At 40.8% G+C, this 57,671-nt stretch carries 40 protein-coding genes and 2 pseudogenes (1 of these 42 running past the window's edge); 22 read left to right on the top strand and 20 right to left on the bottom strand.

The features are described from left to right. The 4 genes in view from LEP1GSC194_RS05175 to LEP1GSC194_RS05160 are tightly spaced (at most 44 nt apart) and all read left to right on the top strand, a layout consistent with a single transcriptional unit that may run on beyond the window. Window positions 1–15 carry the end of a tetratricopeptide repeat protein gene (locus LEP1GSC194_RS05175; protein WP_020772619.1) on the top strand. It extends 579 nt beyond the left edge of the window, so only the last 15 of its 594 coding nucleotides appear in the window; its start codon lies off the left edge, out of view; its stop codon occupies window positions 13–15. 34 nt (window positions 16–49) lie between these two features. Beyond that, window positions 50–1,417 (top strand): polysaccharide deacetylase family protein, encoded by a 1,368-nt coding sequence (locus tag LEP1GSC194_RS05170; protein WP_020772597.1) that lies wholly within the window; start codon window positions 50–52, stop codon window positions 1,415–1,417. Between the two features lie 44 nt (window positions 1,418–1,461). Then, entirely contained in the window at window positions 1,462–2,208 is a 747-nt protein-coding gene (locus tag LEP1GSC194_RS05165; protein WP_020772612.1) for a class I SAM-dependent methyltransferase, read from the top strand. Next, the gene (locus LEP1GSC194_RS05160; protein WP_020772592.1) at window positions 2,205–3,635 is read left to right on the top strand and encodes a chromate transporter; all 1,431 of its coding nucleotides are present in this window, start codon (window positions 2,205–2,207) and stop codon (window positions 3,633–3,635) included. The genes LEP1GSC194_RS05165 and LEP1GSC194_RS05160 overlap by 4 nt, the downstream gene beginning before the upstream one ends. Here the strand turns inward: LEP1GSC194_RS05160 and LEP1GSC194_RS05155 are convergent. Continuing rightward, complete coding sequence (locus LEP1GSC194_RS05155; protein WP_020772589.1) at window positions 3,626–6,565, bottom strand: adenylate/guanylate cyclase domain-containing protein; 2,940 nt, start codon at window positions 6,563–6,565, stop codon at window positions 3,626–3,628. The two genes, LEP1GSC194_RS05160 and LEP1GSC194_RS05155, sit on opposite strands and share 10 nt — an antisense overlap. A gap of 186 nt (window positions 6,566–6,751) precedes the next feature. Between LEP1GSC194_RS05155 and LEP1GSC194_RS05150 the strand changes: the two genes are divergently transcribed. The 3 genes from LEP1GSC194_RS05150 (at window position 6,752) to LEP1GSC194_RS05140 (ending at window position 9,568) form a co-directional block, all read left to right on the top strand. Beyond that, window positions 6,752–8,689, top strand: coding sequence for a long-chain fatty acid--CoA ligase (locus tag LEP1GSC194_RS05150; protein ID WP_020772609.1), 1,938 nt, complete (start codon window positions 6,752–6,754; stop codon window positions 8,687–8,689). Between the two features lie 173 nt (window positions 8,690–8,862). After that, window positions 8,863–9,276, top strand: coding sequence for a DoxX family membrane protein (locus LEP1GSC194_RS05145; RefSeq protein WP_017807742.1), 414 nt, complete (start codon window positions 8,863–8,865; stop codon window positions 9,274–9,276). Window positions 9,277–9,328: 52 nt separating this feature from the next. Further along, window positions 9,329–9,568: a hypothetical protein gene (locus tag LEP1GSC194_RS05140; RefSeq protein ID WP_017807741.1), complete on the top strand. Its 240-nt coding sequence runs from the start codon at window positions 9,329–9,331 to the stop codon at window positions 9,566–9,568. 46 nt (window positions 9,569–9,614) lie between these two features. Here LEP1GSC194_RS05140 and LEP1GSC194_RS05135 read toward each other — a convergent pair whose 3' ends face one another. Then, window positions 9,615–11,171 (bottom strand): NAD(P)/FAD-dependent oxidoreductase, encoded by a 1,557-nt coding sequence (locus LEP1GSC194_RS05135; protein ID WP_020772600.1) that lies wholly within the window; start codon window positions 11,169–11,171, stop codon window positions 9,615–9,617. Window positions 11,172–11,492: 321 nt separating this feature from the next. On the opposite strand from LEP1GSC194_RS05135, the pseudogene LEP1GSC194_RS05130 reads away from it, so the two are divergent. Together LEP1GSC194_RS05130 and LEP1GSC194_RS05125 are read left to right on the top strand one after the other, a co-directional pair. Further along, a pseudogene (locus LEP1GSC194_RS05130) lies at window positions 11,493–11,669 on the top strand (transcriptional regulator); the annotation flags it as partial. Window positions 11,670–11,682: 13 nt separating this feature from the next. Continuing rightward, window positions 11,683–11,973, top strand: a pseudogene (locus tag LEP1GSC194_RS05125) (SRPBCC domain-containing protein); the annotation flags it as partial. A 15-nt stretch (window positions 11,974–11,988) separates the two neighbouring features. On the opposite strand, the gene LEP1GSC194_RS22895 reads toward LEP1GSC194_RS05125, so the two are convergent. From LEP1GSC194_RS22895 to LEP1GSC194_RS05105, 4 genes are all read right to left on the bottom strand, one after another. Beyond that, a complete protein-coding gene (locus LEP1GSC194_RS22895) occupies window positions 11,989–12,171 on the bottom strand; it encodes a hypothetical protein (protein WP_017808508.1) in 183 nt (60 codons plus the stop codon). A gap of 153 nt (window positions 12,172–12,324) precedes the next feature. After that, window positions 12,325–12,918: a dihydrofolate reductase family protein gene (locus LEP1GSC194_RS05115; protein ID WP_020772608.1), complete on the bottom strand. Its 594-nt coding sequence runs from the start codon at window positions 12,916–12,918 to the stop codon at window positions 12,325–12,327. A 323-nt stretch (window positions 12,919–13,241) separates the two neighbouring features. Further along, on the bottom strand, window positions 13,242–14,240 hold the full coding sequence (locus LEP1GSC194_RS05110) for a patatin-like phospholipase family protein (RefSeq protein ID WP_020772602.1): 999 nt from the start codon (window positions 14,238–14,240) through the stop codon (window positions 13,242–13,244). A gap of 536 nt (window positions 14,241–14,776) precedes the next feature. After that, window positions 14,777–16,168 (bottom strand): sodium:solute symporter family protein, encoded by a 1,392-nt coding sequence (locus LEP1GSC194_RS05105; RefSeq protein WP_020772585.1) that lies wholly within the window; start codon window positions 16,166–16,168, stop codon window positions 14,777–14,779. A gap of 1,052 nt (window positions 16,169–17,220) precedes the next feature. Between LEP1GSC194_RS05105 and LEP1GSC194_RS05095 the strand changes: the two genes are divergently transcribed. Genes LEP1GSC194_RS05095 through LEP1GSC194_RS05080 form a run of 4 tightly spaced genes read left to right on the top strand, consistent with a single transcriptional unit; the run spans window position 17,221 to window position 21,582 of the window. Beyond that, entirely contained in the window at window positions 17,221–18,705 is a 1,485-nt protein-coding gene (locus tag LEP1GSC194_RS05095) for a SpoIIE family protein phosphatase (RefSeq protein ID WP_036041462.1), read from the top strand. Between the two features lies 1 nt (window position 18,706). Beyond that, entirely contained in the window at window positions 18,707–20,161 is a 1,455-nt protein-coding gene (locus tag LEP1GSC194_RS05090; RefSeq protein ID WP_020772591.1) for a tetratricopeptide repeat protein, read from the top strand. After that, window positions 20,158–21,174: an LB_137 family protein gene (locus LEP1GSC194_RS05085; RefSeq protein WP_020772587.1), complete on the top strand. Its 1,017-nt coding sequence runs from the start codon at window positions 20,158–20,160 to the stop codon at window positions 21,172–21,174. Before LEP1GSC194_RS05090 ends, LEP1GSC194_RS05085 begins: the two co-directional genes overlap by 4 nt. A gap of 9 nt (window positions 21,175–21,183) precedes the next feature. Continuing rightward, window positions 21,184–21,582, top strand: a complete 399-nt coding sequence (locus LEP1GSC194_RS05080; RefSeq protein ID WP_020772610.1) for an STAS domain-containing protein — start codon at window positions 21,184–21,186, stop codon at window positions 21,580–21,582. A gap of 98 nt (window positions 21,583–21,680) precedes the next feature. Here the strand turns inward: LEP1GSC194_RS05080 and LEP1GSC194_RS05075 are convergent, their stop codons facing one another. Both LEP1GSC194_RS05075 and LEP1GSC194_RS05060 read right to left on the bottom strand, forming a co-directional pair. Beyond that, window positions 21,681–22,073 carry a hypothetical protein gene (locus LEP1GSC194_RS05075; RefSeq protein ID WP_017808179.1) on the bottom strand — a complete coding sequence of 131 codons (393 nt, stop codon included), beginning with the start codon at window positions 22,071–22,073 and terminating at the stop codon, window positions 21,681–21,683. 1,387 nt (window positions 22,074–23,460) lie between these two features. Continuing rightward, window positions 23,461–25,062: an EAL domain-containing protein gene (locus LEP1GSC194_RS05060; RefSeq protein WP_036041458.1), complete on the bottom strand. Its 1,602-nt coding sequence runs from the start codon at window positions 25,060–25,062 to the stop codon at window positions 23,461–23,463. Window positions 25,063–26,769: 1,707 nt separating this feature from the next. Between LEP1GSC194_RS05060 and LEP1GSC194_RS05055 the strand changes: the two genes are divergently transcribed. The 5 genes from LEP1GSC194_RS05055 (at window position 26,770) to LEP1GSC194_RS05035 (ending at window position 34,835) form a co-directional block, all read left to right on the top strand. Continuing rightward, a complete protein-coding gene (locus tag LEP1GSC194_RS05055) occupies window positions 26,770–27,876 on the top strand; it encodes an AraC family transcriptional regulator (RefSeq protein WP_017809979.1) in 1,107 nt (368 codons plus the stop codon). 293 nt (window positions 27,877–28,169) lie between these two features. Further along, the gene (locus tag LEP1GSC194_RS05050; RefSeq protein ID WP_020772586.1) at window positions 28,170–29,321 is read left to right on the top strand and encodes a helix-turn-helix domain-containing protein; all 1,152 of its coding nucleotides are present in this window, start codon (window positions 28,170–28,172) and stop codon (window positions 29,319–29,321) included. A 551-nt stretch (window positions 29,322–29,872) separates the two neighbouring features. Continuing rightward, entirely contained in the window at window positions 29,873–32,239 is a 2,367-nt protein-coding gene (locus LEP1GSC194_RS05045; RefSeq protein WP_020772590.1) for a putative Ig domain-containing protein, read from the top strand. 104 nt (window positions 32,240–32,343) lie between these two features. Next, entirely contained in the window at window positions 32,344–32,856 is a 513-nt protein-coding gene (locus LEP1GSC194_RS05040) for an Lcl C-terminal domain-containing protein (RefSeq protein ID WP_020772621.1), read from the top strand. 779 nt (window positions 32,857–33,635) lie between these two features. Next, window positions 33,636–34,835, top strand: coding sequence for an AraC family transcriptional regulator (locus tag LEP1GSC194_RS05035; protein WP_020772613.1), 1,200 nt, complete (start codon window positions 33,636–33,638; stop codon window positions 34,833–34,835). 877 nt (window positions 34,836–35,712) lie between these two features. Here the strand turns inward: LEP1GSC194_RS05035 and LEP1GSC194_RS05030 are convergent. The 6 genes from LEP1GSC194_RS05030 to LEP1GSC194_RS05000 all read right to left on the bottom strand — a co-directional run bounded on the left by LEP1GSC194_RS05030 (window position 35,713) and on the right by LEP1GSC194_RS05000 (window position 44,309). After that, window positions 35,713–36,114: a hypothetical protein gene (locus tag LEP1GSC194_RS05030; RefSeq protein WP_036041455.1), complete on the bottom strand. Its 402-nt coding sequence runs from the start codon at window positions 36,112–36,114 to the stop codon at window positions 35,713–35,715. 727 nt (window positions 36,115–36,841) lie between these two features. After that, window positions 36,842–38,560, bottom strand: a complete 1,719-nt coding sequence (locus LEP1GSC194_RS05020; RefSeq protein ID WP_020772618.1) for an EAL domain-containing protein — start codon at window positions 38,558–38,560, stop codon at window positions 36,842–36,844. A gap of 310 nt (window positions 38,561–38,870) precedes the next feature. Next, window positions 38,871–40,481 carry a sensor domain-containing diguanylate cyclase gene (locus tag LEP1GSC194_RS05015; protein WP_036041467.1) on the bottom strand — a complete coding sequence of 537 codons (1,611 nt, stop codon included), beginning with the start codon at window positions 40,479–40,481 and terminating at the stop codon, window positions 38,871–38,873. Window positions 40,482–40,889: 408 nt separating this feature from the next. Beyond that, entirely contained in the window at window positions 40,890–42,461 is a 1,572-nt protein-coding gene (locus LEP1GSC194_RS05010; protein WP_020772617.1) for a sensor domain-containing diguanylate cyclase, read from the bottom strand. Between the two features lie 699 nt (window positions 42,462–43,160). Further along, window positions 43,161–43,859: a FecR family protein gene (locus tag LEP1GSC194_RS05005; RefSeq protein WP_017809998.1), complete on the bottom strand. Its 699-nt coding sequence runs from the start codon at window positions 43,857–43,859 to the stop codon at window positions 43,161–43,163. A 42-nt stretch (window positions 43,860–43,901) separates the two neighbouring features. After that, window positions 43,902–44,309, bottom strand: coding sequence for a hypothetical protein (locus LEP1GSC194_RS05000; protein WP_017809997.1), 408 nt, complete (start codon window positions 44,307–44,309; stop codon window positions 43,902–43,904). 266 nt (window positions 44,310–44,575) lie between these two features. Here LEP1GSC194_RS05000 and LEP1GSC194_RS04990 point away from each other — a divergent pair, with 266 nt between their 5' ends. Next, window positions 44,576–47,236: a methyl-accepting chemotaxis protein gene (locus tag LEP1GSC194_RS04990; RefSeq protein ID WP_020772593.1), complete on the top strand. Its 2,661-nt coding sequence runs from the start codon at window positions 44,576–44,578 to the stop codon at window positions 47,234–47,236. 118 nt (window positions 47,237–47,354) lie between these two features. Here LEP1GSC194_RS04990 and LEP1GSC194_RS04985 read toward each other — a convergent pair whose 3' ends face one another. Further along, window positions 47,355–48,047, bottom strand: coding sequence for a class I SAM-dependent methyltransferase (locus LEP1GSC194_RS04985; RefSeq protein ID WP_086005151.1), 693 nt, complete (start codon window positions 48,045–48,047; stop codon window positions 47,355–47,357). A gap of 86 nt (window positions 48,048–48,133) precedes the next feature. Next, a complete protein-coding gene (locus tag LEP1GSC194_RS04980; RefSeq protein WP_020772596.1) occupies window positions 48,134–49,474 on the bottom strand; it encodes a hypothetical protein in 1,341 nt (446 codons plus the stop codon). Between the two features lie 109 nt (window positions 49,475–49,583). Here LEP1GSC194_RS04980 and LEP1GSC194_RS04975 point away from each other — a divergent pair, with 109 nt between their 5' ends. After that, window positions 49,584–51,596, top strand: a complete 2,013-nt coding sequence (locus tag LEP1GSC194_RS04975) for a protein meaA (RefSeq protein ID WP_020772606.1) — start codon at window positions 49,584–49,586, stop codon at window positions 51,594–51,596. Between the two features lie 25 nt (window positions 51,597–51,621). Continuing rightward, window positions 51,622–52,569, top strand: a complete 948-nt coding sequence (locus LEP1GSC194_RS04970) for a P-loop NTPase family protein (RefSeq protein WP_020772601.1) — start codon at window positions 51,622–51,624, stop codon at window positions 52,567–52,569. 98 nt (window positions 52,570–52,667) lie between these two features. Here LEP1GSC194_RS04970 and LEP1GSC194_RS04965 read toward each other — a convergent pair whose 3' ends face one another. Next, a complete protein-coding gene (locus LEP1GSC194_RS04965; RefSeq protein ID WP_036041453.1) occupies window positions 52,668–53,189 on the bottom strand; it encodes a DUF1564 domain-containing protein in 522 nt (173 codons plus the stop codon). A gap of 335 nt (window positions 53,190–53,524) precedes the next feature. Here LEP1GSC194_RS04965 and LEP1GSC194_RS04960 point away from each other — a divergent pair, with 335 nt between their 5' ends. Further along, the gene (locus LEP1GSC194_RS04960; RefSeq protein ID WP_231384521.1) at window positions 53,525–54,700 is read left to right on the top strand and encodes an ankyrin repeat domain-containing protein; all 1,176 of its coding nucleotides are present in this window, start codon (window positions 53,525–53,527) and stop codon (window positions 54,698–54,700) included. A gap of 91 nt (window positions 54,701–54,791) precedes the next feature. On the opposite strand, the gene LEP1GSC194_RS04955 is transcribed toward LEP1GSC194_RS04960, so the two are convergent. The 3 genes from LEP1GSC194_RS04955 to LEP1GSC194_RS04945 all read right to left on the bottom strand — a co-directional run bounded on the left by LEP1GSC194_RS04955 (window position 54,792) and on the right by LEP1GSC194_RS04945 (window position 57,479). Then, complete coding sequence (locus LEP1GSC194_RS04955) at window positions 54,792–55,442, bottom strand: NADPH-dependent F420 reductase (RefSeq protein WP_020772605.1); 651 nt, start codon at window positions 55,440–55,442, stop codon at window positions 54,792–54,794. Between the two features lie 809 nt (window positions 55,443–56,251). Continuing rightward, complete coding sequence (locus tag LEP1GSC194_RS04950) at window positions 56,252–56,467, bottom strand: hypothetical protein (RefSeq protein ID WP_020772607.1); 216 nt, start codon at window positions 56,465–56,467, stop codon at window positions 56,252–56,254. Between the two features lie 169 nt (window positions 56,468–56,636). Beyond that, the gene (locus tag LEP1GSC194_RS04945) at window positions 56,637–57,479 is read right to left on the bottom strand and encodes a hypothetical protein (RefSeq protein WP_020772584.1); all 843 of its coding nucleotides are present in this window, start codon (window positions 57,477–57,479) and stop codon (window positions 56,637–56,639) included. Window positions 57,480–57,671: the final 192 nt, after the last annotated feature.

Below are 57,671 nucleotides of genomic sequence, written 5' to 3'. Positions count from 1 at the left end.
GGAAAGAGGTATTAAAACACTAACCGAAGACTCTTTTCCCGGACCTCTCATGCAAACAAAATTATTTACGACCCGTCCTAAAACGACGATTCTCTTTTACCCTAAGAACCGAACCGAGGACGGAACACAAAAACATAAGAACGTTATGCGAAATTCTTTCGCAACTCTTGTGATTCTTTGTATTCTCGTTCCTTCGATCCTCGCGGCTTCGCCCGTGGACGACTTCCTCAATCCCGAAAAAAAGAAAAAAACAACGGCTCCTAAAAAAGATACGGAACAAAAACGTTCGGAAACTCCGAAGGTTACCGAAAATTCTTCGCAAAAAACCGTTTCTAAAAAAAATTCCAAAAAGAAAAAATACGAAGACGCGCTTCCGACCGTTAAAGACGACACTCCACCTACTCCGAGTTATACGATTCAGGGAGTCGAATCGGTTTCCGGAGGCGGAGTTCCCGTTCTATGTTATCACCACTTAGCCGCCGAAGGCGGACCGATGGGCGGTTACAATCTTCATCCCAATCTTTTGGAAGAACAGTTTCAATTCTTGAAAGCCGCCGGTTACAAAACCGTTCGTCTGGATCAATTTTACGCTTATATCAACGGTAAAAAACCTTCGGACTTTCCGGACAAACCGATCCTTTTGACTTTTGACGACGGCTCCAAAACACATTCGGAAGTTTTGGTTCCCCTGTTGAAGAAATACGGCTTTACCGCCGCCGTCTTTATCTACCCTTCGATCATCTCTTCGGGTAAGAAGTATTACATGACCTGGGATCAGTTAAAAAGCGCTTTGGACAGCGGAGTTCTGGATCTAGGTTCTCATACCTTATATCATCCGAAACTTCCTACGATGAGCCGCGCGTTGATCCGAAAACAACTTTTGGAATCCAAACAAATCTTAGAAACAAAAACCGGCAGAAAGGTAATCGATCTCGCTTATCCTTTCGGTCTTTTCGATCCGAGAGTCATCGAGGAAGCCAAAGCGATCGGTTACAGAATGGCGTTTACGGTCAATCCGGGAAAAAATCTTCCGGGAACTCCCGTTTACAACATTCATAGATCCTTGGTTCCTTGGGGTCAGTCCCAGTCGGCGTTTAACTCCATTTTGACGATGGCTCCTCCTCCTAAAATTTCCATTTCCATTCAGGACGGAGCCTGGGTAAAAACGGGCCAAGAGTTTAAGATCCATCTCGAAGGAGTTCAACCCGAATCGGTAACCATCACGATCAAAAGTAAGAACGTAATCTCGGAAAATTCATCCCCGGATTATACGGTGAAAATTCCGGACTTTTCCAGGAAATCGACCTTTCTTCCTTTGATGGTACAAGCCAAAACAAAAGACGGAAAACAAATCCAGTATCAGTACCTTTTTATCAATCAAAAGGAATTTAAGAAACACCCGGACGGAAGTTTCTAAATTCCGAGTTGAGTTTGCGCGATGATCTCTGAAAGCATGATCGTATGAGTTTCAGAGATCATTTTTCCTCCCACTCCTCTTCTTATTCCGAATTCAGACCGGGTTATCCGAAAGATTTCTTTTTATATCTCAAAAGCCTGGTTCCAAACGGAAAAGTAGTTTGGGACTGCGGAACCGGAACGGGTCAGGCGGCGGTTTCTCTCGCCGAAGTTTTCGACAAAGTCATAGCGAGCGATCCGAGCGCCAATCAAATCGCGAACGCTGAACCTCGTCAGAATGTGGAATACAGAGTCTGCAAAGCCGAAAACTCTACATTAGGAAATCATGAAGTAGATTTGATCACGGTAGCGCAGGCGTTTCACTGGTTCGACTTTGAACCCTTTTACAAAGAGGCGGTGCGAGTCGGCAAAAAAAAAGGAATCCTTGCGATTTGGGGTTACGGTCTACACGGGATCAGTCCGGAAATCGACAAAATCGTGGACAAACTCTACGGAGAAATCGCGGGTTCTTATTGGCCGCCGGAAAGAAAATACGTGGAAGAAAAATACAAAACGATTCCCTTCCCTTTCGAAGAAATTTTTCCGCCCACTTTCAGTATGAAGGAAGAATGGACCGTGGATCAAGTATTGGGTTATCTCAGAACCTGGTCGAGTGTACAAAAATACATTCAAAAAAATGAATCCGATCCCGTACGTCTAGTCGAAATGGAAATTCGAAATTCTTGGGGCGCCGACGAAAGAAGAATCGTGGAATGGCCGCTTTTCTTTAAGTTCGGGAGACTTCCGAGTTGATTCCGTCTTTCGGAGAAGCGCTTCGTTTTTGGTTTCAGCTCGGTTGGTTGAGTTTCGGCGGTCCCGCCGGACAGATCAGCCTTATGCACAAGGCTCTCGTGGAAGAAAAGAAATGGATTTCCGAAGATAGGTTTGCGCACGCGCTCAACTACTGCATGATCCTTCCAGGTCCGGAAGCGCAGCAGCTCGCGACCTATCTGGGATGGATCTTACACGGAACCAAGGGAGGAATTCTCGCGGGTTTGTTGTTTATTCTTCCTTCCGTTTTGATCTTTATCGGAATTAGTACATTCTACTTTTCTTATGGTTCCGTTCCATACGCAGTTTCGTTTTTAAACGGCGTCAAACCTGCGATCCTCGCGATCATTTTACTTGCTTTCGGAAATCTGGTTCTAAAGAGTTTAAAAAGCAACGGGCAAATCCTTTGTTGGATTCTGGCTACGATCGGAATCTTGTTCTTTGAAGTTTCTTATCCGATTCTTCTTTTGTGCTCGGCGTTTTTAGGTGTGGTCGCTTTTTACAATGTTAAACGCAATTCGGACGAGAATGTCGATTTCACCGAACCAGCTCATAAAACGACTCAAAACGAGCAAGGTCGGCCTTCCCAAAATTTCAAACAACGGACATTCATATTCAAAAATGAGAATATTCAAAACACAGATAATTCTTACGAAAGAATGGATTTGCAGACGGTCTTTGACGAAAAACGGATTAGAACTTCTGAAATTTTAAAAAATCTCAGTCGGGTCGGGAGCATCGGTTTGATTCTTTGGGTCCTGCCCTTTCTCGGAATTTTATTCTTATTAAAATCAGAATTCTTGTTTTGGAAAGAAATGATAGTATTCTTTACCAGGACCGCCTTGATCACGTTTGGCGGCGCCTACGCGATTCTTCCCACCGTCGCGGACTTTGCGACCAAACAAGCGGGATGGATCAGCACAAACGAAATGATCGACGGATTGGCTTTCGGTGAAAGTACACCCGGTCCGCTTGTGATGGTTCTTACGTTTATCGGATTTTTAGCGGGAGCTCATCGTTTTGGTTCTATAAGCGCGGGAATATGGAGTCTTCTATTAACCGTTTATTATACCTTTCTTCCCTCCTTTATATTGATTCTGGGAGGCGCGAGTCTCGTGGAGAAAACCAAGGAGTCAGCACTACTCAAAACCGTATTCGGTTATGTGACTGCCTGCGTTTGTGCGGTGATCTTATATCTGGGAATTTTCTTTGCAAAATCGATTTTGCTCAAACCGGAAACTACAATGGGACTTTGGATTCAAAATCCCTTAACGCAAACAAATTGGCTCGTTTTATTTTGGGTCCTACTCAGCGTCCTATTCTTAAAATTCAAAAAAGAATATTCCATTTTTTGGATATTTTTCAGCGGACTTTTTTTCTTAGGAGCCGAGTCCGTTTTTCATTTATGAGTTCTGGTATAAACTCCGTCCCATGTTTTTTCCGGAGGACTGTGTTTGTATTCCTCGCAACGATCGATGAGAAGAACCGCGGCCTTATCTCTGATTCCTCTCGTGATCTGAGAACTTTCGAGCAGTTCCTGAGCTAAGGACCATTCCCGGTTGAGATACGCTTCGAAACCTTTGGAAAATTCGAGCACGGAAGCCTCGACTCTTTCGGGAACGTTATCCGGCTTTCCGATGAGTTCGTAGAGATAAACGGGTTCGTTTTTCCCTTTGACTCGAACCACATCCAAAAGTCTCGTAAAAAATTCGTCCTTGATCTCGTGTTGAACGACCTCGCTGACCAAAATACTGACACCGTAATCCTTACCGGCGGCTTCGAGTCTCGCCGCGAGATTTACCGTGTCTCCCATCATCGTATAAGCCGAAATGGAATCGGTTCCCATAAATCCCACTTTTGCGAGGCCCGTGTTGAGTCCGATCCGAATCTGCATCGCTTGTGCTTCCGGAATATAAGCTTTTTTCCCTTTCCATTCCTGTCTGAGTTTTTCGAGAGTTTCGATCATCTCGACCGAGGCCCGCGCCGCCTTGACACAATGTCCGTCCACTTCCACGGGCGCGTTGAAAATTCCCACAATCGCATCCCCGATGTACTTATCCAAAACCCCCTCGTGTTTTTTCAGGATCAACGTCATCGCCGAAAGATATTCGTTTAACAACGACGCCAATTCTACGGAAGTTAACTTTTCGCTAATATTCGAAAAATCTGCTACATCCGAGAAAAAAGCGGTGATCCTTTTTTCGCTCCCCCGTTTGAGAGCGGCCAAATCGACCATGGCCTCTCGAACTACCACCGGATCGATCATCGTCCCGAGAATGTTTTTGATCTTTTCCCTTTCCTTCAGGCCCGTAACCATGGAATTTAAGGCCACCGTTAGAGTCCCAAATTCGTCCTTACCGCCTTGTTCGAATTGAACTTCCAAATTTCCCTGACCGACTTCCCTGGCGTGAAAGATGATTCGTTTGATCTTTTGAACCACAAAACCCGAAATCAAAATCGCAAATACGAGCGCCGCCGCGCAGATGAGGAAGGCGGTTACGATCGCCGAGTTCTTATTTTTTTGCACCATCTCCAGACCTTCCGTGCGGTCCACGAGAGTCCTTGAAATTCCCGAAAGATTTGCGGATAAGATCGCGGAACTGACCTCGTCTCCCGATTCGGCAAGAAGCGGTTTGGAGTCCAAGTTCCAAAGAATCTCTTCGGCTTCCCCTCTTGAGTTCGCGATGATTCCGTGAGAAATTAATTTTTTGAGTTGAGGGGTCGGCGCTTCGCTTTTACCCGAATAAATCCATTCCCGGATCGCCTTCCATCTTTGTTTGGATAAATTCTGTTCTTTCGGATCTCTCAAATAATCGGAATAAGTTCCCGAATTTTGACTGAACCGCAATACGATCAGATCTTCAAGTCCCGCGTTTCTAAGCTCGCCTAACGCGTCGATGAGAAGGTCCGTCTCGCTTTGAATTGGAAAGGAAACTTCCGTTTTGATCGGATTTTTTTGTTTTCCTATTTTAATTTTTTGCGGGGTTTCCTTAAAATCCTTTTTATCTTCGGAATATTGGTTTCGAAACGTTTCATACCCGGCTTCTCTTTCCGCGATTAGCTTGGAATAACGAACGTAAAGATCGTTGAAAGTTTTATCCTTGAAAGGAGGAAGCGGCGGTTTTTTCGCTTTCAGTTCCTGGATCCTTTTTTTCAAAGGAACGACCAAATCCCGAATCTGCGCCGCGGTGTTTGCGTCCTGTTGCAGATAACGTTTCGCGAAGTCCGGCAATTCCTTTCTAAGCCGGTCGGCTCGTTCAGTGGAACTTTGATTTCTAAAGATCGGAGAATACAAGGTTTGCAGTTCCATCTTACCGATCGTGTACGAATTCTTATCCGTGTCCTGAGAGAAATCCAAAGAAAGAATTTTTGTGATCGAATCCTTCAGATTCAAGTCGATATCCCGTAAAAAAATGTTCGAGTTGATCGAAACGTCCGGTTTAAAAATTTTCGTATCGAAAGAAGGAGTCAGGTTCTCCTTGATCTGATTGGAGATCACCGGAAAAGTCTGAATTCTATACTGAGACATGTTGAGTCCGAGATCTTCGATTTTTTTATGTTGTTTCGGAAGCGCAAGTTCGAGAATGGAATGATCCAGCTGATTTCTGGCTTTTTCGGTTCCGGTTTTCAGATTGTCCAGTCCGTGCTCCAAATCCAGTTTTTCCTTTTCGGAAGTTTTTTCAAGGGAATGCAACTCGTCCAATTTTTGTTTTTGTTCGTTCAGATCCGCTTCCAAAACCGCGACTTGATGTGCGATGTTTTTGAGTTTGGAATACATCGCATCCGAAACGGCAAGGCCGTTCGGATTTTTGAGTAGGGATTTCGTATTCTTTTCGAGTTCGTCGATGTCGGCTTTGGAAAGATAAACGGAATAGTAAGTATCTCTAATGGACGACTTACGTTCTTTTCCCAGAACTCCGAAAAGTTTCGTTTTGAATCCTAAAAAACTGACTTCTTTCGTCTCTTGGGTGACCACTTTCGTTCTATATTTGCGTAACGCTTGGCTTTGCCGTTTGACCCTTTCGCGAAAGGATTCCACTCGGATCAGACTACTGGAAAGATTTTCCAATTCGAGTACCAAGTCCGAAATATAACGTTTGGAAATCGCGGCTTCCTTCTCGTAATTCCGAGTGAGAATTTCGGTCTGTTGATGAACGTCTATCGCGGAAAGGATCATAACCGTAACTGCGATCAAGGTCCCCGTAAAAATGGCAAGTTTGGCTCGGATTCCCAGGTAAAAAAGATTCTTAAAGTCGATAAGAAACTCGAACTTTTGCCCGATCTTTTTGAGGAGAGAGTTCGTTTTTGATTCTTCCGGTCGGATTTGATTTGTAACCACTTGCGGCGTCCTTCTTATCGTACTGTTCTCGGCATTTTAAAAAACCTCAAACTGTCGAGTTACGAAATTGATCTTTGAGTATAATGAATTTTCGCGGAGCGGTAAATTCGATTTTTTAGAAAGGAATGAATCGAGATTCAAAAATTTTCTCGACTGAATGAAAGGTTTTCATAAAATTCTACCGCTATGAAAACCGCTAATATCCCCAAAATCCAATCCAGAACCTTGTACAACGTCATGAAAGCTTCCGCGGAAGCCTTTGCAGATTCGACGGCGCAATACTACAAACCGGACGGTAAAAATTATCAAGCGAACAGTTTCAAAAATCTTTATGAAACCGTGGAGCAGATCGGTTGCGGACTGATTTCTTTAAGATTGGAACCCGGAACTCCGATCGGTTTGATCGCGGATTCGGGCGCGCGTTGGCTCTGGTGTAGTATGGGAATCACGAACGTCGGTTGTGTGGACGTTCCGAGAGGAACGGATTCCACTGCAGACGATCTTCGTTATATTCTCAATCACGCGGAATGTTCGATCGCGTTTTTGGAAAACGAAGTCGCTTTAAAAAAAGTATTGGGTCGAAAGTCGGAGTTTCCCCATCTCAAAAAAATAGTTTTATTCGATCAAAAAGGTCCTCTTTCCGACACGGAACCTTTCGAAATCATTTTGTTAAACGACTTAATCCAAAAAGGAAAAACCTGGATCCAGGACAAGGGAAAGGACGAGTTTCACAAAAGAGGTTCCGCGATCCGGGAAGACGATCTTGCTACGATCGTTTATACTTCCGGAACCACGGGAAAACCCAAAGGTGTCATGCTGACCCACAAGAACATAGTGTTTAACGTGGACAGCGCTCTGCAGGGGGAAGATCTGAACGTGTATCCGACCGATAGAAGTATGGCGTATCTTCCTCCCTGGCATATCGCGGAAAGATTGGTCGAAACGGTTTGTATCCGAGCGGGAGGCGCGGAAGCGTTCACTTCCATATCCACCTTGAGTCAGGATCTTTCTGATATTAAACCGACATTGCTTCTTTCGGTTCCCCGAGTTTGGGAAAGCCTTTACAACAAGATTCACGATAAGGCGAGAAACGCATCCCCCGTTCAACAGGCGCTATTCGGAGCGTTTAAGGAAATAGCGATCACATATTATAAACATATTTCCAGATTGCAAGGTTTGGAATATTCTTTAACGGAACAATCCACGTTCGCTTCCTTGTGGCAAAAATTGATTTCACTTTGGATCGCAATTCTTCTCTGGATTCCGAATCAAATCGCACAACTCGCTTTTAAAAAGATCAAACAGGGTTTAGGCGGAGAATTGAGATTCGCACTTTCCGGAGCCGGAGCTTTACCCCAGTATATAGACACGTTCTTCAATGCGATCGGGATTCCGATCTTGGAAGGTTACGGAATGACCGAGTTATCCGGCATTTCAACGAGACGAATTCTCGGAGAAATCACCGTCGGAACTCTCGGACGTTGTATTCCAGGAGTTCAGATCAAACTGATGGACGAAAAAGGAAAGGAAATCACGAAACCCGGTATCAAAGGAATCGCTTGGCATAAGGGTGATCACGTAATGAAGGGTTATTACAAGGAACCGGAAAAAACGAAGGATATTTTGAGTTCGGACGGATGGTTGAATTCGGGGGATCTTTTAGCTTGGACGACTTCGGGAGAATTAAAATATTCGGGAAGGGCCAAGGATACGATCGTTCTTTTAGGCGGGGAGAATTTAGAACCCGAACCGATCGAGTTTGCGCTCGTTCGAAGCCGGTTCATTCATCAAGCGATGGTGGTCGGACACGATCAGAAAACGTTAGGAGCCTTGATCGTTCCGGACGAAGAGGTCTTGGAAAAATATCTAAAGGAACTTAAGTCCAAAATGTTAAGCGAAGTGGGAAATCTAAACGGAGATCCGGACGTTCTCGCAATTTTTAAGAACGAAATCAAAAGTCTGGTTTCGAGCGAAAACGGTTTTAAGAATTTCGAAAAGGTTTCGAGTTTTAGAATTCTTGAAAAAAAATTCGAGCCCGGAGACGAACTCACTCAAACGATGAAAATCAAACGAAACGTAGTGGCGGATAAGTATAAAAAAGAGATCGATGAAATGTATCGGTAAACTTGTCCTCGTCTTTTTAAAAAAAGAGCGATGTGTTTCGAAAGGATAGCCCGTTGTGAAGCCGATCGGTTTTCGGGTTTTTTTATGTGAGGAATTGGAATAAACTCGTAGGAAGGTGTAACCGTTTTTGACTTCGATGCGAAGAAGCCCAAGAATCCCGAGGAGAAACCTTCTTGTCTACATCCGACTCTTCTAAAAAGAAAATTTTTTTATACTGTCTGCGTACGATCGTCGCATTGATTTTTTTACAAACTCTCTTTTACAAATTTACGGGAGCTTCCGAGTCGGTCGCGATTTTTTCCAAACTCGGGATGGAACCTTGGGGAAGAATCGGAACCGGAATTTTGGAACTTATCGTCTCGATCCTTTTGTTTGTTCCGGGTTGGAATTGGTTCGGTTCCTTGCTCGGGCTCGGACTCATGTCGGGCGCCGTTTTTTCCCATTTATTCGTAATCGGAATCGAACAGGAAAACGACGGGGGATTGTTATTCTTTCTGGCTCTGGGAAACGCTCTTATCTGCGTCGTACTTCTTTGCTTGGAAAGGAAAACCGTAACGGCCGTTCTGCGGAAACAAATTCAAAAATAAGCTTTCCTAGAATTTCAAACCGGTTAAACTTCTCTAAAAGAAGGAGGGTTTTATGGGGGAAGAACAGGCAAAAATTCACGCGTTGAATAAGATCGTTTCCATCATTGACGAAAAAGCTTCCATTTACAAAAACGAAAGAAAGTCCATGCCTTCCGCACGCGCAATCGCCGAGAAAAAATTGATTCTCGATCTGATCGACGACGGTATGAAACTCGCCAAAACGATTCAGCCGAAACCGACGGACCTGATTCAGGATCTGGAAAAACTCAACAACCAATTTATGAATTTTTAATATTATAAAAATAGAATCTGAAAATTATTCTAAAAGGAAAACGCTTCTACTCTTTTGCTAAAACGCAGGCATTCGCGGATCGAATTCCGTCCATCGCCGCGGATACGATTCCTCCCGCGTAACCCGCGCCTTCTCCACAAGGATAAAGTCCTTGGATTCGAACGTGTTGTAAGGTTTTAGAATTCCTCGGTATACAAACGGGCGAAGAAGTTCTCGTCTCGGGAGCGTGAACGACCGCCTCGTTCGTTAGATAACCTTTCATAGAACGATCGAATTCCTGAAAACCTTTCCGCAAGGATTGATAAACGAAGTGCGGGAGAACATCGCCTAACGCAACCGAGGTGATCCCGGGAGTGTAGGAGGTCTTGGGAAGTTCGGAAGATATTTTTCCTTGAACGAAGTCCGTTAGCTTTTGCGCCGGAGCCTTTTGCGTGCGTCCTCCCGCAATCCAAGCCTTTCGTTCGATCTCTTTTTGAAACTCCATCGCTGCGAGAGGGCCGTATTTGGAAAAAGGTTTGAAGTCTTCCATTCTCAACTCGACAACAATTCCGGAATTTGCGGAAGGTCTCGCCCTTTTTGAAGAAGACCAACCGTTTGTGACGATCTCTTCCGGTTTTGTGGCGCAGGCCGCGATCACCCCTCCCGGACACATACAAAAAGAATATACACCTCTTCCATCCACTTGTTTTACGATACCGTAAGGAGAAGGCGGAAGATAAGGACTTCTCACTTCACATCCGTACTGAATGGAATCGATCAGAGATTGGCGATGTTCCACCCGAACGCCTACCGCGATCGGCTTGAGTTCGAGTTCGATTCCTTTTTGATGTAATAACTCGAAGATGTCCCTCGCAGAATGTCCGGCGGCAAGAATTACATTTTTTGCATGTATTTTATCTCCGTCTTTCGTAATGACTCCTCGAATGGAACTTCCGTTTAATAGAAAATCGGTCACCCTTTTTTCAAAGCGGACCTCTCCGCCCGTTTCCAAAATTTTTTCTCGGATGTTTTTTACGATTTTTGGAAGTTTATTGGTTCCTATATGGGGATGAGCTTCTACGAGAATGTCTCTGTTTGCGCCGAATGCCACGAGCATTTCGAGAATCTGACGAACGTTCCCTCTTTTTTTGGATCTCGTATAAAGTTTTCCGTCCGAGTATGTTCCGGCTCCGCCTTCTCCGAAACAATAGTTCGAATCTTCGTTTACGTTATGATGAATGTTTATTTCTTTCAAGTCGAAGGGACGTTTCATCACGTCCTTACCCCTTTCCAAAAGAATCGGCTTGAATCCGGATAAGATCAGTTGAAGAGATGCAAAAAGACCTGCCGGTCCTGCGCCGACTACGATGACCTCCTCTGCGTTAGACACATCGGGAAAATCCGGTAATACGATCCGCGTTTCGACAAAATCTTCCCGGATAAAAACCAAAACCTTGAGATTGTAGTAGACCGTTTTTTGTCTTGCGTCTATAGAACGATTCAAAACTTCAATATGACGAATTTCTTGCGCGTTGATCTTTAAATTTTTAGAAACATACGTTTTGAGCGCCTCGTCCTGACCCGCTATCTCCGGAACGACGCGAAGCTGAAGTTCTTGTATCATAAATACACTTGTTTTTAAGAAAAGCGTCTAAGAACAATCGTAATTTCCAGGTCGTATTTTTATATTTTGAATCTTTCCGACAGCAGAGAAAGAAGTTATCTACATTTTAACAAAGCTTTGCTGCAAATACCGGCCGCAACTTAACGGGGTTTACGCTTGGAAGAAAACTTTCATTGATTTGAGGCGATTTATGTTGTCTTCCGAGTCTCTAAACGGTCCTTAACTATCGGAAATCCGATTTTTATATCTTATAACGGTTTTGGATATTTCTTTTTGGCTTACTTTTGATTTCGACTTTTTTGAATGCCGAGAACTTTCACGGAGGTTCTTCAGATGAAGAAGGAGGCACAAAAACGTATCTATAGTCTTAATAACTCGGGAATTAATGAAATGGAAGATTGGTTACTGGATATTAAGAATCTATGGAACAAGCGCTTAGATAATTTGGATAAATATATCTTAAAAATAAAAAAGGAGAAATCCCGTGATAAAAAATAACGTCGAGACAATCATCATGCATGGCCCTGATGGACACGACTATAAAAACAGGATTCAATTTATAGACATTAAGAAACCTCATTACATTTACTATAAACATCTTGGCGACGGTGAAGGCGCTAAGGATGTTGATTTTCAATCGAAAATTATGTTTGAGGAAGCCGGTGAAGGTGCAAACCTAACAATGGAACAGATTTTCCCAAACAAAGAAGAACTTGAAAGAGTTAATAGAAAATACGGCGCAATTGAAGGTGGTAAACAACATGTTGGCAACCTTGGCAAATACTTGGAGACACTTAGATAGGAACAAACGGAGAATTCAACGAATGGTGTTATCGGCGTTGTCAGCAATCCTGTGTAAGTTTGAACTATGAAATTTTTCAACAACTCTAATATCTAATTTATCATATTCAGGCGTATTTTTCTTTGCATCCCAAAGTCCTTCCATTTCTTTGAGGCCAAAATCGTAATCCTTTTTAGATTTTATTGGTTTAATTTCCATTGAAATATCCCAGCAACATTGTTAGCGGTTCGCACTTTTCGTCGTCAAGTTATTGCACGTATATCACCACCTCTAGCATCTTTAAAAAGTTGGTAGTGCAGTCTTGGTTCGGCCTTCCATCCGCATGATGAAACAATCTCATTTTATTTCTCTCTAAACCCCAACAGTATCTGTTTTGACTTTTCCGGCTCGCTTGTAATTGGCGATAATCACTCCACTTGGTGTAACGGAACTCTCTATCAATGTAAATGCCGCCGGGTTGGTCCCATCACCAAACAAACGTTTGCCCGTGCCGAGCGTAACGGGAAATATTTTAAGCCATAGTTCATCCACTAAATCACTCTTAAGTAGCAGCTGAACGAGTTTACCACTACCCCAAACTTGAATGTCCGAACCTTCTGAATTTTTGAGTTTTTCGATATCTGCCAAACTTTCGACGAATACTGAGTTTTTCCAATCCGACTTTTTCATGGTCTTGGACATGACGTATTTTGTGCCATCGTTGATGCCAGGCCAAAAGTCTGCATGTTCAGGCCAGTAATCGGCCCAAATCTCAAATGTTTCTCTACCCAAAAGATAATCTGCAGGTTTCATCTGTCTTTCCATGACCTTACGAGAAACTTCGTCAAAATATGGTGCAGTCCAACCGCCATATTTGAAACCGCCCGACGTATCTTCCTCGGGTCCACCGGGCGCTTGCATGACTCCATCTAATGAAATAAATGATAAAACAATTATTTTTCTCATCTTATTCACCTCCTCTAATAATTTATAAAAGCTTTGAATGAAGGTCAATTACTACTCAGTCGTATAAATAGGATGCCGATTGAGAAAAAAGAATGATCGAACGAGTTTAGCATCGGCTTTAATAATCTGGCCTAATCTGTTTCGAAAAAGTTCACTTTGATTCCGGTGTTTCGAGGTTTCTTCTGGTTTCATTTTCGTTATTCATCATTTTAATCTTTTTCAGGAACGAATAAGCAGGAGTTCCCACATTTTCAGATTTCGGGACAAAACCATTCGGCAAAAACGAAAACAAGCGGCGCAATCTACGCAAAAATATTCCAACATTACCGAAACGAAGAAACCGCCTTCACCCAATCTCTTTTAAGATATTCAAAGATTTTGTCCTTATTCAACCGAGCGTCTTGTTTCCCGAGTTCATAGGCCCCTCGTACGCCGACCGGATCCGTATAATCAAAGGAAGTGATCGGTAAAGGTTCCGAAGGAGATTGCAAAAAACATCTTTCTAAAAGTTTCGGATCTTTCCCGACGATTGTGGTCGGTTCGTAATAAATCCCGATCGTCTTTTTGTCCGGAGGAAAGGCTTCCAGAAGAAGATTGTTGGTAAGACCTCCGTCGAAATAATATTCCTTATCAAGGCTCTGAACGGAAACAACGGGAGGTACGGAAGAGGAATTGAGAATGATCTGTTCCACGGTATTTTCATCCTCGAAATCTTTTTCCGTAAATAAGACTTCTTTCATATTCCAATTTCTGAGTACTCTTTGCATTCTTTCCGTATTCAAGCCGCGTTTCCTATCTCTTTCGTCCTCTAAAAACGCCTTAGCGGTTTCAGCGATTGATCTTGCTAACCTGAACTTATTCTTTAAAGAGTCTTCCTTAGGAATCGCCCTCAAAGTATGGATGAATACCTTGGTACCGGATTTAATGATCTTCTGAAAGTCCATTCCGAATCGAATCGTCTTACGATACATTTCTTCGTGTGGAAACATCCGTTCGCCCTTGAAAAGACGACTGAAATAAAAATTCGCGGGATTTTTTCGAACTATGTTTTCAAAAAAGGAAACACATTCTTCTTCGTCGCCGCAAATCAAGCAGAGCGCCATCGCGGCTCCCGCAGACACTCCGGAAACTTCTCTAAATTTTAATCCCCAGGATTTCAATTCATGACCGAAACCCAATCCGTAAAACGCCTTACAACCTCCGCCCGCAATCGCAAGACAGATTTCGTTTTCAAGCCAAAGACCTTGAAAGGCTTCGCTCAATCTGGATTGTGCTTCTTGAGTTCTTTCAAACGCAGTGGAATCATCTAAAACGGGAGCCATTCATATCTCCGAAATCGTATTTTGTCATTTTCAGACGCCTAACACTTCTTTGGAAAGAAATTATCAAGATCCGATGATTCATCGTATAAGCTTTTTTAAACGTTCGAAAAAAAATGTTTAAAACGTCCTTCAAATATACGCTACTCATAACTGCAAAAAATCGCATTAACCTCAGAAAACCGACTCCTAACAAACTAACTCGAGACTGGCGTTCCTGCGCTTGTATAAGTCGTACAACAAAATCAAAATGGAAAAGCGCAGGCCGGGCTCTCCGCTTCGGTCAAGTTATTGCGTCTAACCGAAAACATTCAATTTCCGTAATTCCAATAACTTGACCCCGCATCGATCCCTAACGCTGCGCCCTGAAACGCGATCCATAGAGAGCGTTTCAGCGAACGAGCAGCGGAGCATTACCGAGCGATCCGTAGAGAGCGAGGTTGAGTTTCGCGTCGCGAGTCGCTCACAACGTAGTTGTGAAATCAACGCGATCCATAGAGCGTTTCACCTGAGTTTCAATTTTGAAGATTCAAAATACTTTATGTTCGTTCTTTAAATCCGAAACCGTGTTTTTCCAAAAAATCGCCGAACAACAATCCGAGCCAGCTCGAAATCAATCCGGGAATCGAAGCCGGAACTTCCAAAGAAAGTATATTACAAAAAAGCCATGCGCCAAAACCCGTAACCATGGAAAATACGGCTCCGGTCGAAGTGGAATTCTTTCGAAAAAGTCCCGCCACAAGCGGAACGAATAGGGAAACAAGGCTCAAAGCGGAAGCCTGAGAAACAAGTTCGTAAATATTACTTTTAGTGTTCGCCATAGAAAGAGAAACTAACGTGATCGCCACGACGGAAATTCTTAAAATTACAAGCAGCGTTTTCTCATTCGGATTTTTGACAAAAGGACGAACCACGTTCTCCCCTAAAACCGACGCGGAAGCGAGTATCGCCCCGCTCGCCGTACTCATCACCGCGGATAACAAGGCACCGAAAAATAGGATCTGCGTAAAAAGCCCCGTATGAGCCAATACCGTTTTCGGAAGAATCATCTGCGCGTCTTCTCTCGCAATTTCCGGATATATTTTTCTCGCACAAAGAACCGCGAGTAACGGCAAAAGCGCCACACTTAAGTAAAAGAAAGAACTCAATAAAGAGGAATAGACCGCGACTTTTTCCGATTTGGAAGCCATCACTCTTTGAAAGATATCTTGCTGCGGAATCGATCCGAGTCCGATCGTCATCCAAGCAGCGACGTAAGTAAGAATACTTTTGGAATTCATCTCCGGAAAAAATCTAAAAAAACCCGGCTTAACGGAAGAAAGCACCGCGCTTAGACCGCCGGCTTTCGAACCGAGATCCCAAACTAAATAAGCAAGTCCTAATACGATAAGAATGGTTTGTAAAAAATCGGTGAGGGATATCGCCCACATTCCGCCGATTACCGTGTAGATCAAAACGACTCCGGCTCCCGCAAAAATTCCTGTCGATACGGGAAGATCCGCTAAAGAATGAAAAATAATTCCCAAAGCGACAAACTGGGCGGCGATCCAACCGAAATAAGAGGGAATCATAAAAACACTCGAAAGGATTTCCGCCCTCCTTCCGAATCGATTCCTATAAAAATCCCCGAAGGTAAGAATGTTCATACGATAGAGAGGTCTTGCAAAAAAAAGCCCTACAAGAAACAGACAAAGGGCCGCTCCGAACGGATCTTCAATGACTCCGAGAACTCCGTCCTCCACAAAACGGGATGACGCTCCGAGCAAAGTCTCCGAACCGAACCAAGTCGCAAACAAGGCTGAAGAAGCAAGAAACAAAGGTAATCTTCTACCCGCAAGAATGTAATCTTTAGAATCTCCTACAAATCGGGAAGCCACAGCCCCGATGAGAATCGTCGTAAGCAGATAAAGAATGACAGATATTCCTAACAATGGATTTCCTTCGATGTATCCTTTCCTATGATTTTCCTAGAAAGGCAATTTAAATCCGTAAAGACGACAAGAATTTCGGACATTGGATTCTCCCGCATTTTTTCACGGACTAAAAGCGTAACGTCGTTCTTCAAAACAAATCGGAATCCAAAAAATCAAAGCCTTTTTTAAAATCAATACAAAGTCTCTTTTGCGATCAGCGGTTCTAATAAGATATTATTTCATTTGGAAATATTTTATTTCTTATATAAGAAGGATTTTCAAAATTAAAATAACGTGAATCTTGGAAAAAGTTCGGGCATGTCGAGCGATCCATAGAAAGGCATCTGCCTTAGTTTCCTCGGTCGCAACATTATGCTCCCAATCAACAAATTGATAGATCGTTCTAAAAGAGAAATTTTTTCGTCATTCCAATTTGCTGATTCCACTTCAATCGCTTTCGCATTTTTACAAAGAACTCACGTTAAAATAAAATGTTTACTTCGATTTAAAATTCAAATTCAAAGAAAAGATATTACCGTTCGAATTTCCTATTCGAATTGTTAAAAAATTCGAGTAAAAAAAGAAAACGAAGTTCGGTTTTATCGCGTTTTGGTTTCTTTAAATTTTCTTAAAAGTAAGTTGCACTTATCTTACGTTGGTTATAATCGTCTTTTGCTTTTCTCGCGTAGAAATTCAGAGTACAATGGGCGCGCACGGCTTTCGTAGTTGAAACAAAAACGCGTAAAACTTTTAGGACAAAAAATTCTTACTCATTATAAAAAGTTGTAATCGGAAAATTCACCGAAAAAATTTTCGCTTTGATCGATCTGTCGAAACATGTATTTCCACTAATACGTTAGATATATTGCAAGCTTAAAAAAGAATTTCTCCGAAACATTCTTCGACGGAATATTGCGGTTCTATGTCTTTATCGGATTTGTCAAAAACTTTTTTCTAATTTTGCAACCATTGTGACGCAGATCCTCCGTCCGGGCTTCCGGAAACAAAACGATTCACTTTATAGTATGCAATGATTTTGCTTCATTAAAGAACGATAATCTATCTTGATCATGAAAAAATCCCTTCGACTACAAATTATCGTCATCTATACGATTTTAACCGTCGTGAATCTTACTTTTGTAGCGGTCATGATCTTTGAAAATCAAACCGATCTTCTCATTTCCAATTTTACTTTAGAATCGGATCGTGTTGCCCGCGAAATTCTTAAAAAAATAGAATCTTTCGGAAATATTAACTTTGAAGACTCTTCACAAACCGAAGACTTTCAGACCAAACTTCTCAGCATTGGGCTCACAAATTTCTCCGTAATTACGGCCGAGGACAATTCTTTAGAAAAAACCCGTACTCTTCTCTCGAACGGCGTCACCGCTTCCGTATCGGATCTCAAAACGAAACTTACGAATATGAGCAACGCCAAAGCGGCCTTGAACACTTCGTACGATATAGAACTCGACACTGATCATTTTATCGTAAACTTGATCTTTTATCTAAACCCAAAAACATTTTTAATCTCTCAGATTAAGATGAAAGAAATGGTGGACCGGCTCAGATCCCTTTACATTCAACTCGGCTTATTATTGGTTTGGGGTTTTGCGTTTCACATTCTTTTCGGAATTTTCCTCTATCGAAAAATCTTCGTTCGCCTTTTTCTTTTGAAAGAAGTCAGCGAAACGATGGCTACCGGAAACTTGAACGCGAGGATTTCCTGGAACGTTTCCGCTCAAGACGAGCTGGACGCGTTAGGCAATACGTTCAACGGAATGGCGGAACAAATCTCTTCCCAATTCGATACCCTCAAACTCAAAAACGCTCAAATCCAAACGGAATTGGAAATCGGTAAAAACGTTCAGGAATGTTTTCTTCCCGAAAGAAGAAAAAAATTCAATTTGATCGACGTAGAAATTATTTATCAACCGATGCGGGAAGTCAGCGGAGACATCTACGACATCATCGAAATCAACGATACAAGGACCGCATTCTTTTTAGCGGACGCAACCGGACACGGAGTTTCCGCCGCGTTGATTACTTCCATCATTCACTACAACGTGGAAAACATCATGAAAGAGACCGTGAACCCGGCGCATATTTTCAACCGGCTCAGCGATAATCTCTTTGAAACTCTACAAGGAACTTTTTTTGCGACCGGGATTTTCATTCTTTTCGAAAAGGAAGGAGGATACGCTTACTTCTGCAGCGCCGGACACAACCCGATCTATTACTACCGAAAGGAACAAAATAAAATTGTGGTACTCGAGTCTACGGGATTCGTACTCGGGATCGGCATTCCGGACGAGTACAGCGTCTTAAAAATCAAAACTTCTCCGGGTGATAAGATTCTCGTTTACACCGACGGAGTTTTGGACGCAACCAGCGAAACGACCGAACAATTCGGAGACGATCGTCTTTTGGATACGTTTCAAAAATACGCGACTCTACCGATCTCGGAACTCACGGAAAAGATCCGAAATGAAATTCATTCTTTTGCAAATATTTTCCCGGACGACGTCACTTTCGGAATTTTAGAGATCACTTAAAATGAAAAAGAGTTTTTTCATCGCAATTCTCGGATTCCTATTGATCGTTTTTTTCGGACTGATCGTACTGGATACAAAACTCTACGAACTGAAAGTAACTCTTGAAAAAAGAAAGCTCTTCAATTTTTCGTTTTCGAGTGAAATTCTAAGATCTAAGTTCGAAAGTATTCTTTCCAACAAAGACAACATTCGAGCGGAGATGAATCTGAACAATCTACAGAGTTCTTTGATCGAAAGTAATCAACTGGAAACTTTCAGCGTGGGAATTCTACAAAGTTTCGGATCCGTTTTAATCAATTCGGTCCGTTTTGTCACGGGCAAACCTCCGATTGACTTCGAGATCAATTCGACTAAAATTCGTCTTTTGGAACACGCCTTCGCTTTGGAAAGAAATCAAGCTTATAAAGAGGCTTATCAAGCCTATGGAGAGTCTTCGGATACGTTTACCAAGGGAACGGAAGAAAGCGGATTCATTCTTTTGCACCAAGGTTTTTGTCTGGCGGTGCAGGGAGAATTCGATTACGCACTCAAAGATTTGGAATCCGTTTTGGAAAACAATCCAGGAACGGTATTTGCAAACGACGCGGAGATTTTAATCGCGATCATTCAAAGATCAAAACAAAGCGCCAAAGAAATCGAGGAAAATTTCGACAGCCCCGAATCGAGAGCGAAAGCCTATTTTGCAAAAGGGAATTATTCCAAGGTTTTGGAAGAATTCGCAAAAGCGGATATGACTTCCGCGGAGATGAAATACATCCAAGCGTATTCTCTCGAAAAAACAGGAAATCAAAGTTCGGCGATCACCGAATATGCAAAACTCGCCTTTTCCAAAACGGACAAAGAGATCGCAATCAAAGCAAATCGTAGATTGATGATGTTGGGTCATTACTACAACGCGGGAACTGAAATCGCGAAAATCTCCGATAAAAACGCGGAAAGGCTCGGAGACGCAAGCGAGGCCGCGGAAATCAAAGCGTCGTCCGAAAAATTAAAACATACGAGTGCAGAAGAGAATTTATTGAATCTCAATAAATCCGGTCGTATCGACGAAAAGAAAAGTCTTCTGAGTGCAGAACTCCAAGAAGTAGTCTCCAAGTCGGAAGCGTTTTTAAGAAAAACGGAAGAAGAAGCCAAAGTAGAAGCAAAGAACTATATCGCCATTCAAGTTTCCGATTCCGTTCCCGTTTACGGGGATAAGATCGTCATAGACGGGGATGAAACCAAACTTTTTTCGGCTCATTTTCCGATTACCCTCGCCACTTACACAATCGACTCGATCGGCCTTATGAAGAGTTCCATCAAGAGTCCTCACAAACTTTTATTCGTTCAAAACAAGGAAAAAATTCCGTTCCTAAAAGCGATTTTTGAAGACGATCAATCCATTACTTTGATCGAAAAAAATTCCAAAAAGAAAATCAGCCTGAATGCTCCGATTCAAATCGAGTTGTCGAAATGAGAAAAATTCCTATCTTCATTTTACTTTTTGCCTTTCTAACGGCGCATCTTCAGGCACATCGAGTGATTTTAAAGTCGGGGGAACAACTTTCGGGCGATTTGAAAGAAACCGAAGGAACATCCGATCATATCATCATCACGACCGACGGCGAGGACATAAAAATCCTCAAAAAAGATATAGCCGAAGTATTTTTCGAAGAACCGGGAAACCGTCTTTGTATCCGTTTCAAAGAACAACCGGAATCGAAATGTAATCTGAAACTTATCAAACTTAACGTTAACACTGTTTATTACGTGGACGAAAACAATCGTTATCTCAGAGCCCCTTTCAAAGATTTGGAATCGATCAACATAGAAGAGCCGTCTACGAAAATTTTAGAACAACTTTCGAAAACCGGCTTGCAAATGCGGATCACCTCCAAAGATCAAAAGGAAATTTTGTCTCCGATTCAAAGCGTAAACGAAGAATCGATTTCCGTTCAAAACGAATCGGATGTAAATCCGGTCCTCGTCGCGAGAGCAGAAATCGCGTCTTTATTTTATAAGGCAGCCGAAGAAAAGAAAGATCCTGATCCCCCGCTTCCGAAAGAAAAAGAAATTCAACCGATTACAATTCTGGATTATTTAATTCCTGGTTATTACATTAAAAAGCAAGGACATACAAAAAGCGGATTTACTTTGATGGGGCTGACCGCATTGTTTGCAGTTGGGAGCGTTTACGAATTTGTAGCGGCTAAAAACGCGGAGGGGAAAACGCCTTTATTCGTTCCGCAAAGCGACGGATCTATCCTTTGGATCGAGGAACCAAACGGAGAATTTAATAAACATAAAAGTTTAAATCAGCTTTTTCTAATATCTTTAGCATGCACGTATTTGTTTAACGCAGCACTACTTACTTTTCCGGCCACATTTTCCTTTTTCTTTCAGGAAGTTCCCGTAAGTCCGGCAAGTCCAAACCTACATTCGGTTGAAAAGGACCAAAAAATCGAAATGAAAATTAACATTAACTTTTAGGAAAACAAAATGGAAGCAACCAACAAATCAAAAGATGAGTTATCCGTAGAGGTCGTATCGAATTCTCACGTAAATCATTTATTAAAACCGCATATTACGATCGTAAAAACGAGCGGGGAAATAAATATTTTTTCTTCAAAGAAACTCAAAGACTTATTCAATTTGAAAGTCGACGAAGGGGCGAGAGTACTCCTATTGGATCTATCGACTACGACCCATATCGATTCTTCGGGACTTGCGGTTCTCATCAGCACGCAGGCCAAATTGATGAAACAACTCAAAGGCGCCTTGATCGTCTATTCGATTCCGAATTCGATTGGTAAAATTTTCGAATTAACTCGGTTGGATAAACTCATTACGATATCGATTGACTTAGACGCAGCGCTCGATAAGGCAATGACGTATTGATCGAATTCGTCAGTCTAATTCCTCTGAGCTCGAAAAAATTTCGAGTTCGGAAGGAGATCGTTCGGCAGATTTTGCGTTTTGGGATACACTGTAAGTTTTTAATATCCGTCTTTGATTAGATAATCCAAATGCAATCGGATATCGGATTCATCTCCTCCGTCTTCCAAAAAAACGTCGTTTGCAATTTTTTCGTTCAAAATCTGAGTCAATTCCGTATCGTTTTTGGCCAGATAAACCCCGTTAAAGACGGAATAATTTTCAATCCACAATTCCAATTTTTTACATTCAGACAATATGATACAGTTGTGATTTACGCGAATAGAATCCGAAATCATTTTTCTAAAGTTAGTTAGGTTGATAAATTCCTCATTTTCAATCTTGTTCAGATCTAGAATATAAACTCCCTTAAACTCTTCTAAAATCGACAAAATAATATCGCGAACGTTCATAATGGAGCGATTGTCGATAATTCCCGACAACTTGATCAACATCACTTTGGTAACCGTTCCATGTACATTAAATGTAACGAACTCATTACTAACCTGCATTTGCACCCTCATATTTTTAAATTTTACAGTCTTACAAATAAAATAGGATTCGTTGATTTATATGTTCAGTTTTCCAACAAGCGCCTACTCCGTTTGAAATTCAGAATTCAATTTTCCCTTTCGCGGTTCGGATTGAAATCTACGATGAGTTCCACATTGATTTTAAATAATCAGAAGAATTAACACATTCCATTCTTTGAATATTTTAATTGAGAAATCGATATTGATCGGCTTCGTTTGCTCGCACTCCACAAAAATCGTTTCGACAAGCGAGGCCGGTATGCGAACAAACTCTTTGAACCGAAATCTCGAAGATATAATTCCGAAAAATCTTTTAAACTTCAAGATAGGGCCTATAACATTTGGCATATTCATAGTCTATAAAATCCATTGAATCCATTCGCCGCATTCTATAAAAGGACCACTTTTTTATTATTGGCCCTTTTAGATTTACAAAACTACCTATTAATTTATGATTTTATGTTTTTCTAACTTATCAATTCAAACTCATAATTGGAATTTGAATACTTTACTTTGATAATTTTGCAAAGTTGCTATATCATACTTCGTGAAACTAAAAATTTTTGCTATTCTAACTTTCACTGATAATTTGAACGGCTATATATTTTAACTTCAACGTTCTAAAAAAAGGATTTAGAACAGTAATTAGGCGTTAGATTGAAATCTTACAAGAAAACGTAAGTGTAAAAGTTCCGGCAAAGTCATATTTGTTATCTGCAAAAAGTATGATTTTATAATAGAGAAAAGTGTTTTTCGGGCCTATGGGACTCTTGCATTTTACTCTAAAATACTCGTCTCCCAAGCACCCGAAAATGTGGAAATTCACAAGCCCATTAGGGATGAAAGTTTCGAATTTACATTTTAACTTCTCACGAAACCCTAACATTCACTTTACAAAAAGAAGTTCCTGTGCGCAACTCGAGGTAGTCAAGCGAACTGTCTCAATGACATTCTCTAAAAAGAATCGAACTTCAATCGATCATTGAACATGGATCCACCGTTTTTCTCATTCTTAAATAGAATGGTTCATTTTTTAGAATATGATTCAATGCTAAATCTCATCGGTTGAAACAAGCCCCGATCTTAATTCTTTTTCTCAAACCAATATTCATAGATTCGGTGATGTTTGTGACGCATCCATCACCTTACAAATATTAAATGACGCTATCTTTCCAAAAGAAGATCGTATATCCTTCCTAGGCAAAATTCACGCTATCTATCGAAACTAATAAAAATAAATTCCTGTCAAAATGGAAAAACAGGATCTTTGAGGCAGATTAAATACAATACGAACGATGAGACGATTTTTTTAAAGCTGAAACTGAAAGGAAGAAAGATCCATAATTTGAGTCGGTTTTCCGTAGTGAAATCCTTGTAAAAAGTTCGCCCCATAATCGATTGCGATACGTTCCAGCTCTGTATTCTCGATTCCTTCGAAGACCGTTTTTTTTCCAAGAGATAAAAGAACCTGAGAAATAGCCTTTAAAACGCTTCTTTTACTTTGATTTGTATCTACGCCGATGATCAGGCTTTTATCCAGTTTTACGTAATCACATTCGATTTTTTCAATTCTGGAAAAGTTAGAATTTCCGATTCCAAAATCATCAATCGCAATCTGAAAACCGAAACGTTTCAGAATCACCATTTGCTCGATGATTGGAGCCGTTTCTTCATAGCGGCTCTCCGTCATTTCAAGAATAATGGAACTCGGAACTAGATTCAATTTCGAAAAATAAGAAATCAAGTTGTCTGCAAATTCTGGATTTTTCAACTGAAACGGGGATACGTTGATCGAAATCAAAGGATTGGAAGATAAAAATTCGTTTTTCCGAATTTGAGATAAATCCAAAAGTGCGTTTTGAATGACCCAAGCTCCGATGGAACTGATCAAACCCGACTCTTCCGCCAAAGGGATAAAAACATCCGGACTAATCATTCCTTTTACGGAATGATTCCAACGAGAAAGCGCCTCTAAAGAATGTAGACTTTTGGTTTCGGAATTTACGATCGGTTGATAATACAAAAGGAGTTCTTTTTTGTGTACCGAATTTCTAAGAGATAAATACGTTGCGATCAAGTTGGAAGAATCATTTTGGTTCTGAGTCGCGTACCGACTGAAAGGAGAATCGATCACCTTCCTAAGATTCGCTCTTAAACCTTTGAGAATATTGAGAGGACTAGTATCCGTTTCAGAAGTGTGGAATCCTCCGATGGAAAGTTTCAAATGAAACTCGTGATTTTCGATCTGAATGGTATTCTTCATATAAGAAATCAAACTCGAAGGAATCCAATTGATGTCCACATCCGGTTTGTTGATTTGATACGCAAAAAAGATCTGATTTGTAGAAATACGAAGGCCGACGTTTTGACTATTTGTAATCGTCAAAAACTCAGTATGCAGATCTAAGAAAACAGCTTCGTAAATCTGGGTTTCGTATTTATGAAGAAACGGATGGTTGTAAATTTCAATATTAACGAGATAGAAATATGTTTTTTCCAGCTTTAAAGTACGAACCAAATCGTGTTTTAAAGACCTAAATCTCTGAATTCGGCTTTTTTCGGAATCGGATAAATTCCGTGCTGTAGATTCGATATGAACGAACACATAACTACCCTTCGGGTTGATTTCAAAGTTGACTTTGTAAATCCGATCATCTTCCGACCGAACCATAAGTTGAATGTTTCTATCATTTTTGAATCTTCGAAACGCCGAAATATTCGAGTGAACGTTGCCGTAATCGATAAATCTTTCGACCGCCTTCTTGAGTTTTGGGTCCGAATTCAATAAGGAATTGTAATTTGGTTCCGAATAGAGTTGTTTTCCATCCAAGTTATACAGCGAATAACTATATACATCCAATGATGAATGAGTTTTATTTTCAATGTAAAGATCGCTGTATTCAGAAATCATATACTCATTATATAATAGAAGTTAATTCTTTCTTTTCATTTTATAATCTAAAGTTCAAAAGAAGCTCGATGAAATTTTTAACGTGCACAATGCGGTGATAGGCGCTTAGTACTAATGTTCGAGAACCTAAGAAAATCTTTTAAGACTCTCATCTTTAAACTTTTGCCATTCCCTCCGAATCAATCCCACGTTGTAGGATTGATAAAATTTCTGCAAAACGGGATTTTTTTTACAGTTACTAAGCCATACTATTTACTATGCGCTGCAGGAGTGCGCTGCGAATTTTAACACAAATCCGTCTTTTAGGCACAGAATTTCCGACATTCTATCTCTTATTATGCAACGCTCAGTAGCTCCGTAATATAAAGAAGACAGAGTTTTCCTAAATGATGGCAAGACAGCATTTACATGAATTTACAACGTTCCTCAAAACTCGGGTGCTTTATCAAAAATACAAAGCTCATAGCTTAGTAAGCACAGCATAACTACTTCCCTGAGTTCGATGTAACACCGCCAAGGAGTCTTTAGACACGAGATACCAAGCTCAGTGAGGCCACTACTCTTTATGAAACAAAGGTGGACAAATATTATGCCAATAGGAACGGCAGTTCTCTTTCAAGCAATCTTTAAACTAGAATGTTTGTCGGAACAGGTAAAAATAAATTTTTGGAAAAATGGAAACGAGATTTTCATAAAAGCTCGAATGATATCACGACCTAAAATTGTAAAGAATTGAATCCGCCCTTACACCTTTCACTTATTTTTGAAAATTCACTTTGGTGGGAGTTCCCACATTCATAAGTCGATTTGATCTTTATAACAGACGCAGAACTTTTCCTACTACAAATCAGAGAAATGCTCCTTTTAATTTCAGAAAACTTCCAATTCATTTCTTTTTAATTTTATACGACTTACAAATTAAAAAGCCGATTGCCATCACTTCACCTGCGTTTGCGTTTGCATCTGATTCTATTCAGAAATGAATAAATCTTTGAGGCCCATGGTTGGTGTAAAAGAATTCAATTCCTTTTTCTAAAGAATCTGCGCACACGATTCTTAGCAAAATATAAAACAGGACAATAAGTTCTTTAATTAGACATGATTCTGTTTATTTCGTAGCAGAGCCATTTCAAATATATAGAAATTATTCTTTTCGATTTCATTTAACGATAGAGCGTTATATACAATTCCATTTTCTTTTTTCATATTACAAGTTATTTTCAAATTGAGCTTCGTTTAATACTTTAAGAAGTTCTAAAATAATTTTCAAGGCGATGAAAATCAGATTCAACTTGGTTTGTTTTAATTATTTGAACATCAATTTAAAAATAAATTATTATTTTTTACAATAAACATAATTCATATTATAAAAAGTATAATCTAAGGTTAATTTAATGATAACTGTTCAAATATTTTCCATACAAAAGAAACTATTTATCGTCTGAAATGATCTTTATCTATAAAGTTGTTAATCGAAATAAAAGTATTAGTGAATATTCAAAATTTCTTTTACAATTTAAATGTCATTTTCACATTCGTATATAAAATGATTCGTTTCCATTGAATTTGAATGGACCAAATTGGATTCAATTTAAAAATGAATCTATTGATTACAATCAGTGAGTTCGTTTAAACTTTAATTAGAGATGCATTTTGGTTTTCTAAACAAACAAATTTAAGAAAACAAAAAGCGAATAATGGATTATGATGAATATTTTAGATTCGATGTTAAATAAAGAAATCTTATTGAGTTTAATAAGGTTTGGAGCGGGCTTTGCTTTGGTCTTAGGAATTGGAAGTTGGATTCGCGCAAGAAAACAAATCGATTATTTGGTGTCGTCGGTATTAATTCTCACTGCGATTTTTCAGTTCGTGGATGAAACCAGTTTGAATATGATCTCCCAAACATGGCTCCGCAAATTCGTCTTTTTAATCGATATCATCGCCTTAGCCGCCAGTGGAACTCTTGTGTTTTTAATTTCCACGATGAGTTTTAAGAAGTATTCGAAACTTCCTCTGATCTACTATTGGAATCTTTTAGGTCCGTTTATTCTGAGTTTACCGATCGCTACTTTTTACGAACAACCAGGCAGCAAAGAACTCGAATTTTTCCTTTTTGCAGCCAACTTGTATGTTTTCGTTTACTTCGTGGTTGCGGTCGCAAACGTCTTTATCGACAAAAAATACGAATCTTCCGCGATGAGTTTTAGAATGATTCTTTCCCTGGTCATTCTAATTTCTCTGTGTATTCCCCTGGAAATACTCGGAATCGTATTTGAAAATAAGTCCTTAATCCTTCTTTCCAGCGTTCATACTACGTTTACGGTCATTTTTTATTACTTTCTGACCTTAATTCATCCCAATTTGTTGGATTTTAGCTCGTCGGAACCCGGGAAAAACTTCGTAAAACGTTCCCTTTTGCACGATGTGGACATCAATGCGCTCGAAAAGAAACTGATTCATATCATCAAAGAAGAACGAATTTATTTAGACGAAGATATTCGCCTTCCGGACGTTTCCGAAGAACTTGGAATTTCCGTGCATCAGCTTTCTTTCTTTTTGAATAACCATCTCGGGATGAATTTTAACAATTATATCAATCGATTTCGGGTCGAAGAAGCGAAGTCAATGCTAATCAACGACCCTTCCCGCTCCGTCGTTTCCGTCGGAATCGCTGTCGGTTTCAATTCGAATTCTTCTTTTTATAAAGCTTTTCTCAAGGAGACCGGAATGTCTCCGAAACAATTTCGAGAAACTCAGACGAAAGTAATTCATTTCCAATCTTCGTCCGCGGATGTTCAATTCAGAAACTAAACTTGCCTAGGGATTAAATCGAATCTAAGACGGGGTTCTTTCGGTCAAACTCCGTTTCTTTACGAATTTTCTGTAATTTCACTTCAGATTAAAATAAATTCTAAAATGGGATATCTGATATTTATAATTTTCTCCTTTCTAAATTATATTTACCGATGACCTCGCTCGAAACTGAACGCTATAATGGAATAAATGGAAATAAAAAGTCTTGTGAAACCCGATTGCCGTAAAAATTCCATAAAGTCGCGGTTTATCGTCTGTAAAAATTTTCTCGTATAAAGGAATTAACTCAAATGTTCAACGTAACCACACTATCCGAAATCATATTTTCTATATTCTCGGAAATGAATTTATTTTACGCTCACGCCGCCGGGGTAGGGATTGGAATCATAATGGCCATCGCTAAACTCAGCACCGGAAGGAGAGACGAATTCAACAAAGCCTACGGCACGATTCTTTTGAGTGTAAGCATCTTTTTGATGGCTAACAACAAAGTGATTTTTCCGCAAGAAACAGATCCTAGATTGATGAAAGATCCCCTATTTTTAGGCATCTATTTCGGCTTGGTTCTTTACGCTTCGGCTGCGGTTTTGATTTGTATGATGTTCATACTGGATCGCCTGCAAAATCCTTGGTATTACTGCAAGCGACTGACCGCAATCATCCCAATTGCGATGACGACTGCCTTCTTTTTACCCGGTACAATTTACATTTGCCTTTGCGATTCCTTGGCCATTTTATTCACACTCTATACATCCGGTTGGTCTATTTATAAAATCCATTCTAGTAAAAAAGCGAAAGCCTTTTTCAACTTTCCGTTCATCACTCTTGCAATTACTTCTTCATTGGTCTTGGATCTAATCGGAACCCTAATCAATTCCACGAAAATGCTCATGTTTTCAGAGCTCATTCCCGGGTTTATGATTGCTTACATTACTTTGATCGAGCGTTTCTTTCCTTTTCTTTTCAGCAAAGCTCATGGAGAAACCAATAAAGCTCTCATGGATAGCCAGGCTTTTACGGACTTTCCGGTGGATAATTTAATCGAATCCGAAGAAGAAGAAAGTCAGTCCGAATCCGCCAGAAACATTTTGGAAGGTGTGGAACTGGAAAAGATCGAAGAAAGAATCAATTCTTTTCTTCAAGTGAGAGGTTATGCGGACGAAGAGCTTCGTCTACCGGACTTTGCTTCTTATCTGGGACTTTCCACACACCAGGCCTCTTACTATCTCAATAAACACATGTCCATGAAGTTCGCGGATTTCCTGAATATGAATCGAATTGAAGACGTAAAGCGGAACCTCCGGAATAAGTCCCACATGAATTTATTACAAATTGCTTTAGAATGTGGTTTCAACTCAGCCTCTTCGTTCCACAGAGCTTGTGTAAAATTTACGGGAAAATCTCCGAGAGAATTTAGAAAACTCATCAATTCCGAGAATTAACATTCTCTGTTTTTCTAAAATAGAAAAAAAATATCACCTTCAAAAGAGCGGCAAATAGTTACGTTAGTCGGCACTTTGCTTCATTGCTGTACACCTGTTTTTAAATGTCGATAGATTCTTTTCCATTCAAATATAAGCATTTTGTATTAGAGTTTGCTTCAATCTTCTTTCTATAATTTGCATGCAATTTTTTCAACAGAATACACAAAACTCAGTGGCTCTTAATAAACTCTTCAACTTATAATGCGAGCGGAACTAATTTAAGTTTTCGGATAAATTTACGTCCAAGAGAAAAAGATTGATGTTGGATACGATCTACATTGTCCAAGTACAAATAGTTGATCGAAACGGAATGAGTAAGTAATCATTCCGAAATGATGCTCGGCAATTTTGAGTTTTCGTTGAGAAAAAATCAAAAGATTTTTTAGAACGCGGATCGCAGAAAATTCTTAACTTTCATCGAGCGCAAATAATCCAACAACTGCTCTCTTTTTTGCGTAATGATTTTTAATTTTATTTCTTTAAGAATTTTAAGAAGGTTGGGGATTTTTATGAAAAACGAGAACTATCGATTCAAAAAATCACAAAGATTTATTGGAGAATTTTCTTTCCGTACGGGAATGAAAAAGTCCATTGTAAGCCGGTTTAGAAAATTCTTTGCCGTTCTACTTATACTTGTTGTTGTCTTCTTAACAGTAGGTTGTATCGGAAAGGAAAACGATTCTTTGAGTTTTAAAGGAATTTTCGGACCACTGAATCTGCTTCAATCATCGTCCCCAAGCGATAGTGATCCGATTTTTGTCAATTATTCTTTGAGTCCTTACGTTCTTACCAGGGACGTTCCTATTGCGCCGATACAACCTATCATAAGCGGATTGATTGAGCAGTGTTCTCCCAATCCCGCACTCCCTACGGGACTTGCAATGGACGGAAAAACCTGTACTATTTCCGGAACTCCTACGGTAAACCAGCCGGCTACAAACTATACGATTACAGCTTCGAATTCCTCACAAAGTAAAAATATTACGATTGTGATTACCGTAAACGCGAACCCGCCTGCGGCTTTGAATTTTGCGGCCCCCGCTTTTACCTTTACTGCAAGTGCAACTCCTGCATTTGCTCCTATCGTTCCTTCTCATACAGGAACAATCACGAGTTGTACTTCCGATATTCCTCTTCCTACGGGGCTTTCCTTGGGATCGAATTGCTCTATCTCCGGATCTCCAACTGTTACGCAAGGTCCAACGAACTACACGATTACCGCAAGCAACGCATTTGGAAGTACAAGTACAGTTATTTCGATTACGGTCAACATCGCACCTCCTGCCGCTCTGAATTACGCGGGAAGTCCTTATGTTTTTACACAAGGTGCGACGATCGCAACGATCAACCCGACTTATACGGGTACCGTTACTGCGTGTAATTCGGATATCCCGTTGCCTACGGGGCTTACTCTCAATACAACTACCTGTGCGATTTCAGGTACGCCGACCGTAATTCAACCGGCAACCATTTATACGATCACTGCTAGTAATGCTTCCGGCGGCATTACTTTTCCGATAACAATTACGGTCAACATGGCGCCTCCATCCGCTCTGAATTATGCAGGAAGCCCGTTTACTTTTACGCAAGGAGCAACCATTGCCACCGCTACTCCTTCCGTCACAGGAACCGTGACAAGTTGCACTTCCGATATCCCCTTACCTACAGGTTTAGGAATCAATGGAACTACTTGTGCGATTTCAGGAACACCGACCGCTACACAAGCCGCGACAAATTATACAATCACGGCAAGCAACGCATTTGGAAGCACGGCTAGAACCATCTCGATTAAGGTGAACTTAGCTCCACCTACGGGACTCAGTTACGCAGGAACTCCGTTTACTTTTACGCAAGGAACAACCATTACAACCGCTACTCCTTCCGTGACCGGAACCGTGACAAGTTGTACTTCCGATATCGCTCTTCCTTCAGGATTGGCGTTGAATGCAACTACTTGCGCTTTGTCTGGAACACCAACAACGACACAAACAGCCACAAGTTATACGATCACGGCAAGCAACGCGTTTGGAAACACAACCACTACAATATCGATTACGGTGAACTTAGCTCCGCCTACCGGACTATCCTATACGCCGAGCGCTTTGGTTTTCTACAGAGGAACCGCGGCTACAGCAACGCCTGCTGTCACGGGAACAGTCACGAGCTGTGCGTCGGATGTAGCGCTACCGGGTGGGCTCACTCTCAATAGTACAACTTGTGCAATTTCGGGAACGCCAACCGGATTTCAGGCCTCGGCGAATTACACGATCACCGCAAGTAACTCTTCCGGAAGCACAAACAATACTGTCAGTATTATGATCTTTGGAAGACCGCCCATGAAAACGATGCAAACCAATTGTTGGGCTACGGACGGAACAGCGGATGCGACTTGTGTTCTATTAACATCCACCGGTCAAGACGGTCAGTTACAAAAAGGCTCAAACTCAAACTTTACAAGCACGGATGGCGGATTGACTGTAACGGATAATAATACCGGCCTTGTTTGGAAAACATGCCATGAAGGACGATCAGGCGCTACTTGTACGACAGGAACCAACAGTTACTTAAGTTTGGCAACGGCGACTACAGCTTGTAACAATCTGAACGCAGGTGCGGGTTATGCGAGTCGAACAAACTGGAGATTACCAACCATTTCCGAAATCGAAACCTTAGTCGATTTCAATGTTGGCACATCTCCACGAACTTTCACTGCGTTTTTCCCAGGAGCAACAGGCAGTTATTACTACTGGAGTTCTACTTTATACAATCCGGATACAACGAAATCCTTGGTCCTCTATTTTTCGGATGGATCGACTACTTGGACAGACAAAACTGTAGCGGGATCCTTAGCACGTTGCGTATCTCCGGGACCGTAATCAATGGAAAGAATTCAGAAATACGAATATTATTATCGAATTCCTGAGAAGATCGCTACAATCCCCTTTTCTCAGGATCTTTCGAATCTATTTAAGGAGCTAATATGACTGCAAAAATTACCAAAAAGACGACCAAAAATCGGAAATCACTCTTTGCTTACAAATTGATTTTATTTTTTTTCGGATTCACAATTTCAGTAGCAGCGGCACCTTTTGTGGACAATAGCGACGGAACCATCACAGATATAGGCAACGCATTGATTTGGCAAAAATGCACAAATAATCTTTCCGGCGCGACTTGCGCAACAGGCGGTACGAATCAATTGACATGGGCAAATGCTCTGACCTACTGTAATGGTCTTGTTTTGGCCGGCAAAACTTGGAGATTACCGAATGTCACTGAATTAAGAAGCATTGTAGATCACTCCTCGGGAACTGCGCCAGTCATTAACACTGCCATTTTTCCGGGTACGGTTTCCCAATACTATTGGACATCAAGTACATACAAACTTGCGACCTCTCAAGCTTGGGCGATTAACTTTCAATCAGGATTCACTGCCGGTACAAGTTCAAAAAGTACGACATACTACGTTCGCTGCGTTACTTCACCACCTTGATACAAACTGGGGAGGAATAATTAGATTCCTTCGACACATTATTTTAAGAAATCAGCCTATGAGTGTTCTCACTTTACTACACCGGATTCAAGATGTAGAACTGTGAGAACTAATCCCTTTTTAATTTTGAGAGACTTATTTTGATCCTGAAAAATGGGATCTAAAGTAACTATCATCAAGAAAGGCCATTGATCTGTAAATTTATAGGTCGTTACAAAATTTCTTTTCAATTCTGTTACAAAACCCCTATCGATTTAGAAAGATTTTAAACGGAAATAGAATCTTATTAAAAGTTCGTCTTCGATAACAAACTTACCAAAGATGCGACAGAACCTTAATGTCGCATTAAAAAACACAACTACAACACAAACTAAATGTCGTTCTGGCATGGGAAAAGCCGACTGTCGATTTTTTAGTTTACTTATACCACCCCTTACAGGACATGGCTAATAGAGTCATTTCTTAAGAAACAGCCGGGTCCATTCTTTCTGATTCAGAATGATTCAAGTTATAGAGAACTATCCATATTAATATGATTTCATTGCCTTTTAGCGGAGTCTCTATTTTGCAAAAGTATAAGTTGTTGTATCGAAATTTTACAATTCTAAATCGATTCTTAAATTATATATTTCACTCTTTTCAAAGTAACAAAATAAATCGAAAACATTCCATTCAAATGAAAAAGATAAACAAAATGGAAAAAAAGCGAAACCAACTCAGAGGTTTCGGATTTAAAAATTCAAAATTCGGATCCTACAAAATTAGAGAGTTTTTCATTTATGAATACACTGATTCAGAGTTTCTTAGACTTAGTTTATAATTCAAAAATCCTACCGAGTTTCGACGATAAAATCATTTCGAAATCCGGCGTACAAAGATTGATCGAAAAAAACATCTTTTTCACATTTGTATTTTTCTTCGGCGTTTATTTAACAATCTGGAATCAAACCATTCCTGAAATGGCGACTTCCGGAGATTTATCTAAATTCAAATTGATTTCTCTGATCTGCGGAATTTCGGTTTATTCGTTTCTACTACTCCGCCTTGTCGTACTTGCGATTCTTGGAATCCAAACATCCTACCAGACCGTTCTTAGAAACGCGGCATCGGCAATCTTCTTCTCATTTTTATGTCTAATGTATTTTGAAAAATCGTTTTCCATGGTGATTACGGGAGAACTTTTCTGTTTGGGAATTTGCGCTTACACTACGATAGAAACGGGCAGCCTGATTTATTTTCGTCGCTTGAAAAAGGAATATTATCTTTTGTTACCCATCCTTGGCGGGATCGGATTTGGAATTATGGGAAATTTAATCGGAACCGCTATTTATAACGTTTATTGGAATAGCATTTCATACTATACTTATATATTTTTCATTTCCGTTCTCTACCTTTTGAAAAGAAAAATAAAAATCCTAAACGAAGAATACGCACAACTATCGATTCTAAACACGGAAATTCAAGAGGCCATAGACGTAGAACAATCGCATTCAAATTCCGAAGAAGAAATTCTTGAACCTAACGAGCATACGGAAGAGAAAAATCTTCTTAAAGAAGACGATCTAAAACGTGCGGAAGAAAGGATCGGAGGTTTTATCCAAGAAAAACTTTATGCCGACGACAGTATTCGTCTCATCGATCTTTCAGCCTATTTGGGAATCAGTTTACATCAAGCTTCCTTTTATTTGAATAACTACAAAAATATGGGTTTTTCGGATTTTATCAATCAAAACAGAATGAACGACGCGATCCGTCTTCTCCTGGAAAGACGAAATATGAATTTGTTGGATATCGCTTTCGAATGTGGATTCAATTCTTATACGTCTTTTCACAGGGCTTGTAAAAAATGGACCGGTCATTCGCCAAAAGGACTCAGAAAAAATACTTATTTAACGAACGGCTCTAAAGAAGAATATTTTAAAGTATCGATGAATTCTCAAAAAACCGAGATATTGAGTAATAATTTGGAGTTGAATTGATACGATCGGACGTAGAATCATCTTCCGACCTAATTGAAAAGCGCTCTCGAAAGAACTTACATGTTTACTTCTTTTTGCAGAGATTGATTTTATTAATCACTTAAGAATCGGAACGAAAATTTTGTATGTCGTTTGCAAAAGGTTTTTACCCATATTCGGGCAGAGTTCGGTGGCGATGAATAGACAATCTCGCAGAAAAAGAGTAGCAGATATGAATGTTCTTACCGGGATGAATGTATAAATCGGATTTTTAAGTCGTGTATTATCTTTACCGTTTTCTCGACCTTCTTCTTTTCAAGTTATGCGCTTCGGCGAAACTCTATCATCGATTTTCAAAACACAAGAAACAAAAAAAAATCTATTTGGCCAATGAATGCAAATTAGCCAAATAGATTCAGTGTTTTGTTTATGGAGATATAGGAACGAATTTGATCGATCGGATACTATCCGTCCGTAAGAACTTTATATTTTCTTAATATAACTGAATTTTAGTTTAGAATCTCCCCTAGTTATAAACTGACTCAAGTTTTGAATGAAAAAATAAACACCGAAGATGTTCTATATAAGTAATTTGAATTGGATATAAGAACCCTTCGAGCGCAATAGAAGCGAGGCGCCTGAGCGTTCAGTCTTGATTTTTCTGATTAGTAAGAATTAGTTTTGGAAACGTTATAAGGAAGAATCTTATTTTTAAGAAAGAAAGAAAGAGTTTTTAAAATTGTCTACCTGGCCCGTTGTTGAGAACGAAACCAGATAGACGAGTGTAATAGAGTGAGTTCCCTTCTACAATGATAAGTATAACTTATCTCTCAAAGGCGTTCCCTTCAAAATATAAAATGAATAAAATAATATTGAACCGTCAAAAAGTCTTTTCTCTTTAAAATTCAAATTCTTGAATTAAAGAATCTAATTCCAAAGCTTCTTTAAGCTCATCAAAGTTCATCACCGGATTGACTTCTCTCAACTTATTATAATTCATAATCCAATTATAAATCTTTTGATCTTCCGTCATGATAAAGTATCGAGTAAACTTTTCGGAAATTACGTGTAAAATCCCCGTAAAAGCACGCACAAACTCCGAATTCAAATTGGTTACACTTCTGATATCCAATACTAACAATCCCTCCATCTCATAAAAAATAGAACTTAACTTAGCCGGAATTCCCTTTAAGGTTTCATGATTGACCATACCTGCAAATTCGATTACCAAAAGTTTATAACGAATTGCATTGACCTGTATTTCCTTCAATTCGTGTTCAATCATTATAGTTTGATTCATTTCTCGACTCCCGAAAATAAAAAACGATTCTTCTAAAATGAACTTTGAAAAAGCGTCTCTTGATACTTAGAAAAATTATATTTGAATCGATTACGAAAAGCTCTTCAGCTTATAGTCTGAGGGGTAAAATTAAAATACGCAAACTTATCAAATTGTAAATTTTATTCGGACATCGAAAAATAAGAACAAGGCCTCAAATTAATGTGAGAATGAATTCAGTATGAAAAGAATCAGGCCAGCTTCGGAGCAAACTCTTGGAGTAATCTCAAAAATAAATCAAGATTCTTTTAAACGACGTTTTGAAACAAAGTCAAAAATAAAATGCTTTGAGAAATACTTTTCTATAATAGGAAAGAAATGGCCGAAGAAAGCCAAGAATACGAAAATTAAATCTATGTCACAAAGTCTTTAATTCTTAAAGAACAATGAAGACGACCAAAAGTTTTTGTTAAATCAAAAATAATCGCCGTAAGTAAATCGGGTTCGCAGCGATATGGATGATACAATGAAAATGCAAAAACGAATAACAAGCGTTAGATGAATATAAGAACCTATCCGCCAACCGGGCCGGGAACTTGCAACTTGATCTTTCTGGCAAAATAAACTGGCGTTTTGGAACGCGCTGTAAGTAAAATATAAATAAGATTATAAATTCTTATCTTTACCCGCGTAAAGAAACTTCAGGCGCCGAATCACCGAACGCGCGTTAATTGAAAAAACTCAAAACTTAAGCTAAGTTTAGAATCGTCTCCGAATAAAGGATCTCATCCGAAGGTTCCATCAAGTAATATCCCTGGGAATAATCTATATTCAAAGATTTTACCGCTTCCAACTCCTCTTCGTTGGATACGAACTCGGCTACCACCTTTGCTCCGATGGTATGAGCCATTTCCGTTATCGCGGCTGCCAATCGGTACGAGGTTTGGTTTTCATGGATTCCTTGTATAAATTTGCCGTCTATTTTGATAAAATCCGGCTGAATTTCGATCAGTCTTTCAAAGTTGGACCACTCCACTCCAAAATCGTCGATCGCTATTTTGCAACCGATCTCTTTCAATTCTTGTAAAGAACGGGTAGAATTGGACAATCCGTTCCAACGATCGTTTTCCAAAATTTCAAAAATCACCCGATCCGGAGATATTCTGTAATGTAAAAGCCGGTTCATCACCCAAAGCGGAAAACTTTTCTTATCCAAATCGGATTCGGAAATATTGATGGAAAAAGAATATTCGGGATGTTTTGAGAAATATTTAAAAGTTTTCTCGACCATCAAAGGAGTGAGTAATCGAATCAATCCGGTTGACTTTGCGATCGGAATAAACATCGCGGGATTGTACACCTGATCGCCTTCCATGATTCTCGCTAAACATTCATATTTCGTAATTCGATTGAGTTTGTTATCGTAAATCCCCTGAAAGTAAGGAATGATATTTCCAGCATTCAATGCCCCGTTGAATTTTCTGCCCAATTTAAGGTTCGCGTAAATTCGATCCACCTTGTTTGTCGTTTCCGAATAAGGTACGTATTCCACGGAAGAATTGTTACTTGCAGTCATCATTGCAAGTCTCGCCTTATCATATACGTCAGACTGATCGGATGAAACCCCGATTGAAATTTTGACCTGAAACGAAATTCCGTCCACTTCGATACATTCGGATCTGAGAAAGATTCGAACCGCACTTAACATCGAATAAAATCGATCCTCTTCGATTTTCGTAAGAACCGCAATCATATTGTCGTAGATATGGAAGATCTCTCCGTTATGCCCTCCTACAAAACAATTGAGCACGGATAAAAATTCGAATAACATTTTACGATAGGTTTCGATTCCGAAATTTTCGGCGATGGAACCGAAAGATTCGATACGAATGAGAGCGAGAGTTGAATTTTCATTCTCGATCAATCTTCGATCGATTTTTTGTTTTAAATTTTCAAAATTCGGAAAAAGCGTTTCCCGATTGAATAAGTACGTTTCCTCCAATTTCGAACTGAGTTCCGCCACTTTTCGATTTTGAAAGTAGGCCTTTACCGCTTCGGATACGGTTAAAATCAAATCCTCGGAATCCCAGGGTTTGGAAAGATACCGATAGAGATTCGCTTTATTCAGTGCGTTTCCAAGGGTCCTCGCGGAGGCATACCCCGTAAGCAGAACTTTATAGGTTTGAGGATATTCATGATGAATCTGAATCAGCAGTTCGTCTCCGCTTTTTCCACGCAGTACTTGATCACAAATAACCAAAGGAACGTCGATCTGCTCGGATTTGCATCTTTCCAAAATTTCCATTGCAGAATCCGCGTTTTCCGCCATCTCTATGTCAAATCGATTGCCGAAACTGAGTTGAATCGCGTATTTGATACTTCCCAGTATGATAACTTCATCATCTACGATCAATATGACCGGTTTGACATTCAAATTTGTATTTTGGATGAATTCATTGTTTCCCATCATATTTCATCTTTATTGTAAATTTCTTTTTCTTCAGCGAGAGATCCAACCCAAAACAAACTGATTTTTTCCTAAGATGTATCAGTTCTTCTTTTGCCGTTATCACAGACTCAATTGCGCAATTTTTATGGTGTAGAGGTTTCTATCAACTAACATTGAACTTAAAAATTCTTTTTTGATCGTTTGTGCATTAAAAACTTAGAATATTTTTTAACTTTGGATTTCAAACTAAATGGAAATCAGACATCTTAATTTTTTGTAGAGTTATAATTTGAATTGAGATTATTATTTGGGGAAATCCGAAGTGAGTTTAAAATTCGGGCATAATCGAATTCTTCAAACTCGAATCAGAACATGCGTTTGGATCATAAGTACAGACTCGATTTCTACCGGAGGCTTTCGCTCGATATAACGCCTGATCCGCATTTGCAAAAGCTTCTTCCAAATTTAATCTTCCTTGAGCAATTCCGATACTCAAAGTTACCGGATTTCCATCGTCCAAACGAACCTGATTTTCCACTTCCTTACGTAGAACTTCCGCAATGTTGGCGGAAGTTTCTTGACTGGCGCCGAATAAAAAGATCGCAAATTCTTCCCCGCCCCAACGGCAAACGGCATCGGTTTGCCGAATCGAACGACTGATTACTTGGGCGACTTTTACCAGGGTTTTATCCCCTACATCATGTCCGAATTTATCGTTCACTTGTTTGAAATGATCGATATCCACCATTAAGATCGTCCAATGATTTCCGACGGCGAGAGACCTCTGAGTCAATTTTAAAAAACCCCTCCGATTCCAAATCCCGGTCAAAGGATCGGTGTGTATCAACTTGGACACCTGATTCATCGAAGAGCGTAATTTAACGTACAATATCAGTACGATACAAAAAGTAAATACGAGCAGCCAAAATGGGAGAAGAGTTTTTATCGTATAAATAATATATTCAAGAATTTGAATCTCATGAACAAGCCAGATCTCTTCATCCTTTATTTTGATCCCGATCCAAAAACTTCCCTCTTCGAAGAAAAACGATTCCTTTGGAGTCATTATCCCGGAAAACACCGAATAAGGAAGTCTATCGTTTAAACCGAAGGTTCCGGACTTTGCCACGATCTTTCCGTTTTCATCCACTAACATACTTTTCCCGATACAATCCCCACTCTCTAAAATTCTTCGCATCGCATCCAATCCTATGTCGATCGAAGCTACGCCGATGAATTTGCCTTTCACGTAAACGGGTTCGGAGACCGTAATCATCAATCCTTTTCCGGCAAGATCCTCGTAAAGATCGGTTACGATCTGACGCCCGCTAGGATTGGCAAGAGGGTTTGCCTGAGTCCAAAAAGGGCCGGCGTAAAGGTCGTCGGTGAAATAATAATTTTCATCCTTAAACTTCGGAGTGATATAAAGGAATTTTTGTTCGGATAGATAATAGGCCCAGACGACTTCACTTTGTTTTTCAGTCAAGGACTCGAATTGCCCCCTTAAACTCAGCGCGGCTTCGATCTCTTTCAGTAGGGAAGGATTGACTTTAGAAATAGAACCCACCGCGGTTAGAGTTCCCGCATCCGCACCGTCCTTATTTTCTCGACCGATATGAGGAATCCCGAACCGATTTAAGTTCGGATAAACTTTGAATTTTTTAATGAGATTTGGGTTTGCGGGTGCGTCTTCGTAAAAGGTTAAATAATCCGAAATCGACAATCCGAGCGCTCTCGTTTGCGATCCCACTCTACGGATATAATCCTTCATAGCGCGGGCTCTCATTCCGACGACTCGATCGATTTCTTTTTCCATTCTTAGATTTTCATAAATCAAAAAGACGATCATTAAAATAAGAATGATTGCCGAGAGCGAAAAGACGATTCTCTTTTTGATCCTTACATTTTCGACTTGTGTATTGAGAGTCTTTAATTGCAATTTGATCACCTCGATATTATCGGATCGATAAGATCGCTCTAAGGGAACGATGACACGAACTACGTCGAAAAAGAAATCCAATTTCTTTTTTATCAATTACCAAATTCAAACTTGAGAATCTATATTGTAAAACGTAGTCGATCCGAACGTTTTAATCGAGTTCACGTATACGGAATGGAAAAAATATGAAGATTTGACAAAAACAGAATGTTTTTTATTCAAAGAATATGACTTTAGGAAAGAACTTGCGTTCTATTTGAGAAACTCGGTACTCTCGAAAACTTTTTCATAACAAAAGAAATTTCATACGGTTTTTATAATATTTCAGAAGCAATATACGAGTAATAACAGAAATAATTGCACTTTATAACAAGGAAAGATTAAACATCGACTAACTGCAACGTTTGGTCAGAGTATTTCTTCCGTAACGTCGGATATACATACTCGATTTCTTCCCAATGTTTTGGCTTGATACAATGCTTGATCCGCGCGCGCAAAAGTATTTTCTAAACCGTTTTTTCCTCCCCTACCTTCCGAGATTCCGATGCTCAAAGTCACGGGCCGGCCGTCTTGTAAGATCACTTTACTTTCTATTTCTTTCCGAAGATGTTCCGCGATATTGGCGGAGTCTTCCGGATTCGCCCCAAAAAGAAAAACCGCAAACTCTTCTCCACCCCAACGACAAACGGCATCGGTTTGACGAATGTTAGCGTTGAGTATCTGTGAGACTTTGACTAAAATTCTATCCCCCATATCGTGTCCGAACTTATCGTTCACTTGTTTGAAATGATCGATATCAATCATCAGAATCGTCCAGGATTGTCCGTGACGAGTTCCGATCGCAAGAGACTTTTGAGTCAGTCTTAGAAATCCGCGCCGGTTGGCAATCCCAGTCAAAGGATCCGTGTGAATCAACTTAGAAACATGCTCCATCGAAGTTTTCAACTTTATATAAAGAATCAGTACGATCCCGAGCGCGCATATAAGCCCCCAAAACGGAAGTAGATTTACGACGACGGAAACAAGGAATTCAATCGCCGAAATTCGATGAACCAAACGAACTTCGTTCTCCTTGATATCGAAAAAAGCCCAGTAATATCCTCCTTGTAAAAAGAATTTTTCCGCGGGACCGTTAGGAACCTGCGGCATGGAATCGTTTAGATCGATCCGAGAAATCTTTGCGATGATCTTTTTATTTTCATCGATTAGAATACTTTCCCCTATACAATTTCCCACTCCTAAAACTCTTCGCATCGTATCGAGTCCGATGTCGATGGAAACCACGCCGATGAATCGATCCCGAAAATATACGGGCTCGGATACCGTGATCATCAATCCTTGTCCGCCGATATCGTTGTAGAGTTCCGTAATGATCTGTTTGCGGTCGGGATTTGCTTCCGGCTTTGCTTGTGCCCAAAAGGGTCTTTTATATAGTCCTTCGTTAAAAACGTCCCGAGACGGTTTCGTTTGAGGAGCGAAATAAAGGAATTTTTGCGCGGATACGTAATATACCCAAACCACCTCGCTCTGCCTTTCCACCAATGTATCGAACTGTCCGCTCAGATTCAGCGCCGCCTCGACCTCTCTCAAAAAATACGGTGTGACTGAAGATGATGTCAAAGCCGGACCCGAAAATTCCGCCGTAGATGAATTCGTTCTTTTCCGATTGTAGTCTTTGATTCCGAAAAGTTGTAAACTAGGATAGTTTTTGAACTTACGAGAGACCTGTGCGTTCAAAACCGTATCCTCGTAATAAGTCATGGAATGAGTAATCGAAAGCCCTAAGGCTCTGGTTTGATTGCTGATTCTTTGAATATAATCCTGCGTTACTTTCGCCCTCATCCAAACGACACGGTAAATTTCATTTTGCATCTTCTTCGCTTCGTAAACGAACGTCCCGATGATCAGAATCGGTATGATGGCTAAAACCATAAGAATCGTTTTTCTTTGTAATCTTGTTTCGTTTTGATATACGCTCATTCGGTCCCGACTTGCCTTACAAGTACAGAATCGCACGGAATTTATTTCTCCGCAAATGTTTATTGAATTTCATCCCGATGAATCGAATATGATTCTATATTTTAAGAATTTATCGGGTTTAGGCGCAGTTGATAAACCTTGAAAATGATAAGATGAAATCTTTAGGAATCCATACCGGGATTTTAAAAACCGTACAAAAAAACACAAAAAATGTTTTGTTCATGGATACCGACAGGGCTTGTTTCTTCTGAAGAATTCATTTCAAGGATTTGAAAGTCAATTTAGGCGCAAAAAGTTGACTTCTTCGCTCCTTTAAAGGCAGGAAAGAATCTTAAGACTCAAATTATAAAAAGGAAAGCTATAAAAATCTCGGAATGCCCGTTTTCTTAGGAAAAACACATTACAAAAAAGACATAGAGCAACGTAAGTTCGGCGTTACCAATGCGAAAGCGATTATATGTTGCGACCTATCGAACGACTCATAGGGAGTGAGATTGAGTTCAGAGAGCACATTGAGTTCAATTCCGAAGGAATTGTATCTTAAGGCGCTTGGTTAAAGCCAAGGACCGGATTCGCCCGATCTTTATCCATGAATTGGTGTTAGAGTAGGTTTCAGACGGCTCGTCGAACTTACGGGTTCGAAATTCGAGCCATCCAAACTGAGTGACGGCGACAAAGCCTAAATCGTATTCCGGCGTTTTAAGGAGACTCCAATTTCTTTTTTGCCAACTCGTATATGACCTGAAATTGTTCGACTGTCATTTTGTTTTGTTCGCCCACCGGGGATTTTTCGATTTCACTGTGATTGTGTAAGTACGGAATATTCGATTTTTGTAAATCACTCGGCGTGATATAAATCGTCTTTTCCCCTTTTACAACGGATAAATAATCGGCGTCGTTGATTTTTTTTGCATGGTTTTGTCTGTTTTCCAGTTCTATTTGACCCTCGCAATGACAGGTGAACGTCATATCTCCGTATACCGAAGTATAAAATTTCGTTCCTCTTACTCCCGCTGTCGTCGTCGGCGTATGAAGACTCATCCTCTCCCCTTTCAACAACTTATTCGTTAAGATCCAAGAACTTCCCTTATCTTGAAAAAAGGATTTTTCATCGGATTCTTCCCTTACTTGAAATCGGGAATCCGATTGAATTTCAATGACGGTCGAATCTTCCCCGAAAACAAGCGTCGCAACCGACTTTGTTCCGGTTACGATCGTATCTCCGTTTAAGATCTCTTGTGAGACGGTCGCCTTTAATTGTTGTTCTCCTCTTTGAACGGAAACGTCCCCTTTTAAGAACGTAATCGCTCCCTTGGCGCCGTTCGACCGGCTTTTTCCACAATCAAAAACCAATCCGCTCATACATACGACGATGAATATCATCGATATCTTTTTCATACATTCTCCCTTTACTTTAAGAAATTCATTATTATTCATAGACTATTTTTGCGTTAGTCGACCCGCAAGATAACCCATCGGAATATACGCTCCCGCCAAATCCAATACGGTAAACCAAATCGGCGAAGGCAGCATTGTTATATTTGCGATACCTCCCGCTAAGAATAAGAATGCGATCCCCAAAGCAAACTTCATTTTATGGTTTGCGCTTATGATTGCGGTAAGTAACGCTCCGGCAAACGTTCCCAATGCGTGAGCTAAAAAGGGGAAAATAAAATGTTTCGGTTGGAATAAATGTATGGACGTTTTCAATCCTTCCATCGTCGTTACGTCGGCTCCGTTCGGCGGAGGAATGATGTGACCGCTAATCATTATGATTCCCATGTTTACTACGCTGCCGATAACGGCGCCTACAACAACCGCTAATATGTTTCGAATGATCGGATTCATATTCTATTGTCCTAATTTTGTTTTTTGCTTCGACGATTTGTCCCAAAACTCTATCGTTCGTTGAACTTCAAATTTCGGGTTTCCATATAATTTCAACGGCAAAGTAACGGCAAGAATAGTTTTCAACCGTTTCGGTTGGAGTTTTAGGGGAACAAATTTATAACGACCGTCCGGGGGGTTCCCTTTTATCCGAAACAATATTGAGCATGAGTTTCAAATTTCCTTGACGATAGGGGTTTTGCAAAAGTTTATAGGATACCTATATTATGGATTTGATCTATTTAAATTATTTCTCTTTGGCTTCGTTAATCGGGATTCTTTTTATCGGATTCACAGCGTTCTTTTTTTTCTCCATTCAGGAAAAGGCGTCCGGCACGATTTATCTTAGCGTTGGTCTCTTGTTCCTTGGAATCCTTCACGTCGGTTACATGGCGGGTTTTCCATTTTACTCATCTTGGTCCGTTTTTCACAGATGGATCGTGATTCCGTCTCCCTTTTTGGGAGTTTTATTTCTCGTAATGTTCTTTTTTCAATATCCGCAACCGGTTTCCAAAAAGATTATGATTCCCGCGTTTTCAATCGCGTTGTTGGGAGTAGTCATTATCTGCGTTTGGTATTTTTACGAGTCTTTCTCCGCAAAAAGAGTCTTTTACTTTTCGGGCCATTATTGGGACTTTCAAGTTAATTTTTTCTATAAGGTTTATGCAGTAGCCATCATTTTTTATACCTTTCTTTTCGTTGTAATCGGCGCCTGGAGAATGGTAACTCTCAAAGGCAAGGATAGAATCATTACCGGAATCGTCTTAATACCCATGGCTTCGATCATTCTGATTCCGGGCGTGTTCAACGCAATGAGTCGAGACGGCGCCGTTTCCAGAGAATTGTATCAAACGGTTTTGGACATTTCTCTCGTAACCGGTTTGTTTGTCGTGCTTGTGGGTTATATCAATTATACGAGTGAAAAAACTTCCATTCTTTCCAGAATCACCGGAATCACACTCGCTACGTTTTTTCTGATCTTACAGATCTTAAGTATATTCATTTTTAATCAATACGAAGAATCGTACGACTTAATTAAAAAAACGGAGGTTAGACTTTCCGCGGCCGGTTTAGTAGTTTCCAAGGATTTGGAATACGTTTTCCAATACGATCCCGCGACGGATTCCATAACGTCCCTCCTTCCGGAAAATTCCCGGCAACCGGACGAATCCGCGCTGAGAGAATTCCGTTTTTTCAAAATAGCTCATAATCTTTTCGAACTTCCTTCTCTTCCCAATGGGGAATTCAAACAAAGTGCGGAAGATATATTAAAAAATTCTCCTTCCGATTTTGACGCGTATAAAGCGGGTGTAAAAGAGTATCTTTCTTCCAAAAACGAAACTCAACTTTCGGGGAAGGATATGGAATCGTTTTTCGGCGATCTACAAAATACGTTAGTTGTGCTTAGGAACAAATACTTTCACTTACCTCCGAAAGAAAAAAACGATTCGACTTCTTTGGATAAACTGTTTCAATCGAAAACTCCCGGAATCGACGGATATCTAAAAGAACTGAAAAAATTCGCGTTAAATCCGGACGTGACGGATTCCGCAAAAAGAAATAAAATTTTTGATACGCTTCTTACACAGATAAGAAAGCCGGACGAAAGAACATACAAAGGGGAAAGAGTTTATGAATTCGACGGTTCGATTCCCAAACATTATATTTCCTATTTTTACGCGTCCGAAGGAAAAATCTACGAAGTAGGATTTCGATACGAATCTTTAAGGGCCTATCTCCATCCTACCGGTAAAATTCTTTATATATCTGCGATTTGTATTTTGTTTCTTGTTCTATTCGGATTCCGTTTTTTCTTTCAAGGAGCTTTGCTCAATCCTCTCGAAGATGTGGTGGTCGGTTTAAGGGAAGCCAATTCCGGAAACTTAGAATATCGTCTTCAAATTAAGGTGGAGGATGAAATCGGATTTATCGCTCGTTCGTTTAACAAAATGGCACAATCCATTCAAACCACAAGACAACGCGTGCATTCTTCGGCTGAAACATTGGATACGTCGGTGACGGACTTTTCGGAATTTACGAGTTTAACCGGCGCGAAAATGGAATCGCAAGCTTCTTCCTTGGAAGAGGTCAATGCTGTGATCGAATCCTTATCGAAAACCTCGGAAAAGAACGTCGACTCGATCAGAATTCAAAACGAGAATCTGATCGAACTGAATCAAAAGTCCCAGGTTCTTTTGGACGTAATCGCGAAAATATCGGAATATTCCAAAGGTTTGGATACGAATGCGAAAGAAAGTAAATTGGAAATGGAAGTAGTGAAGAAGTCGGTTGAAAAGACGGGCGGATTCTTAAAGAACATTTCGAGTTCGTTTCAGCGTGTGGATGAGATCAATCGTATCCTCGGAGAAATAGCGAATAAAACCAATCTCCTTTCTCTGAACGCTTCGATCGAAGCCGCGCGAGCGGGTACGGCCGGTCGCGGATTTGCGGTTGTGGCTCAGGAAGTTAGTAAACTTGCAGAGTTTACAGCCACCAATGCGAAGATGATTTCGAAAGTGGTTCAAGAGTCGCTCGAGTTTATCGAAGAGGCGAATACGGCGTCTCGTGACGCGGATCATTCGACCGAGAATCAGAGCGTCAAGATCAATCTTACCGTATCTAAAATAGAAGAGATGAGTCGTTTGTATGAACGCGGAACTACGATAGTAAACGATTTCGTAAATAATCTTGAGAGAACGAAAAAATTATCGGATGAATTGTTTTATTCCACGGAAGATCAGATGACGGGTCAGAAGGAAATGATGAAGGCGATGTTCGAGCTTGAAAAGGAAGTCAACGAGATCGCACAGGAATCCGTAAAAATTCAAGATGGGATTTTGAAGATCAAAACTCAATCGAGTGATTTGAAGGCTTTGAGCGTCGTTTAATCGATTTTGTTGAAAAGCGGGGTCCGCAATTTCGTACAAACGACGTTTCTTAGAAGGAATGAGAATCAATTGATTATCGATGATTTCGATAAAACATTAGAGTTGTTGATTATTCTACTCACTCGTCCTTAAACAGTTCGTCCGTAAATCTTGAATCTCCCACCAATCTGCTTTCTAAAAGATTAAAACCGACTCTTCGGAAATACGGTTCGATGACCTTGAGATATTGTTTTTTGGTTCTTACGTAAGCGTAAGGATCTTCGAAGTGGATGTCTTTTTTCATCCGGATGTAGTCGTCCTTTGTGGGAACGGAGAAATAGAGATACTTTACGATTTTATGAAGTTTTTCGAAGACGGATTTTAGATCGCCTTTGATGTATTGAACCACGGAATTACAGATTCCAAGATCGAAAGGAAGATGAACAAAATAGGAAAGGTCCAACTCTTGAACGGTTGTGTTTAAAACGGAGATGTTCCACGATCGAATCCATTTCTGAACGAGAAGTTCGTCGAGCATCTGTTCGGAAGGATCGATGGCAAGAACCCTTCCGGGTTTGAAAATTTTCACCATCTCCTTTAAGAGAATTCCCTTTCCGAATCCGAAGTCCGCGACGGAATTTACGTCGATTTCCATCAGATTCAGAATCGATTTCGCATAACGTGCGTGCTCTTTGGCGTTAAACGTGGCGTCAACGTCGGTTCCGGAGCCGTAAATATCCCTCCAGTACGCGGTTTCAAACGGTAGTCCGTTGGCTCCCAAGGTCAGGTCGTCGTCGGAAGACTCTTCTTCGGCATCGGCTCCGAAATTCAGTTTTTCCTTATAGAAGTACGCGGAATTTTTTCCTTTGAAAACGGAGTTCTTATCTTTTAAATTCGACTTTTTTTTCCAAATCGATTTCAAAGATTCGGTTCCGGACTTAAAGCAGAGGAAGAAAACATTCCCGTTAGAAAACGATTCAGGCTTTTTTCGCCGGTCTTAAGCAAAAGTTGAGACTTTGCTTTTCCGACTTGAATCTTGATCTGAGTGTTCTCTTTTTCACCGGAGATGACTTTCGTAAGAAATCCGGTGATCAAAATCTGTTCTCCCGATAAAAAGATATACTGCGGATTTTTAAACTTATAACGTTTGAGCATCTCTCTTTTGTCCGCGAGCCAGACTTCTTCCAAAAACAAATAATCCCGATTTTTCCATTCCTTCGGTCGTGCGGATTGAAGTCTTTGTTTGGAATGAAAATACACGTAAGACGAAACCGCGGGACTCGCGTAAATTTTTTCGTCCGTCTGAATCACAGACCTACTCTTAAGATTGACGAGGTCTTTCGTAAACGCGCTCAACTTGGTCGCGTTGATTCCGGTCGTCGGTTTAACGGAAAAATAAGCGGAGACGAGTAAAATCACGATCAACACCGCGCTCGCCGCGACGCTGCTCAGTTCTTTTTCGGATTTTAAAAGAAAACTTCCGATATAAAGGATCAAAAACAACGGCCCGAAATTCGCCAAGTAACTCCATAAGAGTTTGTAAAACGTTTCGAATGAATTCGCTCCGTAAAATTCGGCGGTAATCAAAACGGTAAGTAGAGTTAAAAAAACTCCCATGTAAACGAGTAACACCAACTGAGGAATGTTCCTTCTCTTAAAAAAAACGGATTGGTGTTTCTTTCTTTCCCGAATTCCGACCGTTCCGGCCTTGATTACGAAAATCGTAAGACCTACAAAGAAGATCGTAAAGTGAGAGAAAAAACTTCCCAGCAAACAGACGGCGAGTAGGAATATGTCGCCGAGGGTCTCCATTCTAAACGCGAGAAACAATATCAAAAGGAAGAACAAGCTAAAACATTCCGGATAAAAAACCGAAGGTATCGAATACGTCAGCGGCGTAATCGCGGATAAATAACAGAGAAGGTAATGATTGGGTTTCCATTTTTCTCTCTGAAGTATTAAACCGATCCAATGAATCCCGGAGGAAAAAATAAACGCGGAAAGTGAAAACAGAGCCGTGGTATAGTTGAGTCCGGTGATCGATTTCCAAAGATCCAGAACCAAAAACGGAAGCGGCGGTTGATCGGAGTAAAACTTTCCTTCCTCCGTTAAAGAACGGAGATTGGCGAGCATCTCCATCGCCTCCGGATTTAAAGGTTCTCCAAACCAGTTGTAAAGTAAGGTAAGAACGACCGCAAGACCGATCGCAGATAGGAAAACGAAGATTGGGTTGGCTTTATTGCTTCTTTCTAAGTCCATTGGGTTCGTAGTGGTTTTCGCGGAAATCAAAGCAAGGATAAAAATTTGGGTGAAATTCTACCAACACATTTTGAAGTAACAATGAGAACCTCGAATCGGGACGGAATTCATGGAAAATAAAAATCATATCCTATACGACAAAACCGGAAAACCATCCAAAGAACCGGCTTGGATTTTCAGAACTTACGCGGGCCATACAAACGCGAGAGAATCCAACGAACTTTTTAGAAAAAACCTTTCCAAAGGCCAAACCGGTCTTTCCATCGCCTTCGACCTCGCGACTCAATGCGGTTATAGTTCCGATCATGCGATTGCAAGACCGGAAATCGGTAAGGTCGGCGTTCCGATCAACACCCTGGAAGATTTTAGAATCCTATTCAACCAAATCCCGATCGAGGAAATGAATACTTCGATGACGATCAACGGAACTTCGATGTATCTTTTGTCCCTTTACGTCGCGCTCGCCCAAGAACGAGGAGTGGACGTTTCCCTTCTTCAAGGTACCACCCAAAACGACATCATCAAAGAATATCTCGCGAGAGGAACTTACATCTTTCCTCCCGCTCAGTCCATCCGAGTCATCGTCGACATGTACGAATACTGTCTGAAGAACATTCCGAAATGGAACCCGTCTAACATCTGTTCGTATCATTTGCAAGAAGCCGGTGCGACTCCGGTTCAAGAACTCGCGTTCGCACTCGCTACCGCGATGGCGATCCTGGACGCGATCAAGGAAAGAAACTGTTTTACTCCGGACGAGTTCGAACAGTGTGTGGGTAGAATTTCATTCTTTGTAAACGCGGGAATCCGTTTTGTGGAAGAGATGTGCAAGATGCGCGCCTTCACGGATATGTGGGACGAAATCACAAGAGATCGTTACGGAGTTAAACAGGAAAAGTACCGTCGTTTCCGCTACGGCGTTCAAGTAAACTCCTTGGGTTTGACCGAGGAACAACCCGAAAACAACGCGTGGAGAATTTTGATCGAAGCGTTAGGCGTCACCATGAGTCGGGACGCGCGTTGCAGAGCGCTCCAACTTCCCGCTTGGAACGAAGCCCTTTCTCTTCCGAGACCTTGGGATCAACAGTGGTCTCTTAGACTTCAACAAGTCCTCGCGTATGAAACGGATCTTCTCGAATATCCGGATCTATTCGAAGGTTCTAAAGTTGTGGAAAGCAAGGTAAAAGAACTCAAAGAAGAGGCTTACAGAGAAATCCAAAAAATTCTGGATATGGGCGGTGCGATCAAGGCGATCGAAAACGGTTACATGAAATCTCAGCTTGTTAAGTCTCAATCCGAACGCCTTTCCAAAATCAACAACAACGAACTCATCATCGTCGGTAAGAACAAATGGACCGAAGGAACCCCTTCTCCACTCATGACCGATCAAGACGGTGGAGTTTTCAAAGTGGATCCTAAGTCCGCCGAAGAAACTCTGGAAGTCCTTGCTAAAACGAAAGCGAAAAGAGACGCAAACGTCGTCAAAGCCGCGCTTGCAACTCTCGAAGCCGACGCAAAAGCAAATCAAAATCTAATGTATGCTTCCATCGAATGCGCCAAGGCGGGAGTTTCTACGGGAGAATGGGCGGACGTTCTCAGATCCGTCTTTGGAGAATACAGACCCGCAACCGGTGTCGAAGGACAAAAACTCAATCTCGAAACCGACAAGGTGCTTCGAGTGAGAGGTAAAGTGGAAGCGTTCTTAAAAGATAGAGGCTCCAGACCGAAAATCGTGGTCGGCAAACCGGGGTTAGACGGTCATTCCAACGGCGCAGAGATGATCGCCGTTTCCGCTAAACACGCCGGTTTCGACGTGATCTATTCGGGAATTCGTTTAACACCGGAAGAAATCGTTCAGACCGCGGTGGAAGAAAACGCGGACGTGATCGGCGTTTCCATTCTTTCCGGTTCTCATTTGGAACTTGCGGAACAGATTTTCTCGGAACTGAAACACTACAAAGCGGATATCCCCGTCGTATTCGGAGGAATTATTCCTCCCACCGACTTTGACGCTCTGACAAATCTCGGAGTAAGAGCGATCTTTACTCCGAAAGATTACGATTTGATGGACGTGATGGAAAGAATCATCGACATCATTTCCACAACCGTCAAGGCCGCATAACGTCTGTTAAACTTCGGACACGGTCGTGAAACGGATAGAAAAACTCGCGGATCTTATCGAAGGGGCGCGGGAGGGTGAAAAATTTCCTCTCGCAAAACTCATCTCCGGTTTGGAAAGACCGGATTCTTTCGAGTTTAGGAAGAATCTTTTCGAGACACTTGCGGCGCTCGGACTCAACGGTAAGAATTCTCTCACCGTAGGTTTTACGGGAACTCCCGGCGCGGGAAAGTCCTCTCTTTTGGGCGAACTTGCGACCCAATTTTTAAAATCGGATAACGGGGAAACGATGGCGATCGTTGCGATCGATCCTTCCAGCCATATCTCCGGCGGTTCGTTGCTCGGCGATAGGACCCGTCTTTCCTTGCCTGCGAGGGAAAAAAGAATTTATTTCCGTTCTCAACCCAGTCAGTTGGAACTCGGCGGTGTCAATCCTTACACGTTTCACGTTATCCGGCTTTTACGTTGTTTTTTTCGCTACGTGTTTATTGAAACGGTGGGCATAGGCCAAAACGAGATCGAGGTTTCCAAACTGGTCGATCTTTCGTTTTTAGTCTTGCAACCGTTAGGCGGCGACCAGGTCCAGTTTATGAAAAGCGGGATCATGGAAGTTCCAGATTCTTTCATTTTGAACAAATGCGACGAGGAAGTTCTGGCGAACTCCAGTTATCATATGTTGATTACGACCTTGGAATTTTTAAAAGACGTCATGCCTGGAAAAATTCTTCCTCCCGTTTTCAAAACTTCCGTCAAATCCAAACAAGGTATTTCCGAACTTCTGGACTTCGTTCGAACGGCAAATCCTTCCTCCGATCGTTCCAAGGAAACGGTTCTGCAATTGAAAAAATGGATCAAAAACGAATTCGGTAACTTCGGTCTGAAGATCATCGAACGTCTCCCCTATTCGAGTTCAGAAAATTTCGAATTTCTCGAAGACGCTGCGCTTCGGGAAATTCGAAAAAATCTGCGATCTTAACTTTCGATTGCGATCGGTTCGTCCAATCGTACCGGCGCCTAACAAGGCTTTGGTGAGTTTTAGAAGGCGGTTTTCGTATATTACGTTTCGGCAAATATTCAGGAACCGCGGCGATAGATTTCGGTCATCGGGTTCGGTTTGAATTCCAATTCCCTGGATATTAGATTTTGTCGTAAATCGAGCGTCCATATCATTTTGTAAGTCCCGTGAAAACTAGGAACTCCTCTATTTAAAGTTTCCACGATAGAATCTCCGACCCCAACGTCTTCCAACCAAAGCATATAATTAAAAAGATAACATCGCGATACCCCATGCGCCGCCGCAAGCGCACCTAAAATCGCCCAAGTTCCGGTATTCACGCGAATACTTAACTTTTTCATTTTCCCGACTCCACGGTTGTATTTGATTTTACCCGCCTTGTAATGGAGACGTTTCATCGCCGCAATGTATTTCCCATATCTTCGTAACAAAGACGGAAGCCGCCTCGGAAGAATTTTCTTCTCTTCCGGACTCAAACGATCCCAATAAGTAAGCGGGACCAAAAGAGAATCCAAACCGAACGGACCCTCAATCAAAGCGGATTCAATCTTCTTACCGGAAGAAAACCATAACATTTCCATACACATTACGGTTCTCGGAACGGTTACAAAGGAGCGAATTTGCAGATTTTTTTTGAATTAAACTCCGAAATCGAACAACACTTCTCCTTGACATAGGAAATTTATTTCCTATTCTAACGCGGATTCGGTATAATAAATGCGAAAGCGATTATATGTTTCGACCCACAACGCGCCCCTTAGGAAGCGTTGAGTTTAGAGTGATGCAAGAGTTAGAACGTCTCGCTTCTAGGGTCGCTCGACGGGAAGAAACATTGAGTTCAAGCGCGGTCCGGCCTTGGCCGGATTCGCCGAAACTTTTTCCAGGAATTCACTTATTCTATTTTCCTATGAATCTTATGAAAACCATTCTCATTTTTTTACTTTCCATTCCTCTTTTTGCACAACATCCCAATCACGCGATCGGAGAATCTTTCCTCAAGATTTCCAAACGAGCGAACCTTCCGGATGCAACAATTTCAGGCTCGGGTATACGCGCGGTCTTACTCGTGGGAGACGTGGACGGAGACAACGGACAAGGAACGTTAGGTTATATTAAGAATATGCAGGATCTCGCAAAGATACTGAGAACAAGGAACATTCAAGTAACCGAATATTACAGTCCCAATAATTCGTGGGAACAGATCAAAGGATCGATCCAAGGAGCAAACCTGGTTCTTTACGCCGGACACGGAATCGGAAGCAACCTGACCCAAACTCCCTATCATCAAAAGTATGTGGGAGGTTTTGCGTTGAAGGGAAAATTCGTTTCCAATGAAGACGTCGAAAACACTCTCAAGCCGGCGCCGGGTGCGATCGTACTTTTTTTAGGCGCTTGTTTTACGGCCGGGAACATGGCTTACGACATGGGAGTTATAGACGCCGAAGAAACGAAACACAGGATTTCCATGTATTCCGCGCCTTTTTTAAAAGCGGGCTTTCAAGGTTATTATGCGACATGGGCTCCTTGGACGGCTCAGAGTATAATCGCAGAACTTTTTACGGATAAAACGTTCGGTTCCGTCTACGATACTCAGACAAATCTTTCCGAAGTGACAAAGATAGATCACCCTACCGATTCGAACGGAAAATTATTCTATCATAAAGGGAGAATGGAATCCAAAGTCGTCTTCGACTACGCCTTTGCTGGAAATCCAAACGCCCGCATATCCGATAAAGCTTCGCATAACAACGCACAGACGGTCTTAACCCCAGAAGAACAAACCGCAAAGAACGCCGCTCTTATCAAAGCGGTTTATAAGAAGGATGTTAAAACCGCGACCAAATTGTTAAACGAAGGAGCGGACCCGAACGCGGAAAACAAGGGTTGGAGAATACTTCATCTTTCCGTATATTTCGATCTTCCCGAACTGACAAAACTTCTTTTGGATAAGAAAGCAAATCCTAACTATCAAGTGGACGGTTATACAGCCCTTTCCTTAGCAACTGCTTACGAACGCACCGAAATCATCTCCCTTCTCGAAGCGGCTGGAGGAACCAAGTCCCGATCGACTTCCGTTAAACCAAAACCTTAAGTGTCGACACAAACATCGGATCCATCGCGGGAACAACAGACGCTTACGCGGAAAAAATCCGTCAAGTTTCGAAATATACGTTCGGAAAAGATCATTTCAAAAGTTTAAACGCATGCGTCCAGGATTGGGATAAAAGGCCCGGTATACACCAGAGAATACAAAGAGGTTCGATCGCTCTCGCGGCTTCCATCTTTCCCATGTCTTCCGTATCCCAGCCGAATGAATCCAAAATTTCCTTCACCTGTTTTTTGGAGAAGTCGTTGTTTCCACAGATAAACATACTCGGCTTTCCGTCCTTCAACTGAGGATTTACCATCAAAGCGCTCCCGACCGAGCTAAAACACTTTACGAAATTAGCATTCGGTACTTGTTTCTGAAGTTGCTCCATTAGAGATTCATTGTATGATGTGAAAAATTTCAAAACTCCGTTTTGCGGCGGCTCATCCGAAATCGGATTGGTAGTATCGATGATCGTTTTTCCGCTTAACGAATCGTTTCCAGCCAACTTCAAAACGTCCGAGGCGATATTTCCTTTCACTGAGAGGACCATAATCTCCGCAAAGGCGGCGGCTTCCGCGAAAGTTCCGATCGAGGCGCCTGCTCCGGCCTTAGACAACCATTCTTTGAGTTTTCCGGAATCTCTCGTGCCGATCTTCACTTCGGCCCCGTATTTTAAAAATCCGTTCGCGAGAGTTTGACCGACAATACCGGAGCCTAAAATTCCAATTTTTTTTCCTTTCATAATCTCTCCTATAACCTTATTGATTCGGTTTCATTGGAAAGAATCAAACAGGATTTTTAGAAGGTTGCATCTTTTTATCAACCTCGCGGCACACCTTACTTACAAATAAAGGGGATGAAAAAGTTGTTCTTCCTTTCTTAAAAAAGGAACTTTAAGACTTGTTCTAAAACTTTCATATACACCCTTAGGCCATCCCCAAGGAAAGAATACACTCAGTCGATTATTTTCGGTGATAGATGGATATTGGATTCGTTTTAAAGAAAGTCATTTACACAGGATTGCTGACAACACCAACAAAAATTGTTTTTCTTCCTTTAGTATATCAACATTCTCTTATTTCTCAACGGCTCACTATCCGTTCTCTTCCAACTTCTCCAAATCCTCATAGCGAACTTCCAATTTCACAAGTTTGTCCGTGAGGGGATTAAAGTAAACACAAGTGACTTACGCTTCCACTTCGCCGGGCTATTTTGCTGGAAAAAAAAGCCCGGACCCGGTTTTGTATAAACCCAATAAGATCTGAATATTCGGAAAAACCACTATCCACTGATTCCTAAAATCTATCCACTAACATCAAGGCGCATCCACAAACATCTTTGGCCCGTTCTCTTGTCTCTTATCGCTTCGCCTAATACATAGCCTTTCTTACTTTTCTTTTCCTCTGCTTCCATTTCTTCCCCCAGTTTGAAAACTCATTCTCTGGGTTCCGATTTTTCTTCTCTTTCCTTGATGTTCTCCCTCCGTTTGTTTTTAGTTCGAAGGGAGTTTTTGTTTTTCTCGATACGTGATAATTTCTTTGAATCTGCGTTTTACTTGGGAAGATAAGGGAGTATTTCCTTAATACGCTCCAAATCCTCCGGAAACATCTGAACTTTCACAAGTGCTTCCTTCTCTGCGTCAAAGTAAACGCAACTTACTTCCGGGTTCCAAGCTACTTCGACATACATCTTTTGGCCCGTTCTCTTGTCTCTTACTGCTTCGCCTAACTCAAAGCCTTTCTTACTTTTCTTTTCCTCTGCTTCCATTCTTCCCTCTACTTCAAAAGTAATCTCGTCCCCGTTCTACTGAAAGAACGCTTTTCACTCTATACACATTCTATTTTTCTAATTTAATATTTTCTCTCGGAAAAGCCACTATCCACTGATTCCTATTTACTGAACCCTAAGTGGTAGGTTTAACTTGAAAACATTAATATCACTTTTCAGATACATCCAAATAAATGCTATTACATGTCGCTAAATTTCCGCATAGACTGGCAAGCGCGCTATCCCGCGTTTCAGGAAAGCCAGCAATAAGTATTTGATGTATATTGCTTTTGGATAAATTCTCTTTTAGGCCGGCAACTGAAATTTTTGAACTCCTGACCTTACCTTTACTTATTGACTTCGCGCTATGTAAAGCGCCGAGAATGTAATTCACTTCCTCCGAATTGTATATTAAATCACCATTGGCAGAATACATCAAAGGTTCATATAGAACTAAAAACGCAGGGAGATAAGTATAGCGGCGACCTCCTAACTCGAAATATTTGGATTCTCGATATTCTACATACAATGTATGATAAAAGATCGCATCCACCTGATACTTCTTTGCCATTTTTTGAATGTATTCCTTTTTCGGAAAATATACATCCGTAGGAAACACTGTCGGATATTCGTTTATTGTGATTTTAGCTATCTTTTCAAAATTAACACTTTCTTTCGAAAGATCCTCCGTATATTCCACCGTTTGAAATTCGTAAGCCCCTTTGCTAAGTATGCTTTCGATCGCTCTCTTTAGAAAATTCCCAGTTTCACGAACACTCTCTCTATATTCTTCCGACTCTTTTGCGTTCGGCTGGAAGTCGGATTCTTTGGGAAAATAATTCGGCACAAAGTCCTTAGATATATACACCGGAAGCACCAGGACTTTTTTGATATCGCTCTTTACCTTCTCTTTTGGAATCGTAAAGTGATGCCCAAGGCACTGAGTCAGTAAAAGCGCAATTGCTGATATACAAATTGTATGGTAAGAATTCCTTATTTGCAATCGATTCATTCTTTTCTCCGTTTGTTTAATTCTTAGTAAGCTTCTTCTTTTAGTAACTTCAAGATTTCAGTATATTCTGAAATCTTCAAATCACTTCCTCTCCCGTAGGATACGATGCTCGTGTTTCTTCCTCTTTCGGTTCGATCTCGTCAATTCCCAGCTCGACTACGTTCAATCTACCACTCGCGAAATACACACATT

Source organism: Leptospira alstonii serovar Sichuan str. 79601 (assembly GCF_000347175.1).
Lineage (GTDB): Bacteria > Spirochaetota > Leptospiria > Leptospirales > Leptospiraceae > Leptospira > Leptospira alstonii.
The sequence above is the reverse complement of the archived record's forward strand: the minus strand, read 5'-3'. Positions and strand labels throughout refer to the sequence as shown.

Excerpts from the sequence above, each read along its gene's own strand:
- LEP1GSC194_RS05170 (WP_020772597.1), top strand. The coding sequence starts at position 50 with ATGCAAACAAAATTATTTACGACCCGTCCTAAAACGACGATTCTCTTT.
- LEP1GSC194_RS05165 (WP_020772612.1), top strand. The coding sequence starts at position 1,462 with ATGAGTTTCAGAGATCATTTTTCCTCCCACTCCTCTTCTTATTCCGAA.
- LEP1GSC194_RS05150 (WP_020772609.1), top strand. The coding sequence starts at position 6,752 with ATGAAAACCGCTAATATCCCCAAAATCCAATCCAGAACCTTGTACAAC.
- LEP1GSC194_RS05140 (WP_017807741.1), top strand. The coding sequence starts at position 9,329 with ATGGGGGAAGAACAGGCAAAAATTCACGCGTTGAATAAGATCGTTTCC.
- LEP1GSC194_RS05135 (WP_020772600.1), bottom strand. The coding sequence starts at position 11,171 with ATGATACAAGAACTTCAGCTTCGCGTCGTTCCGGAGATAGCGGGTCAG.
- LEP1GSC194_RS22895 (WP_017808508.1), bottom strand. The coding sequence starts at position 12,171 with ATGGAAATTAAACCAATAAAATCTAAAAAGGATTACGATTTTGGCCTC.
- LEP1GSC194_RS05115 (WP_020772608.1), bottom strand. The coding sequence starts at position 12,918 with ATGAGAAAAATAATTGTTTTATCATTTATTTCATTAGATGGAGTCATG.
- LEP1GSC194_RS05110 (WP_020772602.1), bottom strand. The coding sequence starts at position 14,240 with ATGGCTCCCGTTTTAGATGATTCCACTGCGTTTGAAAGAACTCAAGAA.
- LEP1GSC194_RS05095 (WP_036041462.1), top strand. The coding sequence starts at position 17,221 with ATGAAAAAATCCCTTCGACTACAAATTATCGTCATCTATACGATTTTA.
- LEP1GSC194_RS05090 (WP_020772591.1), top strand. The coding sequence starts at position 18,707 with ATGAAAAAGAGTTTTTTCATCGCAATTCTCGGATTCCTATTGATCGTT.
- LEP1GSC194_RS05085 (WP_020772587.1), top strand. The coding sequence starts at position 20,158 with ATGAGAAAAATTCCTATCTTCATTTTACTTTTTGCCTTTCTAACGGCG.
- LEP1GSC194_RS05080 (WP_020772610.1), top strand. The coding sequence starts at position 21,184 with ATGGAAGCAACCAACAAATCAAAAGATGAGTTATCCGTAGAGGTCGTA.
- LEP1GSC194_RS05075 (WP_017808179.1), bottom strand. The coding sequence starts at position 22,073 with ATGTTGATCAAGTTGTCGGGAATTATCGACAATCGCTCCATTATGAAC.
- LEP1GSC194_RS05060 (WP_036041458.1), bottom strand. The coding sequence starts at position 25,062 with ATGATTTCTGAATACAGCGATCTTTACATTGAAAATAAAACTCATTCA.
- LEP1GSC194_RS05055 (WP_017809979.1), top strand. The coding sequence starts at position 26,770 with ATGAATATTTTAGATTCGATGTTAAATAAAGAAATCTTATTGAGTTTA.
- LEP1GSC194_RS05050 (WP_020772586.1), top strand. The coding sequence starts at position 28,170 with ATGTTCAACGTAACCACACTATCCGAAATCATATTTTCTATATTCTCG.
- LEP1GSC194_RS05045 (WP_020772590.1), top strand. The coding sequence starts at position 29,873 with ATGAAAAACGAGAACTATCGATTCAAAAAATCACAAAGATTTATTGGA.
- LEP1GSC194_RS05040 (WP_020772621.1), top strand. The coding sequence starts at position 32,344 with ATGACTGCAAAAATTACCAAAAAGACGACCAAAAATCGGAAATCACTC.
- LEP1GSC194_RS05035 (WP_020772613.1), top strand. The coding sequence starts at position 33,636 with ATGAATACACTGATTCAGAGTTTCTTAGACTTAGTTTATAATTCAAAA.
- LEP1GSC194_RS05030 (WP_036041455.1), bottom strand. The coding sequence starts at position 36,114 with ATGAATCAAACTATAATGATTGAACACGAATTGAAGGAAATACAGGTC.
- LEP1GSC194_RS05020 (WP_020772618.1), bottom strand. The coding sequence starts at position 38,560 with ATGGGAAACAATGAATTCATCCAAAATACAAATTTGAATGTCAAACCG.
- LEP1GSC194_RS05010 (WP_020772617.1), bottom strand. The coding sequence starts at position 42,461 with ATGAGCGTATATCAAAACGAAACAAGATTACAAAGAAAAACGATTCTT.
- LEP1GSC194_RS05005 (WP_017809998.1), bottom strand. The coding sequence starts at position 43,859 with ATGAAAAAGATATCGATGATATTCATCGTCGTATGTATGAGCGGATTG.
- LEP1GSC194_RS05000 (WP_017809997.1), bottom strand. The coding sequence starts at position 44,309 with ATGAATCCGATCATTCGAAACATATTAGCGGTTGTTGTAGGCGCCGTT.
- LEP1GSC194_RS04990 (WP_020772593.1), top strand. The coding sequence starts at position 44,576 with ATGGATTTGATCTATTTAAATTATTTCTCTTTGGCTTCGTTAATCGGG.
- LEP1GSC194_RS04980 (WP_020772596.1), bottom strand. The coding sequence starts at position 49,474 with ATGGACTTAGAAAGAAGCAATAAAGCCAACCCAATCTTCGTTTTCCTA.
- LEP1GSC194_RS04975 (WP_020772606.1), top strand. The coding sequence starts at position 49,584 with ATGGAAAATAAAAATCATATCCTATACGACAAAACCGGAAAACCATCC.
- LEP1GSC194_RS04965 (WP_036041453.1), bottom strand. The coding sequence starts at position 53,189 with ATGGAAATGTTATGGTTTTCTTCCGGTAAGAAGATTGAATCCGCTTTG.
- LEP1GSC194_RS04960 (WP_231384521.1), top strand. The coding sequence starts at position 53,525 with ATGAAAACCATTCTCATTTTTTTACTTTCCATTCCTCTTTTTGCACAA.
- LEP1GSC194_RS04955 (WP_020772605.1), bottom strand. The coding sequence starts at position 55,442 with ATGAAAGGAAAAAAAATTGGAATTTTAGGCTCCGGTATTGTCGGTCAA.
- LEP1GSC194_RS04950 (WP_020772607.1), bottom strand. The coding sequence starts at position 56,467 with ATGGAAGCAGAGGAAAAGAAAAGTAAGAAAGGCTTTGAGTTAGGCGAA.
- LEP1GSC194_RS04945 (WP_020772584.1), bottom strand. The coding sequence starts at position 57,479 with ATGAATCGATTGCAAATAAGGAATTCTTACCATACAATTTGTATATCA.